28 protein-coding genes and 1 riboswitch are annotated in these 52,016 nt (G+C 44.7%); of the genes, 7 read left to right on the top strand and 21 right to left on the bottom strand.

Going from position 1 to position 52,016, the window contains the following annotated elements; genetic code table 11:
* The 5 genes from CES82_RS10865 to CES82_RS10845 form a co-directional block, all read right to left on the bottom strand.
* A partial coding sequence (locus CES82_RS10865; protein ID WP_180245733.1) for an MBG domain-containing protein occupies positions 1-5,164 on the bottom strand: 5,164 nt, incomplete at its 3' end.
* Positions 5,165-5,629: 465 nt separating this feature from the next.
* Positions 5,630-7,213 (bottom strand): hypothetical protein, encoded by a 1,584-nt coding sequence (locus CES82_RS10860; protein WP_143466306.1) that lies wholly within the window; start codon positions 7,211-7,213, stop codon positions 5,630-5,632.
* A 17-nt stretch (positions 7,214-7,230) separates the two neighbouring features.
* Positions 7,231-8,289, bottom strand: coding sequence for a DUF916 domain-containing protein (locus CES82_RS10855; protein WP_098826231.1), 1,059 nt, complete (start codon positions 8,287-8,289; stop codon positions 7,231-7,233).
* 8 nt (positions 8,290-8,297) lie between these two features.
* Positions 8,298-8,888 (bottom strand): hypothetical protein, encoded by a 591-nt coding sequence (locus tag CES82_RS10850; protein WP_098826229.1) that lies wholly within the window; start codon positions 8,886-8,888, stop codon positions 8,298-8,300.
* A 216-nt stretch (positions 8,889-9,104) separates the two neighbouring features.
* Positions 9,105-18,470, bottom strand: coding sequence for an MBG domain-containing protein (locus CES82_RS10845; RefSeq protein ID WP_098826228.1), 9,366 nt, complete (start codon positions 18,468-18,470; stop codon positions 9,105-9,107).
* Positions 18,471-18,786: 316 nt separating this feature from the next.
* Between CES82_RS10845 and CES82_RS10840 the strand changes: the two genes are divergently transcribed.
* The 3 genes from CES82_RS10840 (at position 18,787) to CES82_RS10830 (ending at position 21,865) form a co-directional block, all read left to right on the top strand.
* Positions 18,787-19,776, top strand: coding sequence for an alpha/beta hydrolase (locus CES82_RS10840; protein ID WP_098826226.1), 990 nt, complete (start codon positions 18,787-18,789; stop codon positions 19,774-19,776).
* A gap of 5 nt (positions 19,777-19,781) precedes the next feature.
* Positions 19,782-21,047 carry a TcaA second domain-containing protein gene (locus CES82_RS10835; protein WP_098826224.1) on the top strand — a complete coding sequence of 422 codons (1,266 nt, stop codon included), beginning with the start codon at positions 19,782-19,784 and terminating at the stop codon, positions 21,045-21,047.
* Between the two features lie 194 nt (positions 21,048-21,241).
* Positions 21,242-21,865 carry a nuclear transport factor 2 family protein gene (locus tag CES82_RS10830; protein WP_098826222.1) on the top strand — a complete coding sequence of 208 codons (624 nt, stop codon included), beginning with the start codon at positions 21,242-21,244 and terminating at the stop codon, positions 21,863-21,865.
* An 89-nt stretch (positions 21,866-21,954) separates the two neighbouring features.
* Here CES82_RS10830 and CES82_RS10825 read toward each other — a convergent pair whose 3' ends face one another.
* Positions 21,955-22,704, bottom strand: a complete 750-nt coding sequence (locus CES82_RS10825; protein ID WP_098826220.1) for an SDR family NAD(P)-dependent oxidoreductase — start codon at positions 22,702-22,704, stop codon at positions 21,955-21,957.
* 21 nt (positions 22,705-22,725) lie between these two features.
* Positions 22,726-23,616: an SDR family oxidoreductase gene (locus tag CES82_RS10820; protein ID WP_098826218.1), complete on the bottom strand. Its 891-nt coding sequence runs from the start codon at positions 23,614-23,616 to the stop codon at positions 22,726-22,728.
* A gap of 176 nt (positions 23,617-23,792) precedes the next feature.
* Between CES82_RS10820 and CES82_RS10815 the strand changes: the two genes are divergently transcribed.
* Entirely contained in the window at positions 23,793-24,392 is a 600-nt protein-coding gene (locus tag CES82_RS10815) for a TetR/AcrR family transcriptional regulator (protein ID WP_098826216.1), read from the top strand.
* 97 nt (positions 24,393-24,489) lie between these two features.
* A complete protein-coding gene (locus tag CES82_RS10810) occupies positions 24,490-24,930 on the top strand; it encodes a MarR family winged helix-turn-helix transcriptional regulator (RefSeq protein WP_098826214.1) in 441 nt (146 codons plus the stop codon).
* Positions 24,931-24,966: 36 nt separating this feature from the next.
* On the opposite strand, the gene CES82_RS10805 is transcribed toward CES82_RS10810, so the two are convergent.
* The 4 genes from CES82_RS10805 to metE form a co-directional block, all read right to left on the bottom strand.
* Positions 24,967-25,587: an FMN-dependent NADH-azoreductase gene (locus CES82_RS10805; RefSeq protein WP_098826213.1), complete on the bottom strand. Its 621-nt coding sequence runs from the start codon at positions 25,585-25,587 to the stop codon at positions 24,967-24,969.
* A gap of 176 nt (positions 25,588-25,763) precedes the next feature.
* Positions 25,764-26,414: a sugar O-acetyltransferase gene (locus CES82_RS10800; protein WP_180245732.1), complete on the bottom strand. Its 651-nt coding sequence runs from the start codon at positions 26,412-26,414 to the stop codon at positions 25,764-25,766.
* Positions 26,415-26,799: 385 nt separating this feature from the next.
* Complete coding sequence (gene metF, locus CES82_RS10795) at positions 26,800-27,666, bottom strand: methylenetetrahydrofolate reductase [NAD(P)H] (RefSeq protein WP_098826211.1); 867 nt, start codon at positions 27,664-27,666, stop codon at positions 26,800-26,802.
* Positions 27,653-29,923 (bottom strand): 5-methyltetrahydropteroyltriglutamate--homocysteine S-methyltransferase, encoded by a 2,271-nt coding sequence (gene metE, locus CES82_RS10790; protein WP_098826210.1) that lies wholly within the window; start codon positions 29,921-29,923, stop codon positions 27,653-27,655. The genes metF and metE overlap by 14 nt, the downstream gene beginning before the upstream one ends.
* 752 nt (positions 29,924-30,675) lie before the next feature.
* On the opposite strand from metE, the gene CES82_RS10775 reads away from it, so the two are divergent.
* Positions 30,676-31,164 carry a pyridoxamine 5'-phosphate oxidase family protein gene (locus CES82_RS10775; RefSeq protein WP_098826204.1) on the top strand — a complete coding sequence of 163 codons (489 nt, stop codon included), beginning with the start codon at positions 30,676-30,678 and terminating at the stop codon, positions 31,162-31,164.
* Between the two features lie 57 nt (positions 31,165-31,221).
* Here the strand turns inward: CES82_RS10775 and CES82_RS10770 are convergent, their stop codons facing one another.
* The 3 genes from CES82_RS10770 to CES82_RS10760 all read right to left on the bottom strand — a co-directional run bounded on the left by CES82_RS10770 (position 31,222) and on the right by CES82_RS10760 (position 35,907).
* Positions 31,222-32,559, bottom strand: coding sequence for an NCS1 family transporter (locus CES82_RS10770; RefSeq protein ID WP_098826202.1), 1,338 nt, complete (start codon positions 32,557-32,559; stop codon positions 31,222-31,224).
* Positions 32,556-33,938 carry an allantoinase AllB gene (gene allB, locus CES82_RS10765; protein ID WP_098826200.1) on the bottom strand — a complete coding sequence of 461 codons (1,383 nt, stop codon included), beginning with the start codon at positions 33,936-33,938 and terminating at the stop codon, positions 32,556-32,558. The genes CES82_RS10770 and allB overlap by 4 nt, the downstream gene beginning before the upstream one ends.
* Positions 33,939-34,023: 85 nt before the next feature.
* Positions 34,024-34,115, bottom strand: a riboswitch (TPP riboswitch).
* Between the two features lie 310 nt (positions 34,116-34,425).
* Entirely contained in the window at positions 34,426-35,907 is a 1,482-nt protein-coding gene (locus tag CES82_RS10760; protein ID WP_098826198.1) for a hypothetical protein, read from the bottom strand.
* 244 nt (positions 35,908-36,151) lie between these two features.
* Between CES82_RS10760 and CES82_RS10755 the strand changes: the two genes are divergently transcribed.
* The gene (locus CES82_RS10755; RefSeq protein ID WP_098826197.1) at positions 36,152-36,775 is read left to right on the top strand and encodes a TetR/AcrR family transcriptional regulator; all 624 of its coding nucleotides are present in this window, start codon (positions 36,152-36,154) and stop codon (positions 36,773-36,775) included.
* A gap of 184 nt (positions 36,776-36,959) precedes the next feature.
* On the opposite strand, the gene CES82_RS10750 is transcribed toward CES82_RS10755, so the two are convergent.
* The 7 genes from CES82_RS10750 to pxpB all read right to left on the bottom strand — a co-directional run bounded on the left by CES82_RS10750 (position 36,960) and on the right by pxpB (position 51,552).
* Positions 36,960-45,668 (bottom strand): KxYKxGKxW signal peptide domain-containing protein, encoded by an 8,709-nt coding sequence (locus tag CES82_RS10750; RefSeq protein WP_098826195.1) that lies wholly within the window; start codon positions 45,666-45,668, stop codon positions 36,960-36,962.
* A 327-nt stretch (positions 45,669-45,995) separates the two neighbouring features.
* A complete protein-coding gene (locus tag CES82_RS10745) occupies positions 45,996-47,228 on the bottom strand; it encodes an NRAMP family divalent metal transporter (protein ID WP_098826193.1) in 1,233 nt (410 codons plus the stop codon).
* A gap of 35 nt (positions 47,229-47,263) precedes the next feature.
* Positions 47,264-48,022 carry a LamB/YcsF family protein gene (locus CES82_RS10740; protein ID WP_098826191.1) on the bottom strand — a complete coding sequence of 253 codons (759 nt, stop codon included), beginning with the start codon at positions 48,020-48,022 and terminating at the stop codon, positions 47,264-47,266.
* A 22-nt stretch (positions 48,023-48,044) separates the two neighbouring features.
* Positions 48,045-49,364 carry an acetyl-CoA carboxylase biotin carboxylase subunit gene (locus CES82_RS10735; protein ID WP_098826189.1) on the bottom strand — a complete coding sequence of 440 codons (1,320 nt, stop codon included), beginning with the start codon at positions 49,362-49,364 and terminating at the stop codon, positions 48,045-48,047.
* Positions 49,365-49,375: 11 nt separating this feature from the next.
* Entirely contained in the window at positions 49,376-49,795 is a 420-nt protein-coding gene (locus CES82_RS12800; RefSeq protein WP_098826187.1) for an acetyl-CoA carboxylase biotin carboxyl carrier protein, read from the bottom strand.
* A gap of 19 nt (positions 49,796-49,814) precedes the next feature.
* Positions 49,815-50,816, bottom strand: a complete 1,002-nt coding sequence (locus CES82_RS10725; RefSeq protein ID WP_098826185.1) for a 5-oxoprolinase subunit C family protein — start codon at positions 50,814-50,816, stop codon at positions 49,815-49,817.
* Entirely contained in the window at positions 50,806-51,552 is a 747-nt protein-coding gene (gene pxpB / locus CES82_RS10720; protein WP_098826183.1) for a 5-oxoprolinase subunit PxpB, read from the bottom strand. Before pxpB ends, CES82_RS10725 begins: the two co-directional genes overlap by 11 nt.
* Positions 51,553-52,016 lie beyond the last annotated feature (464 nt).

Here is a 52,016-nt window from a genome sequence, read left to right as displayed (position 1 = left end):
TCGTCAGATTACCGGCTGCCACATTACTGCTCGTAATTGTGTAGTTCTTATTTGCACCTTGCAGTGCTTCAATCCCAGCTTGGTTCAGCGTTACCGCATAGCTACCAACGTTGGCACTCGTGATCCCGCTTAAATCAAAGTCGTCAGTGGTCAAAGTCGGAATGGTCACACCCTCTGGACTAGTCACTTCAATCTGTGTAGCACCCACATTCGTAGTGCCATCATAGACCTTGGCGCTATCACTAACTGTAATCGCAACTGGTGCTTTTGTAATAACAAACAATCCATTCTGCACATCAGCAGCATCAAATTGATAATTTGGATTATCTGCTTGCAGCGCTTGAATTCCTTGATCATTTAACGTGACCTGATAACTACCAGCATCCTGATTAATCGAACTAAGATCAAAATCGCTAGCATCTAAAGTAGAAAGCTTAAAGTCCTTATACTGACTAGGTACAAGCACATTAAAGGTTTTCGGATCTTTTGAGGCATCACCGTCGTAGACCTTAGTTGCACCCTGAACCACAATCGAAGTTGCCAACTGCGGATTCTCATCTGGACTAGCAACATTAACAGGAACTTTAGCTGTATTAGCTGCTGGTTGTGTTAATGCTACCTTTGTGATTGTGAACGTACCGGTACTATCATCAATCGTTACTGCATAATTTTTAGATAGCGAATTTTGAATTGCTTGTTTAGCTGATGCTGTTAACTCAACCTTATAACTGCCAGCATCCGTTGCACCTGTGCTGGTGCTATCAACAGGATTAGAGGCATCATCGGATACTAACTGAAGGTCGTTTACTGTCAAACTATAATTCGTTCCATCAGGCAACTTTACTGTATAGTCATCAGGATCAATTATTTGAGTTGCACCATTATAGGTTTCACTCTCAGTACCAGTTAACCCAGTCGTGAACATCTTTAAATAAGGTACTTGAACCGTATACCCATTATCTGAAATCGGTACTGTAATATTCAAAGTGTCAGACAAGGCAGGCTGATAGCCCTCATCCTCATAGGTTGGCGCTGATACAGTAAAACTCGTCCCACCACGAGGCGTCTTGCCATCATCCGTAACCACCGTGGTTTGGAGACCATTAATAGCTTGCCCATTGCCATCAACTGGAACAACTGTCACCGTCACTGGCTTAGCTTGATATGCAATGTCAATGATGTCACTCTTACCGGCTGAGTCAGTGTCTTGTACTAGATGTTTTGTAGAACTATCCACTAATTCATAACCCGGTTCAACAGGCGGTATGACCACTTGACCGACAAGTCCAATTGCGGTAACTGACGCTAAGGTGTTGATAGCATTCCCATCATCTACTGGTGATACCGTGTATGAAACTTGTTTTTGATAGGTTTCTTGGATTAATTCCTGATTACTTGCAGGTGCAGTAATAATATTGTCGGATTGACTGGCAACTACATACTGACCTTGAGCATTCGTAACCACGTGAACGTATCCCTGACTGCTATAATCGGGCAATGTAATTTGACCCTTCACAGCTACAACCAGTGTTGATTTCAATCCTGAAATAGGCTTTTTATCAGCATCAACTGGTTCAACTGTGTAGGCATTCTTACTTGGAGAATATTTCACCGTAACTGTCATATTTTTGCTAGTTAAATCAGTCGCCGTGAACATCCCAGCAACCGTTGCTTGATCAGGTGTGTAATTAGGTACTGAAGGTGTTAATTGAGAATATGACCCACCAACTATCCCCGTTAAAGTGACAGATTTAGGGTTAGCATTTGTCCCAGCACCAGTATAGTTAATGGTCACCGAAGCTGGCTGACCGGTATAAGTCACAACATACATGTTACTACTGCTATCCGCGCTATACGTTCCAGTAATCGTTGTTTTATCTGGGGTATAACCAGGAATGGTCGTTGCTGTTATAGTAAATGAATCACCATATTTGCCTGGTTTTGTTTGAACAGAATACTTTGCGGCGGTGGTTGGGTCCAACCCAGCTGCAGTGATCGTAACCGTCTCTGGATTAGCTGCGTAAGTAACTGTAAAATCAGTGTTTCCGCCTTTAGTGTAGGTGCCATTAATGACAGCATGATCAGGCGTATAACCAGTAATCGTAGGTGAAACAAAATTATATGTCCCACCCAATGTCCCAGTCTGACTTTGTGAAGCAGGCGTCTCTGCAGCAGTTTGTAGTCCAGCATATGTGACATTAACCGTTTGTTTTTCAGCTGAATATTTAACTTGATAATTAGTCACACCAGGTTGTGTCACTTGTGTCTGACCAGCAATTGGTTCATACCCTTGATTAATATAATCAGGTATGGTAATTTTTGCATTTGTTGGCGTCGTTTCACTAGTCGTACTCAATCCAGCGATAGGATTACCATCCGTATCAACTGGCGTAACTGTGTAACTATTATTGTTAGCTGTATAAGTTACGGTTTGCGTACTGTTGCCTGAATTGCTATAGGTACCAGTTACGATAGCTTTATCTGGAGTGTAACCAGCTACGGTAGGCGTGACCACTTGGTAAGTACCATCTGTCACACCGGTACTAACTTGATCAGCAGGTGTTAAATCTGTCGGTAGTCCAGTGTAGGTCACTGTCGCTGTTGATTTATTAGCAGTATATACAACATTAATAACCGGAACTGGTGAAGACTCAGCAGGCACAGTTTCTTTACTCTCTTGGGCTGTATAACCTTTATAAGTCGTCTCCTGGATTGGTTTACCCGTTTGACCACTGTATTGTTGTGGAACCAAAGTGGCAATCGGTACACCACTAGCGTCGACAGCCTGAACCTTATATACCTTCGTATCAGCGGTATAAGTTACCGTGATAGGAGTGTTACCCGAAAATGTACCAATAACAGCCGTTTTATCCGCTGTATAGCCAGCAACAATTGGCGAATTAATTTGATAACCTGTACCAATTGCGCCTGTTGCAGTTCCTGATTTGAGTGCTGTGGGCAATCCAATGTAAGTCACTGTCACCGTGTATGGCGTGGCATTGTACTTCACTTGATAACTCGACACGCCAGACTGCGTCATTGACAGTGTCTGAGTAGAATCAAGCGTGTAACCAGCATAGGTCGGCGTAACAATCTTTGAACCTGTCGTACTAGTTTCAGTCATCGCTGTCAACGCAGCAATCACTTTACCACTAGCATCCACAGGAATGATTTGATAACTATTATTACTTGCTGTGTATGTCACCGTAAATGACGTATCACCCGTTTTAGAAACTGTGCCTGAAATTGCAGCTTGGTCCGATGTATAGCCAGCAATTGTTGGTGAATCAATCTCATAAGTACTGCCTACCGGTCCATTAAAGGTGCCATTAGCGGGCGTCAAATTTGCTGGAAGTCCTACATAGCTAACCGATATACTCCCCTGATTGGCTGTATAAGTAACCGGTACAATACTGCCATCAGTGTTAGAAAGTTTGATGGAAGGCGTCCCAGCAGTATAGCCAGTATAGACTGGTGCCGCAATTGAATTGCCAATTGTGCCGGTACCTTGAGTTGGTGCTAATCCAGCGACATCTTGCCCCTGAGCGTTCACTGGCTGAATTGTGTAAGACACTTGATTCGTATAATAAACCGTGATGTTGTTGACGTTAGGGTTTGAAGTTAAGGCGTTTAACACGCTGTTCGTAACCGTAATGGCGTTCGAACCATCGCTAGCAACCGCTTTAACAAACCGGTAACCATCAATCGGTCTTGGCGCGAAAGTGTTCGTGCTTAAATCGGTTGTTGGAGCAATTGTCAAACTGTCCCCAACGTTAACATTCGTCGTATCAGCGGCGTGTATAACTGCACCCTTTTGATCAACGTAAGTAATCTTGATAGGCATGGTGTTAACTTTAGCTGTAAATCCGCCGACATCTGCGGTATTTTTAGGATCTGCGACTTGAACACTACGCATGTCTAATTCATTGCCAGTAGCCCCAAAAGCCGCGATTGAAACTGATTGATTCAGCGTGATTGAACTGATTTTAGTTGTTGGGATATAAGTTGATGAAGTAGTCGAAAGTGTTTGAACTTGTTTGGTTCGGGCAGCATCTGAATAAGTTGTATAAGTTAAAGTTCCCGACACCTTTTGATCCACAATGCCAGAAATTGGTGCCCATTTTAATGTTGCATATTCTGTCAGTGGTACACTCTGTGAGTAAAGGGAAGTCGCCCATGTCGGTGTAGTTGATGTTAATACACCTGTACTGTCAGCGGAAGTTTGTCGTATTGTAAGTGACTTCCAATCAGTATCAGCTTTCACATGATTTTTCTGGGCATCCAAAGCATCATCAATATAGCCATCACGACCAATAAAAGTCGTATTAGGTTGACCATAGATACCAATATCGGCAGATGGATCACTACCTTCACCAACACCAGCATCTTGCGGATCAACTGGTTGCAAAATGAAGCCAATACCACCACCGCCGCCTGTTGCTTGAGAAGTAAAAGTAGCATTAAAGGTAAAAGGCTGACTAGTATCAATCTGGTTCTTAAAAACTAAGGTCCCAGCTGTATTATTAGAATTAGCTGGTACTAATGTTACCCCACCGTTAGCAATAGTATTTGATACATCTTTAGGGTTAATTGTACTCTTGCCATTGCTATCCTTTGCTTTGACAATCTGTTCCGCTTTAAAATTATCTTTCACAGCTTGAACAGACGAAGTGGTCACATCCGTTTTATCAGCTTTAGAAATAGTCCCATCCGCATTCAAATTAGCCGGATTGGTCCCATTTAAACTAGCCGTTGTTATGCCTGTGATTGTACTACCATCTGAACTGGTAGGAGTCGTTGTACTTGGCGTAGTCGCTGCAGCTTTAACAGCTGGTGTAGCCTGAATCGTACCTGCAGTACCAGTAGTTGAAGTTTGTACGGTCTCAGCTTTAGTGGTCGCTCCATTGGTAGCACCAGTAGTAGCGTTTTGCTGACTGGTAGAACCATCCGCAGACGACTGACTGCTCGTATTAGCCAGGGCTGACTTTGATGTATTGATTGCTGTACCCGCTGCCTTCGCCGTAACCGTTGGTGCTGCCCAAAAAAGACCAGACATCAAAAAGATGCAGGCAAAAGTCCATGCACCACCACTTTTATACATTTTATAATGTTCTTTGTGCTGTATCGTTGCGTCATTTAATAACGCTTTTTGCCGTTTAGTCATGTATTTCATGTACCCCCACTTGCTGACTTAATAAAGCTAGTTATTACAAATCACAACGATATCGTTTAATTGCACATTATAATTTGTTCCAACGACCCTTATTACCGATAGTATTTTGCCGTATTCAAATAGGACACTAGTCAAAAACGAAAAAATTAACTCATCTCCCATAAGTTAATTTTGCATCTTCAAGCTAGTTGCTTATTTGAGCGTTAACTATTTTCTTATTTGAATCTTATCATACCACCTGTGTAATAAATAGCACGTCTTTTTAGCACGTTTGGGAACTCTTTTTAATAATACACTTCAAACCATTAAGTTTGCTTGCGCTTTCAATGCCATTGCTTAGGGTTCGAGCCTTCTTCATTACCGTTTCATTTCAAAAAAGCTATCAGGTAAAAGCATAAGACCACTTTTACCTGATAGTTTTAATTTAAGTAACCTATTCTTATCCACTGAATGGCACTAATTTTGATTAGCTGATTGGTCGGCATTAACATGCCAAGTAATCGTTGTTTTATAGCTTGTAGCCCGAATCCTAGTCTGCTGATCTTCAGGAATGTTAAGCGTTATTCCCGTTAACGTGTGCTGTGTCAAAGTAACGGGAGCGTTGCCTTTATTTTCAGACAAAACAGGCGAATTGGTATTGTTTAGATTTATGTCACCATTAAAGATGCCGTTATTAGGAAGTGTAATGATTCCCCCAAAAAAGCTACCATCTTGCCCTGTCCATGAGGCCAACGTAGCAGTCAGCTTACTACCTGGCAAAAGGGTTGCTGTAAAATCTAAGCTACCATTTTCCTGGAAGGTCGAATCTAAATCACTGAGGGAGTTGGTTCCAAAATCAAGGTTACCGGACACCGCCACGTTATTTCCAGCCGTTGATGTGCCACCAGTTCCGCCACTATCGTCCTTACCGCTTAACTTATGGGTTAAAGCAGTTTTGGTCTGCTCACTAAGACTATTGTTACTAGACAATAATTTCTGAATTGAGTCGGTATTTAGTTGGTTGAAAACAGCTGCAACTGCCCCATCGTTCAATGCTTGTGGTTGTGAGTTAACAATATCGTTGACAGACTTATCGCTGAGCTTAATGTCACCTTCAGTCGCATTGAGCACCGCAATAATATTCTGCAACGTATTCCAGTCGCTCATCTGCAAGCTACTTGAACTCATATCAGTAGTTCCGGCATGTTTAACAATTGACTGCAGCATATTGTTCAACGTATCACTGATTGTTGCCACTTGATTACCAGCTAAGTCGAGATCGTCAAGTTGACGCATGATTGGGAAGTTTTGTCCCCAGGCCACTTGACTGGTCCCATTATTTGACAGATCTAAGGCTGTCACATTCTGTGCATCGGTGACGTCCATCACTGTCTGTCCCATCATATAAAACTTAAAGTCCGTTAAATTGTCATCGCCCAGTAATAGTGTGTTAAGCGACGATAATCGGGGTGTCTGGAACAAACTGATCAGTGACTGGGCCAAAGTGGTATCCTTCACCTCTGAAGTCACACCTGTCAGATCAACTGTTGTCGCATTGTTTGCCGAAGCAATGATTTGCATCAACATATTAAACGGTGGAGCGTAATGATTATCTAGCGTATGCCCATCAAAGATCAGTGCTTTGTTTGCCAAACTGCCACTATCTCCCGTAACCTTGTCCTCGGTATTTTGCGCATACACATTAGGACTAATATCATATACACTATTAGCTGCGCCGTTTGCAACCCAATCGGCAACCGTACTATTAGCTGTCGATTGATATGAACCCATCCGATTGGCCAGACTGACGACTTGCAGCTCGGTAACATCTCCAACCGTAAACTCGGTGGGCTTGAGGTTCGGTTCCTCCTGTGTCGGTGATTTACCATCCGCATACATACTATTATTCATCATTACCTCAACGACTGTCGCTGGAATCCCGTAAGATGTCAACGTATTATTATCATAACTAGCTGCTTGGACTGACTTGCCACCGCCAATCAAAAAAAACACAAAAAGGGCCAACAATGAACTGAAGATCATCTTTCTCAATCTCATCATTGCTCGCCCCCTATAGATTATTTTTTCGATCTCTTCTTAATTAAAAGTGTAACCAAAGTGCCGATGATGATCAATAAAACGACCACCAAAGCAATAATCGCATAAATGAACCAAGGTGTTCCCCCGCGTGCTTGTTTTGCCCGCTGCTGTAAATCTTTACTCTGCTTAGCCGTCACTATCACATCAGACGTGTTAGTGGTTTTGTACTTGTAGTGTGTTCCTGTTGAATCAGTATACTGACCAGTTTGATCTTTAACGTAGTACGCCGTTGTGTTCACAAGATAGCGCCCAGCTGTTACGTTATTCGGTAACCTAACCTGGTAAGTAAAATGTGAATTGGGTGCCATCTGCATCGCATCAGCTGTTCTCTTGTACACTTTATGGGTTCGGTTATTAGTCGCCGTTACATTAACCTTCAGCTGATTCAAAAAGGTCGCTTTCACGTTATGCATTGGTACTGCTATTGCGTTCTTAGCTTGCTGCTGAGTAACAGTAGCTTGGCCTATCTTAAGCTGTGGCTGCCATGTTCGATCCTGATTACGCGTCACGACCGCAATGCCATAACTGAACCGGTTAGTAATCGACAACTTGGCACTTTTTTTCGTGGCTGTCGAATAGTTCATTGGACTAAATGTGAATCCTCCAGCCATTAACCCCGGTAACTGATTTTCAGGCATGGTCAACTTCGCCGTGTAAATTTGCTGGCTATTAGCTGGCACCGTCACCTTTTTCGGTCCCTTTAAATACTGGGATAAATCATATCGAAGTGTGTTGTCCTTTTTTTGCAGACCACTATAATCAACCATCCCATTATCATTGGTTTCTCCAGAGTGAACGGCCACTTTAACCTGAATCGCTTGTTTAGTGCGGTTGACCAATTTAACTTTCAAATCAGTTGATTGATTGGGCTTCACGATAACGTCAAAGTACGACTCGGATTTATCTCGTTGCGCTTTCGAAGTAATCGGCTGCACTGAAAATCCGCTGCTAGCAGCATGGACCGTGACCGGAATGATCATCAACATGGTCATCATCACAAAGGCAACTAAACTCTCTAAAAATCGTTTTCTTGTCATAATTTATCCTAATTTGCGGTAGCTGTTACAGAATCATCCAATGTCCAAGTCAGCGTATTTGTATAGCTCCCGGTCTGAACAGCAGTTCCTGCAGGCAAATCGAAATTAAGCGTACCTGGAAGTGTCACTGTTCCAGTTGAACCTTTACCATATTCTACAGGGGCAGTAGTAAGGGTTTGTTTTGCGCCCTTATCAGGTGTCACAGTTAGTGTACCAGTATCTAACGTAGTAGCCGTTGCAGCTGAACCATCACTGCCGGCTTTCCAGCCACTCTGAGCTAACTTCAGGCTCCAGTCTTTACCGTCTCCCAAAAAGTCATCAACCGATGCAGTGAGCGGAGCACTGGCTTGTTGAATACCATTTGTATAAACGTCACTAACTTTGAGACCTTCCTTGCCAAGCACTGCTGAATCTGTAACATTATACAAACTCAAAGTACCGCCACTAAAACTGATGTTACCAGTTGTCGTTGCACTCTGTTTGCTGTCTGCTGTGGTTGAATTACCAGTCGTTGCATCATCAGCAAAAGCCGTTGTCGTCCCTAAGACGCCTACTGTTGCTAATCCTAATAAAAGTGCTCCTAAAATATGTTTTTTCATGTTGGTGTTCTCCCTCACTAATTAATTTTTTTAAATAACACATTTCCTTAAAAATGACACGTGACGCACATTGTACAACGTAAGTACAACAATGTAAACCTGTTATTAAGAAAAATTCAAGTTTACAAAAATTAACGGTAAATATCCTGAATTGAAAAAACATATTTGTAGCTGGTAAACATATTTCCCCAAAAATACATATTATATTTTTATAAATTATCGACGAGTCCTTCGTTTCTTAAACCCTAACGCTCCCAATAAACTCATGAGCATTGCACCTAATGCAGCAAGCCATGATGACTGACTTTCGCCGGTTTGCGGTAATTCATTCTGTGCGCTTGATTGGTTCTTGTCTTTCACGTCCTGCGTTGATTGAGTCACTGCGTTTCGTTTCGTACCTCGATCAGTCCGGCGAATGGTAACCGAAACTTTCCGTTGATGGTTGCTCCGATTAGTTGTCTGATTACCATCCTGTAAGCTTGGCTTAGTATCAGTCTTGCCTGGACGCTTAACAACCTGCTGACTAGGGTTTGAACCTTGCTGACTCGATACAACCAACTCTGGTGTTGAACCAGCTAGCTCTTTCGCCTTATTAAACTCTTGGTTAAAGGTCTTCGCGTTATTGGTAATACTCGTCACTTCAATCCGATAAGCTACTGGCTCTAACGCTGGCTGATTAACCTCAATGGTTGGCAAATCAGTTGGCGTGGTATTCGTAGCCGGTGTCTCAATTGGCAGCGGTTGACTAGGCGTAATATCAGCCGAACTAATTGCGAGGTTCGGATTAGCATCTTGGAGAGCCTTCAATCCTTGTTCACTCAAGGTCACAGTGTAGGTACCATTTCCCATATCAACACGAACAAAATCATCCGGTGTCCACTTAGGCTGATTAATTTTCACTCCTGTATCTGTTGTAATCGTACCCGATTGTTGGCCGAGGGTCTGATAGATTGCGTCAACCACAAACCGGAATTGAGGGGTCATCGGCGTAATCGTCAGCTGTCCAGTCGTAGTGGAAATGGCGTAGTTTGGATTCTCATCCGCTGGCGTGTTAACTGCAATCGTGTAAATACCAGCGTTAGTATCGTCACCCAATGCTGTCATCGAGTAGACGGGAGCAACACCCTGACTAGGTAACCCAGCAATCACTGGTGTTACTGAGCCAGCATAAGGACTACCATCATATTCCTTCTTCAGCGTTGGTGCAGTGATTTGAATTGGAGCTGGCGTTATGGTCAATGCACCATCAATAACGTTAACCGTATAATTATCAAGATTCTGTCCATTAAGTGCAGCTAGTCTATACGTACCTGCATTTTTAGCGTCACTAATATCCGTCATGGTGAAGCTCGGCTGCTCACCAGCAGTTGGCACACCCGTCAGCGTCAAACTGGCGTTACCGGTGTACGCCTGACCATCATAAACTTTAGAAATGGTCGGTGCTGTAACCGTAATGGTTGCTGGAGTAATGACTAGATGACCACTGGTAACATCTGCAGATGTCAACTTGTAGTTTGGATTGGCAGCTTGTAAATCAGCCAAGCCCTTAGCACTTAATTTAACTTCATAACTGCCAACATTCTGACTGGTAATCCCGCTTAAATCAAAATCATCAGCCGTCCAAGTCGGCGCAGTCAGTTGCTGACTCAGGCTTACAGTGTACTGTGTCGGATCAGTGGTCGCTGTACCATCATAAGTCTTTGACTGATCCTGTACGACAACACTGCCGGCATTAAGCGTTGCTGGGGTGATGTTGAAACTGCCAGCGATAATGTTAGTTACCGTGAAACTGTAGTTGGCGTTAGCAGCATTCAGGTCTTGAAGTCCCTTTGTACTCAGTTGAACAGCATATGAACCCACATTTTGACTGGTTGATGATAACTCAAAATCATCAGCCGTCCATTTTGGCGCTGACACACCTGCGGGCAACGTGACGGTGAATATTGGTGTTGTCACAGGATCGTTATCGTAGACTTTGCTAGCCGTACCCAGCGTCACAGTTGCCTGATCATGCTTCGTCACGGTGAAGGTACTTGGTACGACGCTCACCGCATAGTTCGGGTTATCATCCGCAATGACGTTCAAAGTATACGTACCCGCGTCCACTGCATCAGTTAGTGATGATAAATAATACTTAACCTGGTCCCCATTCGCTGGTTGACCAGTCACGGTTCCAGCGTTATTTGAAACGGTGTAACCACTGCCGTCGTACACCTTGGTCAATCCCTGCGGTGCGCTGATGGTTACCGCAGCTTTATTAATGGTTAATGCACCATTAGTTAACGTCATCGCGTAATTCCGGTTAGCGCCTACTGTATTATCAGCGATAACCGCAATCACATAATCCCCCGCATCCGTAATATTACTCATATCAGCCATTTGATAAACGGGTGCTTTATCACTGGTTGCTAACGCTGGCACACCGGTAACTGTCGCTTTCAAGTCAGCGCCAGTGTATGGCTGACCGTCGTAGGTTTTGCTTAACATTGGCCCAGCAATCGTCACTGCTTGAGGTGTAATCGTTAATGTCCCCGGCTGAATACTTTCGGCCGTGATGTCATAGTTGGCATTAGCACTCTTAAGCTTCTGAAGACCGCTGGCTGTTAGCGTCACTGCATAAGAACCAACATCCTGACTCTGGGCAGCGGCGGTATCAAAATCATTAGCTGCCAATACTGGTAATGTCAAACTTGGATAATCGGCTGCATCCGTTGGCCCTATTAATGTAAAGACCGGTACATGAGTCGCATCATTATCATAAGTCTTCTCAGCATGACTAATAGAAATAGCGTTAACGATGGGCTTGGGTGTAATCGTCAATGTTCCGTTAGTCATCTGAATGTCATAGTTTGGATCGTCCGTAGCCGTAAGCATCACATCATATGACCCTACATTAGTATCCTGACTCAAATCGTTAACTGAAAGGTTGACAGTGACTCCGTTCTTAGGTAAGCCCGTTACCGTCACTAAGGATGCCAGATCAGGTGAAAAGCCCTGACCATCATAAACTTTAGTGACATTGTGAACAGTTGCCGTAAGTGCTGCCTTCGTAATTGTGAATCTGCCAGCTTTAACGTTGGCACTGGTGAACTTGTAATTGCTGTTAACTGCTTGAAGATCGGCGACTCCTTTATCGCTCAAAGTAACCGTGTGGCTGCCAGCATTAACCGCATCCTTTGGCACCTTAAAATCATCAGCCGTCCAGCTCGATGGTGCCTTCACACCAGTAGGTAGTTCAACAGAGTAGGTGGTTCCTAATCCGTCATATACCTTAGAGACACCAGTAACGTTCACGGTAGTAGTTGTATTTGGCGTAATTTCCAAGGAACCAGCAATGTATTTAACCTCATAATTTTCAGTATTCTGAACGGCCGTTGCATCGAGCGTATAAGTACCAACGTTGGTATCTCCACTGACGTCTGGCAACGTAAAGCTTGGCCGTTCACCATTAGCGGGTACCCCGTCTACGATCGGCCGGTAATCCTCTCCGGTATAGGTTTGACCATCATATGATTTGGAAAGCGTCGGCGCCGTAACCGTAATCGGTGCTGGTGTAATCATGAAGATACCAGCAGTCACGTCTTTAGGCGTCACGCTGTAATTCAAGTTAGCGGCTTGTAGGTCACTCACACCTTTACCACTCAAGCTGATCGTATAAGTCCCAACATCAGTGGCATTAGTAATATTAGTCGGTAAACTAAAATCAGCAGCGGTCCATGTTGGTGCTTTTAACTCACCACTTAACGCCACACCGTACTGACTAAAGTCACTGGTGGCCTTACCATCGTATACTTTGGTACCACCATTAACTCTGACGCTACCAGCTGGCAAGCTGGCTTGGGTGACCGTCAACGTTCCACTTTGTGTCGTCACGTCGTAATTAGGATTATCACCAGCGGCTACGTTTACCGTAATCACATGATCACCAACATTTTTCGTGTTGGCTTCCAGACCAGATAATGAGTAGTTCAAAATTTCGCCATTAACCACACCAGTAATCGTAAACGGAATGTCAGCAGCTGTAATTGCCTGGTCAGAATACGTTTGTGTCTTATTTAACACTTTAATGGTAGCAGGAGTTTTTGTAATTGTGAAGTTTCCCGCAACCACATTGTTAGGTGCAAACGTGTAATTAGGATTCTCCGCTTGTAAATCTGATAGGCCCTTGGCACTCAACGTTACTGGATAGTCACCGACATTTGCGCTGGTGATCTCCTTTAAATTAAAATCGTCAACGGTCCATGTTGGTGCTACTAATCCGCCAGATAGGTTCACTATGAACTTACTGGTATCAACGTTTGTTGTGCCATCGTAAACTTTACTGCCGCCATTTACCGTAACCGTTGCTTTGGTATTGGGCGTGACCACAATGTTGCCAGCCACGGTCGTAATCTGATAGTTTGTGTTAGCACCTGCCGTGAGCTGAACCGTTGTGGCATAAATCCCGACGTTTTGAGCATCGCCATCCACCGAAATCGTGTAACTTGGGGTGGCTGTGAACGCACCGGAATCAGTAGTCACCGCTCCCTGAGGCACGGATACTGGTTCACCCGTATATTCAGTGGTTACACTTGGCGCCGTAATCGTAATCGGCACTGGTGTAATCACAAACAAACCATTTTGCACATTGCTAGCATCAAAGGAGTAGTTGGTATTCGCAGCCTGCAGTTTTTGCAGCCCACTGGCACTTAGAGTCACCTCATAGTTTCCAGCGTCCTGTTTGATTGCGCTGGTATTAAAGTCAGTGACGTCTAACTTAGGAATCGTGAAGTCTGAAAACTTGCTTGGCGCCAGAACTTTAAACCTAGTGGCATCCGTTGCCGGGTTATTATCATAGGTTTTAGTACTGCCCTGAATCACAATCGCAGTCGCTAACTGAGGATTCTGTGAAGGGTCAGTCGCATTAACCGGTACTAATGCTGTATTTGCTGGCGCGGGATTCAATGTTTCAGGCGTAATGATAAACGTCCCCGTTTGTGTGTCATCAAAGGAAACAACGTTGTTTTGTGCTAAAGCATTAGCAATCGCCGCCTTCCCCGTTTCGGTCAAGCGAACTTGATAGGTGCCAACGTTTTGAACCGTTTTTGTAACGGCTAAATCTGCGCCAATGAGTTCAACATCACTCGCTTTCAGTGGGTATCGGCTGCCATCCGGCAACATAACGTCATACTCAGAAGGATCGATTGATTGCGCGCTATTTGAATAAACCTGGTTATCACTGCCGTTCAATCCAAGGGTGACTTTTTTAAGATAAGTCATAGCTACTGTAACGCCCGTATCACTGATTGGAATCGTCACAGCATTATGATCGTCAACTTGGTAGCCAGGTTGTGGCAGCGTAGATTCGTCTAGCTGCGTACCGCCAACCTGAGTCACGGTAATGGGAGCCAAATCAGTAATTGGGTTGCCGTTACCATCGACTGGTATCACCGTAACAGCGACGTCTTTTGGTGTGTATTGAATTTGAATTGGGTTATCGTTGGTGGCTGCTGTATCAAGCACCGTATAGGTATTGTTGACTGCACTGTAGCCAGCAACGGTAGGCGGCGTTTTTGTTGACCCCACGATACCGGTAGCGGTAGTAATTGGTAAGTTTGCGATTGGCTGATTATTGGCATCTACCGCTTGCAGGGTATAAGTAACCTGTTTTTGATACGTAATCGGAACTGTTTGCACAGCATCAACGGTGGCCTCAGTAGAAATAACGATTGGTTCTTGTGAGGTAACATACCCTAAACTACTATAATCAGGTGCGTCAATCGTGGTTCCTGGTGTGGCAAAACTATCCATCGTATCGATACCTGTTACACCAGTGATTGGATTACCATTTACATCAACTGGAACTAACCGGTATTCCGTTAACGAACTATTACGGTGATAGCCCACTGTGATTGGCGTGTTAGTTGTAGAATCAGTCGCATTATCCGCTGTAAACGCACCCTGAACAATGGCCTGATCTGGTGTGAAACCATCTAAATCTGGTGACGTTTGTGTGTATGTGCCACCCACTACACCAGTTAAATTTACTGACTGAAGAAGCGTGGCATTAGCGCCAGTATAGTTAATCGTTACCGTGGCAGGCTTGCCAGTATACGTAATGACATACATATTAGCATCATTATTCGCCGAAAAAACGCCGCTGATTGTCGCCAAATCTGGCGTATAACCTGGAATGCTTGCTGCATCCACCTTAAATTGATCGCCATATTGACCAGAGATGGTTTGTGCCGGGAAAGCGCTAGCCGTAGCTGAGTCCAACCCAGCATGCTGAATCGTGACGGTCACGGTAATCGGTGAATAGGTCACGGTAAAAGTTTGATCCTGATTCACATACGTGCCAGTGACGACTGGTGTATCAGGTGTATAACCCGTAATGGTCGGCGATACAATATTGTAAGCGCCACCAATTTTACCGGTTTCGACATGCGCCTGCAGCGTTTGTCCTTTAGGCAAGTTATAGTTAACGGTTATGGTCTCAATATTAGAGACATATTCAACTTGGTAATTATTGCCCCCAGGCTTCGTTACCAAGATTGGTTGATCTGGGACAAGTTGATAGCCTTCCTTGGTATAATCTGGCGGCGTAATCACTTCATCCGTTTTTGCAGTGCCGCTGGTTTGTCCCAAGCCATTAATAACGTCACCGTTTTCATCAACTGGGGTGATGGTATAACTATTATCATTCGCAGTATAAGTGATGGTCTGGTCCAAGTGCCCTTGATTACTGTACGTGCCGGTTAAAATACTGTTATCAGGTGTATATCCGGCAATGAATGGTGCATTGATCTGATAAGTATCATCCGTTACACCCGTTTGCGTTATCGCCGGTAACTCGGTCGGCAGACCAGCAAAACTAACGGTGACCGTAGAAGGGTTGGCAGTATATTTAACGTTAATCGTTGGCATGGTATCTGACACGGCAGGAACAGTGCCGCCACTTTCCTGCAACGTATAGCCATCATAGGTTGGATAAACGATTGGCTCGCCCGTCTTGCCATCAAATTGCTGAGGTGTCAAGGTGGTAATCGGATTGCCATTAGCATCAACCGGTTGAATTTTGTAGTCCTTGGTGTCAGCAGCATAATGAACAGTGAAGTTACCGTTTGCTGCATCATCTGGCCCAAAAATACCCGTAATGAGCGACTGATCAGCGGTATAACCCGCAATAACGGGTGAGCTAATTTGATATTCTTCTCCCGTAGTCCCAGTAACTGTACTCGTACTTTGTGCCAGGTCATCCGGTAACCCCGTATAGCTAACTGTGACTTGATAACTGTTGGCTACATAACGAAGCTGATAGCTCCTAACGCCAGCTTGAGTCGTTGGTATGGTTTGATCCGTAGCCAAAGTATAGCCAGCATACGTTGGCACATTGATACTCGTGCCCGTTTTGGAGGTTCCGGTACTCTGTGGCAATGTACTAATGACCTTACCAGTACTATCCACAGGAGTCACCTGATAACTATTATCGCTTGCCGTATAATGCACGGTTAGCGTGGTTTCACCATCAACATAAGTCCCTTGGACCGATGCCAAGTTGGCAGTATACCCAGCAATGGTAGGCGTTTCGATATTGTAGCTACTTCCCACCGTGCCAACCACACTGACCGCTGCTGGTGGCGTTGGCAGGCCATCATAAGTAACCGTTAAAGTCCCTTTATTCGCTGTATAAATGACGTTCACCACGCTGCCATCACTATCGGGTGCGATGATGCTGGCGCTAGTAGCGGTATACCCAGCTTGTACCGGTGTCGCAACTTGCTGACCAATGGTTGAGGTCATTTGCTGCGGTGCCAAACCAGCGATACTTTGCCCCTGAGCATCCACTGGCTGAATCGTGTAATTCACTTGGTTAGTATAGTAAACATTAATGTTATTGATTTGATTGTTTTGAGTTGACGCGTTCAATACGTTATTGGTAACGGACAGTGAATTGGTTCCTTCACTAGTTACGGCTTTAACGAACTGATAGCCATTAATCACCCGTGGTGCAAACGTATCAGTACTCAAATCGGTTACTGGACCGATACTAAGGGTATCACCAACATTAACGTTGGTGATATCCGATGTCTGAAGCGTATTGCCATCTTGATCAAGGTAGTTGATCTGGACCGGCATGGTGTTGACTTTAGCGGTAAAGGCACTTTTACCGGCGACGTTTTCAATCGTCACCGTTCTCTCATTGCTGCCATCACCACTAACGTCACCGACTGCCCCAAACGCGGCAATTGAAACTGACTGATTCAGGGTAACCAATGGTTTTGTCCCGAATATCAGATTACCAAGCCAGTTTGAAGAATCCCCACCAGCTGTGAACGTTTGAATTTGCTGTGTTCTTTGCTCATCCACAAAAGTGGTGTAGGTTAATGTTCCGGACACGCTGTGATTGATAACACCGGTCTTGGGTGTCCAAGTCAGAGTACCATATTCAGTTTGAGAAACATGTTGCCCAATCCACCCCAAACCTAATGCCGAGTTTGCTGCTGAAGTCCATGTCGGTGTATCTTTTGTTAATTGTCCAGTACTATCTGTTTGACGCACCGTCATCTGATTCCACTGTGTATCAGCGTACTGCAAGTCAGGTGATTTATAACCATCGCGGCCAATAAAAGTGGTATTCGGCTGACCGTCAATACCAATATCTGTTGAAGGATCACTGCCTAGCCCAACGCCAGCGTCTTGTGGATCAACGGGTTGCAAAATAAACCCTAGTCCACCGCCATCACTGCTACTGCCATCCGCAGATTCATTTTCAGTGGTAAACGTTGCGTTAATGGTAAAGGGCTGACTGGTATCAATCTGATTCTTGAAGACTAACGTGCCAGCAGTATTTGATTGGTTTTTAGGTACCAACGTCACACCGCCATCTTTGATAGTGTCGGTGATGTCTGATGCTGTAATCTTGCCATTTGCATCTTTAACGATTTGTTCTGCTTTAAAATTATCCTGAATATCGCTAGCACCTGACAAAGATACATTCGTCTTATCAGCCGTTGAAATACTGCCGTCAGCATTCAAATTAGCTGGATTAGTGCCGTTTAAGTTGGCGGTGGTAATTTGACTGCTAGTGCTGGCTGTGGTTGGTTGACTGCTAGTGCTGGCTGTGGTTGGTTGACTGGCAGTTGTATCGGCTGGTTCAGTAGCGGGAGCAGGCGCCACTGGACTTTGAGCAGCTGGTGTTGGTGTCGTGGTTGCTTCATTATTGTCACCTTTGGCAGCCGTATTTGTTCCTATATTAGTAGTAGCATTTGTTGAAACATCCGTGGGGGCTGGAGCATCCGTAGCTGGAGCAGCAGCTGGTGTTGTCGCTGGATCAGTAGTTTGATTGTCTGTCCCGTTTGCTGTGCCATCGCTGCCACTAGCAGATGCGGGCTGACTATCTAACCCAGCCGTATACCGTTTTGCAACGGCAGTTTTAGCGGTTGTATCAGCCTTAACCTTAACCGCGGGTCCTGACCAGAGAACGCCTAACACCAGAAACATACTTGCAAACGTCCAAATGCCGCCACTTTTATACATTTTGTAGCGTTGTTTTCGGTCGGCAGACACTTCGTTCAACATTTTCTTTTGCTGTTTAGTCATATTGAAATCTTGCCCCCATTCGTGACTCAATAAAATCGCCGTCAAGTGTAGTTATCGAATCAGAATCGTTCATTTTGTTGATAATTATAATACATATTCAATATTCTGTAACTTATCAGACTGTGTTCATAAAGAAAAAATTTCTAAGTTAAATGTTATCAGCTATTGGCCATCTACAATAAAGCGTTTTCAACTAATTATCAGACATTTGTCTACAATATTCACTCAAACCTAGCCTTGTCACGCCCTCAGTATTTATGTAAGATTATCTTAATATTAAAATTCCGTTCTTGACAAGTTAGCAGGGGGCTTCGTCATGAAAAAACATCTTTGGACGGTCATCGTTTTCGCCGTGGTTATTATTGGGGTAATCCTAGGCGGACTGGTGCATTCGTTAAATCCACCAGAAAAACAAACCGTTCAGCATTCAAAACAACAGATGACTAAAACAGTCAGTAAAACCAGTCAACGTGCTGCTAAAAAACAGGTCAGAGCAGCACCAGCACCAAGCCAAGTGCTCTCGCGCGTGATTTATAGCTCACAGTTGCACCGAAACTGGCATTATCGCGTGTATTTACCACGGAATTATCAGCGGCTCAAGGAACAAGGCACCCATTTTCCAGTTATTTACATGCTACATGGTCTGTATGGGGACGAAACTAATCTCACTACCCAAGCCCATTCAAAACGTTATTTGGATCAATTAGTCACGGAAAAGCATTTACCAGCGGTCGTTATTTTCCCCGATGGTGGTAATTCCTTCTATTTAAATACCACTCAAGAGAAGATGGAAAACGCTGTGATAGATGATCTCATTCCCCAAACAACTAAAACCTATCAGTTAGCCGGCCAAAAGCAACGTGCTATTGGTGGCATCTCCATGGGCGGGTATGGTGCTGCTCGATTAACCTTCCGGCACCCGCACCTCTTTTCCGTAGATGCCTTAATTTCACCAGCCATTTGGCAAAAAGTGCCACCAACCGTTCAAACCAATTCGCAGGTGGACGCCTTCAAAATTAATGGCGCTTTCAGTCAAAAGGTTTTCGAGCAAGCTCAGCCTAGTCGCTATTTATCGACCTACTTAGCACAAGAAAGGTCACCAGCTCATTTCTACATTGAAACCACTGCGCTGGATACCACCGTTCCCATTGTTGACGTCAATTTATTTGTCAAACAGCTGCAACAGCATCAAATCAAACCCACTTATCAAGTCGACCACTTTGGCAATCACAACTGGCCGTACTGGAACCGGGCTTTACCTAATGCTTATCGTTACATCTTCAATCAATTTAAAACTCAGAGGTGAGTCATATGTCAACTTGTCCAAATTGCGGGGCGCCAGTTAGTCCCGATGATGTGTTCTGTCAAAACTGCGGTCACCGGTTAAAACCGGAAATGACCAGCACTGACGAAACACCCAACAACAATGAAATCAATAATAATGAAACGTCTTCGTATCAGTCTGAGCCAACTCCGGTCCCACCAGTTCAACCTGAACCCCAGCCCACTGAACCTGAGCCGGTTGAACCTGAATCAGCGTCATTTAAACCGGAACCAGAACCGGTTAAAACCGAATCTAAGCCCAAACGAAAACCAGCCATGACCACTGCAACGCCAAAACGCCGTAAGAATCGGCAAAAAGGATCCGGAAAAAAGAAAGTTTGGATCAGCCTAATCGTTTTAATCGTCCTGATTTTAGCTGGGACTTATCTTTACGGTAGCAGTAAATACAGCAAGTCCAAGCAGGTTGACCAGATGATCACCGCCATGCACGACAACAATGCCGATGCCACCGTTAAATACATGACCACTACCGATCCTAGTTTGGAGATCAACTCCAAGTCTATCGGCCCCTTCATGAACTACTTAAACTCAGACAAGCGTTATCTAGCAGATATGAAATCCAGTTTGGTGAATAACGACCAAACCAGTGATGGCACGTTTAAACTGGTTACTAAGGGCCACCATCTGCTGTTCTTCCCAGCCTACAAGCTGGAAGTGGTCGCCATGTACCCAACGGTTCAAACCAACGTCGATCAAGCGACGATTAGCCTAAATGGGTTAAACGTTGCCACTGCCAGCAACGATCATTATTCATACAAAGCTGGCCCGCTGTTTCCTGGACGATACACCTTCAAACTCTCCAGCACTGGTTCTACTGCAGATGGCAAATCAGTGACGAAGAATCTCGTTTCAACTCAGTCTAAGAACATTAAGGTCGATCTATCAACGCCTGACAGTGGTGACAGTACAGATGCCGCGACTCAAGACGCCGACACTAACGATAATAGTGATAGCAGTAGCGATTCTAGCGATTCAACGCCAAGTAACAGCAACTACGGTCACTTTGAAGAAGAATACCACGGTGACGAGCAAGCCGGTATCGATGCCATTGCGGATCAATATGGCTTTGATTACGACGATTATACTTACGTGGTTAGCTGGCCGCACACGGATGTTTTGCAGGTTAAGGCCTACGATAAAGACACCCACCAGTACGACAGCACCTACCGTTATGACCAGATTCATGATATTAGCAGTTTATTGAATGAAGATACTGGTAAGTTTGAGGAATAATTGCCCAAACTAGTTAGCATTAAACACCCCCGTTTATATTCGAGCGGGGGTGTTTATTGTCTACAAATTAAAAAAGATACCGTTTAAAGTTGGCATTGACAATTATTACATAATGCATTAGTGTTGTTAAGTTACTTTACAAACAGGCTTCACTATTGACGGTGAAATACTGACAAACCACTGGAGGCTACACGATGTTATTACTATCCAAGAACAAACCATTTACAGCTGAAGAAGTCCTAGACAAGGCAAATATCATTGAGTTAGTACAATTTGAACGTTTTTGCCGGGATAACAGCTTGTGGGACGAAATGAAGAAAACTTATAGCGATCACGCATCCATCGACATTTCCTGGTACACGGGAAACGCTGATAAATTCGTCGATGAATCTGCTAAAATGACCAGTACCAGTCGTGCTGCTCACCGCATTTACAACACCCAAGTCTGGATGAACGGTGACCGGGCGATTGCTATCATGCAGACCACCATTTTGGCAGAACAAGACATTCAAGGAATTAAGTTCAACTTGAATTCAGATGCTAAAATCGTCTATGAAGTTCAAAAGATCAACGGAGAATGGCTGATTAACTTTATGACCTGTGTCTATGAAGCTGACAGTTTGATTCCCGTAGTTCCAACTGCTGATGTCGCTTTAGATCCCGCAGATTTAAAACAATATCGATCAAGTTACGCTTGCCTGGCTTACGTACTGAATCAAAAAGGGTACCAAGTTGGTCAAGACCTGCCAGGTGTTGATCAACCAGAAATGGTAACCGCTTTGTATACTAAAATGGATGCTTGGTTAATGGGTAAATAATCCGCGAAGTTTCCAATAACTTTTATAGCTTCAAAAAAGAACTAGTACAGGCAAACCGCCAAATACTAGTTCTTTTATTTACATTCAAATTACCACGGTACGATCCCAGCGTTTTCACTGAACGTAGCACTATCCGTCTGCGGACTGCGAGTAGCCATCTTGATGACTTGTGCTGCCCCTTCTTCGGCAGTTTGCATGCCTGCTGGTTTCGGATCGTTCGTATCACGTCCGCCAAAGGCCGTATCAGAGAATCCAGGGTTGACTGAATTGACTGGAATGCCATCGTCTTTGAGCGCCTTGCTGAAGCAAATCGTTTCAAAGTTAACGGCAGCTTTTGAAGCACCGTATCCCATTGAGTAGAAGTTATAGAATGGGAAGCTTGTGTCCGTTGCTAATCCTAATGAGCCCATGTTGCTGGACAAATTAATGATTTGGGCGTTTTCAGCCTTCTTCAACAACGGTACCATCGTTTGACTCACGTCGACTGAACCAAAGAAGTTAACATCGAATTCTTTACGTAGCGCATCCATCGGCACGTCGACTGGTGTGTGTTGCCCATCAGTCACGATACCGGCGTTGTTGATTAAAATGGTCAAATAACCATACTTATCTGCAAAGTATTGACCGGCTGCCTTGACTTGATCATGGTTAGTCACGTCTAAATTAACGTAGCTGGCTTCACCACCATCAGCTGTAATCTCAGCAACGGCTTTCTTAGCGGCATCCTCATCCAAGGCACCGATCACAATAGCTTGGCCCTCCTTGCTTAAAGCTTTAGCAGTGAGTAAACCGAGCCCTTTTTCAGCACCAGTAATTAAAGTCACAATTTTTTGGGTCATAATGATTGCTCCCTTTCAAGTTTAGTTTTGCTTGTGTACTGGAATACCAGCTTTTTTAGCTTCTTCTTCAAAGTACGACCGCAGTGAACGAGTCTTGCCATCCAGCAACCAGTTAAGTTCTTTAGAATTACCATCCCAGTCCCAACGCTGGTTACTATCGTAAATGTGCCAGAAGGCTTCTTCCGCATAACTGTCTGAACCCAAGAAGTAATTTGGCCAGTAATCCCGTAATTTATCCTTTGGTACAAAGACTGGTTTGATTTCTTTGCCAGTAACTTCACTCATTAATGCAGCAACCTGGCGTAGAGAGAACTTTTCGTTAGCTAACGCAAAGACGCCTTTGTCGTAGCCTTCTGGATCAGCTAACACCTTTAAAACAACGTCGGCTTCATCACGCGCATCAACCATGGAAATGACTTGGTCTAACGGTGAATAACTTGGTAGTTCACCACTTTCGTAGAATGGCTTAACGTATAAGTTATGGTGATAACCAGCAGGTTGAAGCACCGTCCACAGCATGTGACTTTCCCAGCCACGGTACATCAAGTATTTTTCAACTTCAGTCTTCATCCGGTGTTGCAGGTTATTGTCCAAAAGTGGGAACAACACTGAGATATCGATGAATTGCTTAACGCCAGCTTTGATGGCAGCATCAATCGCCATCTTCCCCATCTTAGCTTCCTGATACGTAAACAGCGGTGGCAGATAAACAACCGCATCAATGCCCTTCATGGCTTTATCTAACGTTGCTTCATCAGTGCCGTTACCCACGATCACTTCTTTAGCACCGATTTTTTTATAGTCTTCAACTTTTGGGTTAATGTCCATGACACGGACATCCTGACCCTTTTCAATCAAGTATGGTACGATTCGATGACCGACTTGGCCATTGGCACACGTTACTAACAGCATTCAATCAGATCCTTTAGTTTATTAGTTAACCATCCAAAACGAGAAAGCGTTTTAAATTAAATATATAATAATTCTTTCACAATGTTTTGTCAACACCGTGTCAACGAAAAAAGAAAAAAACGACTAAACGTGTTATATTAGTACTAATGATTTTACAGAAAGGACGATGATTCCCAATCGCAAGCAAACGTCAAGCCTACTATGATGCTACTAAAGAAGCACTGATCAACAGCGCACGTCAACTATTTAAAACTAAGGGTTACGCTGCAACTACCGTGAATGACATCACAAAGCATGCGAACAAAACTCGTACTACCTTCTATCACTATTTTCCAGATGGTAAAGTCAACCTGATCCAGACCTTGATGGAACTCGATGTCACACCAGAATTCGTCGCGCTAGGCGATAAAATCGATACACTGAAAGAAACCCCAATTGTTGACGCACTTCATACCATTAATCAGGGGTTCGTGGACATGTTTGTCCCTAACCTATACCTATGGCAAGCCGACATTTATTTTCAAGACGAATTATACCCTGCCCTAAAAGACATCACCGACGAGGAATATAGTGTCTTAACGGATAAATTGGCCGATTTTCTTGCCTACCGTCAAGCCAAACATGAACTGATCGACTTTGACCCCGAAACGGGTGCTAAAGTATTTCTGGCACCTGCACTGCAAAGCATTGTGCTCTCCTTCAGTGGCGCACGTTCGGATATGAACGACACGAAGCAAGTAGATTTACTCATTAATCAGTGGGTAATCAATCATTAAATTTACTTTCCAAGCAGAGAATTATTAATTGAAAAACACGGCATAATTTGGTACACTTTTGTGGTCGGCAACGTATAACACAGAGGGGGAAATTGCCATGCTTGTTTTTGATGATTATCCAGTCGGTGCGTCAGCTTTGCGTATCGTTAACAACCACGAAGCACTGATTGCAAAGGGCATCCGCGCCCTGGGGTTATATCCAGGTCAGGACACCATCTTGATTACACTCGCTCACAATGGACAACAGGCGCAAAATGCACTTGCTGAAATCATGCAAGTGGACCATTCTACGGTAGCTAAATCCGTTCGACGCCTCGTGAACGCGCAATTAGCTGAAACCTGTAAATCGTCAAAAGACAGGCGAGTGACACTGGTGCAACTTACTCCGTCAGGCTTGAAATTAGCTAACAAAGTTGAAGCTATTTGTCACACTATTGAGGAGCAGTCGATTCAGGGCCTTTCACCTGAAGAACAGGCTGTCTTTGTTAAAGTGGCGGATAAGATTTGTGATAATTTGCAAAAAAATGAAACCAAATAAAAAACCATCCCTCAACGGAATGGTTTTTTATTTGGTCTAGAATTTATTTGCAACTTCTTTGGCTTCTTCTTGTGCTGCTGCCACGATTTGATCAGCTTGATCTGGGAAATGGTCCATCCCTTCAACACCGATCTTAGCAAACCGTTTAGCACCAAGATATTCCAATGCACCTTGCACGTATTGAGTGCCCAAATCTTTGCCCTCATATTTGCCACCGGCAGCCTGAATATGAACGAATGGCTTGCCAGGAACCAAGGCAATGTGACCGGTTGCGGTGTAACGGAAGGTTTCACCAACAACGGTGATAGCATCGATCCAAGACTTCAATTGAGCAGGAATGGATAAGTTCCACATTGGGTTAGCAACGACCAACTTGTCAGCAGCCTTGAACTGCGCCAAGGCGTCGTTGAACTGACCCATGCCTTTTTGAACGTCAGCTGGTAAGTCAGTGAAGGCTGTGCCGTTGGCTAATTGACCCCAGGCAGCCATCATACCACCATCAAGTTCTGGGAAGTTAGTGGCGAAGAGATCTAAGGTTTCAATCTCGTCGTCGGGATTTTTGGCTTTATAAGTTTCTAGAAAAGTGTCTAATGTTTTGATTGTCCGTGATTTGTCACCATCGAATGGGTGCGCTTTGATTACTAATACTTTTGACATTTAATTGTCCCCTTTAATGTTAGTTAATTAATATGTGGTTGACCACTTATGATAGTGTACACCATTTGTAAGTGGTCGGCAACCTTTTAACTCAAAAGAAACGGCACCAAACTCAGATAGAGTCAGTGCCGTTCATTTGTTTAGGACTTAATTAAATCAAGTTTGCAGGCATCTTCCTACCGATGGAAAGTTTCACCATTCGCTAATTTATCCAGATATTCCTGTGTGACTTGCCGTTGCTTAAAGTAGTATTTTTTATCGCGCTCGTCAAACTGACGTACCACGTGAGCTGGATTACCATAGGCTAGTGAATCGCTTGGAATTGACTTAGTGACCACTGAACCTGCGCCAATCACGCTGTTATCACCAATAGTAACCCCTGGGCAAACCGTCACACCGGCGCCGATCCAAACGTTATTACCAATTTTAACGGGAATGGCATATTCGGCACCCGTTCTAAGTCGCAATTCAGGATCTAAAGCATGGCCTGCCGTGTAAATACCAACGTTGGAGGCAATTAAAACATCATTGCCAATCTCGATTGGTGCCGGATCAAGTAACGTTAAATTATTATTCGCGAAAAAGTTGTCACCTAATTTCACGTTAAAACCATAATCTGTGTGAAAGGGCAATTCAATGAGATAATTTTCGCCAACTTGGCCGAGTAATTCCTTCAAAATTCGTTTACGGCTCTCTAAATCCCGGTAGTTTAAGCGGTTATACTCGAATAATAAGTCTCGCGCCTTCATTCGCATTTCGAATAATTCAGGTGTTTGATGATAGATTTCGCCATTCATCATGCGATTAAATTCAATGTTTTCAGACATAGATACGCTCCTTTAGTAAATTTGTACGTACTAATATTATATAGTAAAATTTATACTTATCAATTACTGGTTTGTAACTAACTGACTAAAAAAGGCATCACTACCTCGCTGGATAGTGATGCCTTTTGAAATGCTATTTAGTTATATGGCGTTTGGTGCATTTGCTCTTTTAGTTTTACCTAGCCTAATCAGGCTCCACTCGGCAGAGAGCTGCATGTAAGTCACTTCCGGCACAAATCCCAAGTTCGCTCTTTTAGTTTACCTAGCCTAATCGGGCTCCGCTCGGCAGAGACTTGCACGTAAGGGGCTTCCGACATAAACCCAAGTTCGGGGTTTACGTCAGAAGCCCCTTACGCTCCAGTCTCTAACCGCCTCGCTTCGCACCTTAAATTAATGTCTCAATCGCCCCACAAATTCTCTTAGTCACAACGGGATTATCCATAGTATACAGATGAACACCATCCACCCCTTCCGACAATAAGTCCACAATCTGGTCTATCGCATAGGCCGTTCCTGCATCCCTCATCGCCACCGGGTTATCCTGATAATGATTCATCATTCTAAGAAATTTCTGCGGCAAACCAACACCGTTCATAGTTGCCATGCGTTTGATTTGGCGTTCATTGACCACTGACATGATCCCGGCTTGCACCGGAACGTCAATGTCCGCCAATTCGCAGCGTTCCAAAAACTGATAATAGTGTTCATTTTCGAAGAAGAGCTGAGTAATGAGCTGTGAAACACCCGCATCAACCTTACACTTCAAGTTTTTAATATCATCTACGCTATCTTTAGCCTCTGGGTGTACGTCGGGATAACACGCACCCAGCACGTTGAAGTCACCGTCACGTTTGATTTCAGTGACTAAATCGCTAGCATATTGGAAATCGCCCTTTATCTGACCATCTTCTGGTAGATCGCCTCTCAGGGCCAAGACGTTTTCAATATTAGAAGCCTTTAGCTCATCCAAGTACGATTTCACTGCTGACGTTGTAAAATTGATACCTGGAATATGTGGGACTACTTCAATCCCATAATGCTGCTTGATGTAACGGCACAAGTCCAGTGTGCCAGACTTATTGTCGCTGCCACCTGCACCATACGTCACACTGATGTAAGCCGGCTTTAAACTTGCCAACACATCAAGGTTATCATAGAACCGCTCAATCGATTTTTCGCTAGCATTCGGTCGCGGTGGAAATATTTCGAACGAGATCACGGGACGTTCTTTGAAACAATCAACGACCTTCATGTGCGAGTTCCTTGCGAACCTGCTGAGTTGCAGCAACGACGTTTTCCAGACTAGCTGTGGTTTCTGTTGTTCCCCGTGTCTTCAGTCCACAATCTGGGTTGATCCAAACATTCTGCAATGGTACCTTCTTCAAAATCTTGTGAATGGTTCCGGCAACTTCGTCTTCAGATGGAATCCGTGGTGAGTGAATATCGTAAACACCAGGACCAACGTGGGTCTTAAAGTGCGTCTTCTGGAGCGTATCCAGCAACGTTAAATCAGCACGTGATGCTTCGAATGAAATAACATCAGCATCCATAGCGTCAATGGCATCAATGATATCGCCGAATTCACTGTAGCACATGTGGGTGTGAATCTGCGTGGTTGGTTGAACCTTGCTACCAACAAGACGAAAGGCTGGAATTGCCCAATCGAGGTAACGGCTGTACCAGTCTGATTTTCTCAATGGTAATTTTTCACGTAAAGCGGGTTCATCGATTTGAATAATCTTGATGCCATTCTTTTCCAAATCGAGTGCTTCTGCTTGAATAGCCAAAGCAATCTGCAACGTGCTTTCCTTCTTAGAAATATCCTCACGAGGGAATGACCAGTTCAGAATCGTTACTGGGCCAGTCAGCATCCCTTTCACTGGCTTATCAGTTAAGCTTTGTGCGTAAACTGATTCCGCAACGGTGATTGGGGCAGTCCGGTTAACGTCACCCCAGATGATTGGTGGCTTAACACCACGGGTACCGTATGATTGAACCCAAGCGTTGCTGGTAAACAGGAAACCGTCCAGCTTTTCACCGAAGTATTCAACCATGTCGTTACGTTCGTATTCACCATGTACTAGTACATCCAAACCAATCTTTTCTTGGAATTCGACACATTCCTTGATCTTATCGCGGTTGAATTGATCGTACTGTTCCTTGGTGATTTCACCACGCTTGTACTTAGCACGGTTACGGCGAACTTCACGGGTTTGTGGGAATGACCCAATCGTTGTGGTTGGTAATTCTGGTAAATCAAATTCCTTCTTTTGGATTGCGGCCCGTTCTTCAAATGATGGTTCACGATGGAAGTCACTTTCCTTTAATGAAGCAACTTTGTCGATAATAGCTTGGTTTTCTTCATAACGAGGCTTAGCAAACAGCGCTTCGTTAGCCTTTAAGGCATCGTCGCCTGAGCCACCCAGAATGTGGTCCAGGTCAGTTAATTCAGTTAATTTTTCCTTAGCAAATGCCAAGTACTTCTTATACTTCTCATCTAATTGAGGTTCATTTTCCAACGTATATGGTACATGGAGCAACGAACACGAGGTGCTTAGCACAATGTTGGTCTTAGGCAGCTTGTGGAGCAAGTCCAGCCGTTGATCGTAGTTAGCCTTCCAGATGTTCTTACCATTGATTACGCCAGCGTATAGCACTTTATCTTCAGGGAAGCCCTTTGATTCAATCAAGTTCAGGCTCTCGTCACCTTCGTGGAAATCGAGGCCAAGACCATCGAAGTCCAATGAAGTTAATAGATCATAGCTGTCACGCACATCACCGAAGTAAGTTTGTGCCAAGACCTTTAACCCATGCTTATTGCTCAATAATGGTTTATAGAGATCGGTGAAGAGTTCCAAATCAGCTTCAGATTGATCCTTAACTAATTGCGGTTCGTCTAACTGAATCCAGTCAGCACCCAAGTCGGCTAACTTTTCAAAGATACCTTCGTATGCGCTAACCAATGCGCTGGTAAAATCAGTATCTTGTCGGTTGCCTTCAAAAGCACTCAAACGTAATAGACTGTATGGTCCAAGGACGACTGGACGAGTTTGGTAACCTTGATCCTTGGCTTCTTGATATTCGTCAAAAATCTTGGTGCCAACCAGCTTAACATCCGTATCGTCATCAAATTCTGGTACAAGGTAGTGATAGTTGGTGTTAAACCATTTCTTCATGCTCAACGCGGTAACGTCACCCTTATCGCCTTGGTAACCGCGAGCTTGGGCAAAGTATTCATCTAGTGATGACAGGTTTAAATCCTTGTAACGCTTTGGCACGATGTTTAATAAATTAGCAGTATCTAACGTGGTGTCGTAGTATGAAAAGTCGTTTGAAACCAGCTGATCAATACCAGCACCGCTAATGGTGTCCCAGTTTTGCTTCCGTAAATCAGCAGCGGTTTGAGCTAACTCTTCTGCGCTAATTTCCTTTTTAAAATACTTCTGAACGGCAAACTTTAATTCACGGTGACTACCAATACGTGGATATCCAATAATTGTTGTTGTCATAATTTAAAATCTCCTTTTATTCAATCATCATTTCATCTCAAGTGGGTTAATAGCTGATTGACAGGCACATGACCTGGCCATCAATGCCATCGCCGAGTAGGTAACTTGCAGTGGAAATTTTATTGCAATGTAGATAAGTAATTTGAGGCATTGTTGGTCACTCTCCCTTCTGGATTTTTGGTTTTGGTGTTTTAATTTATGTAGCCTAATCGGGTTCCTCCAGGCAGAGAGCTGCATGTAAGTCGCTTCCGGTATAAATCCAAGTTCGGGATTTCCACCGAAAGCGTCTTACACTCCGCTCTCTAACCGCCTGGCTCCGCACCTTGTACAAAAAAATCGCCCCCACCCCCGCACAAGTGCGAAGATAAGGACGATCTCTCGTGTTACCACCTTAATTTGAAGCCCGCTCACACAGACTTCCTCACCGGGTACCTTTTGATACCCCTGTGCTGTAATGGGCACACCCATGATATTCTTACTCTCGCTCGAATACCCTGCTTTATCGAAGACCATCTTCACACTCGCCCCTTACTGCTTCTCACCATCCGCAGCTCTCTGATTAAGGTTAGGAGTCCTACTCATCTTCTAATCGTTTTTTCATATCATGCAATTGATGATAAACTCATTAGAGATAATTGTCAACCCACTCATCTTTTTCTTAATTAACTTTCGTATTTTACTCATTATAGCTATACGAATGATACCGCCTATTCTATAATTAAATTAACTAATAATGAATTGAAGGCTTGAATATGAGACGTACTGACCGTGAAGTTACCGATGAAGCAACTAAATTAGAGATTATTGATCAAGCTCGAGTAATCAATTTGGGTATTCTAGATTTTCCAGCACCCTACGTTGTGCCGACTAATTATGGCTATGAATTTAATGACCATCACTTGGTCCTCTACATCCATGGTGCATCCACGGGTAAAAAACGTGGGTTAATTGCCGCTAACCCAGACGTTTCTTTCAGTATTATCGCTGATTCCAGCCTGGACACCCCCAAAAATGAATCTCCGTTAAGCAACTTCAGTTATTTCTACCGCAGCGTTCTAGGTACTGGTAAAGCCACTTTGGTTTCAGACCCAACCGAAAAAGAACATGCCTTACGTTCTCTTTTAAAGCATGAAGTTGGTCGTGAAATGCCGGGTGAAATTTCAGCAAAAGATTTAGCGCACGTTGGTGTGATTCGCATTGACGTGACGCAGTTTACTGGCAAAGTTCACAGTGCAAAATAACTGGGACACAACCAAAAAGCAGATCTCCTAAATTTTAGGAAATCTGCTTTTTTATCTTTAAATTTTTTCGCTCACACCTAATTTCCAATACACCAGACCACCTACAAAGAACCCAACAAACCACGATAAATTAACGATCAAGGCCGCCGATATTGCCCCGAGGAGTAACGCCAAGGGAGCGCGCCACGTAAAATCCGGTTGTTTTCTGGCGTCATATAAGGCTGAAAGGTCAACGTGCTGATGACGGTGTAGATAGTATTCAATCAAAATAATCGCCGTCATTGGTCCTAGAAAAATCGAATATAGGTGGATAAATAACGCCAAACCCTGCGCTGAACTATCCTGAACCAAGACCCACGGACAGGTGGCAATCGCCAAAATACCCACAATCGTGGTGGCTAGCTGCTGTGGCATTTTTAACAATGAGGTCAGCATGTAAGTTGGCGGCATAATGTTAGCTACCGTGTTAGTAGTAATCGTGCCTAACACAATGAAGAAGGAAATCACCACCGTCACCCAGCCATTATTCAGTAGATGTGCCATCGCCGTTACCGGACTAGCAATTCCCGTGACCACCGCCAGCATCGCCCCCGTCACGATGGTCATGCCGTATGCTAACCCAATTGGTATCAGGTACAGCAAACCACGACGCTGATCGCTGAGATTCGGTTTTAATTCACGGGAGTAGTCGGCCGCTGATTCAAAGATGGCCGTGTAGTTACCTAAGAACGCCACGATAAAACCGAAAAATGGCAATCCCCACGTCCCCGATGATCGAACCAATCGCTGCTGAATCACGGCTTGATGCTGCGTCACTAAGAGCAGAAAAACACCCAGCATGGCAACCATCACCACAGTGGCGATGGTGCCGGTAACTAATTTAATGGACCGAAATCCCCATAATGCCATGACAACTTGAATCATCTGTAATACCAGGAAGCAGGCAAACGTGTGATTGGCGGTGAATCCAAACAGCGTCATGCCAATTTGATTCAGCGCTAACGCACCCGTCCAGGATTGGAAACCAAACCACACAATGGCTGGAATCCCGCGAAACAAACTGGCGATTTTAGCACCCTTGACTCCAAACGACAGTCGTAATTGGATCACGTATGGCGCACCAGTGCGGTACCCAAATCGGTCATTCAGGGTGAAAATCAAAGTGATGATCGCAATTGCGATACCGGCTGCCACCATGGTCTGCAGTAAATTCATGGTTGCCACACCGGCCACCACGATGGATGAGCCTAGCGTGATGTTGCCAATGTTAAATCCATCGCCCAGCCACATGGCCATGTACGCGAAGATACCAACCTTACGCTGATTATCGGCAATTGGCTTTAAGTCTTCAGCTACTGTCTGGTTAGACCGTTGAACTGCAGTTGGTGGTGTCATTTTGCAACCCCCATCGCGTGATGATTATGCAAAAATTGTCCAGTAGGTTGCTCATCGAAACCTTTCCCCAATTCAAAAATGGTTTTACCGCGTAGCAATGTTCTGGTGACTCGACAATTAATCTGACGGCCCACATAAGCCGAAATTGGGTTCTTGTAATACAGGTCTTCTGGCCGCAACGTGTAGCTTTGGTTAGGATCTAAGAATGCAATATCCGCATCAGCGCCAACTCTCAGTTGTCCCTTATCTTTCAGGCCAAATAATTGAGCTGGTCCCGCAGCGATTAGTTGAACAAACTGCTGCAAGTTTAGTCGCCCTGACTTAACTGCAACGTCGTAAAAGACATCCAAGTTATTCTGAGCACCACTGATGCCACCCCAGACTTCGAAAATATTGTTGTTGGGGTTCGCCTTCATCTCAGCGGGTGCCGGTGAATGGTCTGAAGTCACTGTGTTAACGTGGTCTGCTTGAACTTCCTGCCATAAGTCAGCTTGAACTGCAGGTGTTCGTAACACCGGTGAACACTTCGCTAAGGGACCAATCTGCTTAAAATCATCCGTATTTAACGTCAAATAATGTACGCAGGTTTCGCAAGTCACATCCTGCCCCTCTGTTTGTGCTCGGTGAACTTCCCGAACAGCTTCACCAGTTGATAGATGAACAAAATGCAATTTGCAGCCCGTCTGTTTGGCCAGATACAAGGCTCGTCTAACTGCTTCCACTTCAACCATGGGTGGGCGTGAATCAATATAGGCTTGAATATCCGTGTGCTGATGGGCGATTTCATCCGCTGCCAGTCGATCAGTCAAAATGGCATTTTCCGCATGTAACGATAGTCGCAATCCCGTTTTAGCAATTGCTTGCATGCCCCGATACAAATCATAATCATCCACGTTATGAAAATCACCAGGCTCATCACTGCCAGTCGTTGCCATAAACGCTTTAAAGCCAGCTGCACCAGCATCCGCCATTGGGCCAATATCTGCTTGATTACCGGGTACTAAGCCACCATACAATGCAAAATCAATGTATGATTTGCCCTCAGCGATGGCACGATGCCGCGTAAATTCAGCTGCAGTTGTCCGGGCCGGAAGCGCGTTTAACGGCATTACCACCATACTAGTGGTGCCACCTGCTGCCAGTGCTTGGCTGCCAGTATGGTAATCTTCCCAGTCGCTGCGTCCCGGTTCGTTAATGTGTACGTGCGCGTCCACCATCCCTGGTAAAACCAATTGGCCTTGAGCGTCAATCACTTCCGCGGCAGCTTCAGATAACTCACCAATAGCCGCAATCTTACCATCCTTAATCGCTAAATCACCGTTCACCACACCCGTTGGCGTGACGATCAAACTGTTCTTGATAATCGTTGTTGCTTGCATGTTCATTCCTCCAAGCCAACACTGTGACTGGTCGCTCAGCAAATAAAAAAGCCCACTTGAATGGTTCTCAAATGGACTGGTAGTCTGTCGACTAACATGGCGCTCCCTACGGCAGTACGAACTGCATCAGGTTATTTGGGTATCTCTCAGCTATCACTAGCACCCCAGACCACAATGTTTATTCAATTTGAATTCTTAATTCTAATTAAAGCGAGTTTACTGTAATAAGTCAAGTGTTTTCCTTGTTTCACACACTGGTTTTAAAAACTGTGATAAAAGGATATACTAATAAAAATCTCAATACTTTTTCAATTGGCATCGTCAAATCAATACGCTTTTGCTCATGCTACTTATATTGCCTAATCATGTTCCACAACTCAGATTCCGGCCATTTAAGACCAATAATCCCCGCCCCGATAAACACCATCAGGGCGGGGATTATTGGTCTTAAATTCTGGAATCTACCGAGTTGTTTCACACACTGGTTTTAACTCGCCGCCAAAAAGCCCTCCAATTTAGTTTGCTTAACGTCGGCAACCGTTTGTCGCAACTTCTCCCAGTTAGATGTCTTTAGCGGATCCAGCAACGTCACCTGTGGGATATCATGAATGCTGGCTACATAAATATCGGAGAGAAACACATCAACATCGCTACTTAACTGATTGGTCAGCACAATGCCTGCACCAAGATTAGCCACCAATAATTTAGCAAAATAATCCATCGGCACAATGCTCTGAACAAAATCAACACAAATGGTCACGTTGTCCCGCGCCAAGCTACTAGGCACGTCCGCAATCAAAATTTTAACGTAGGACTTGAGCAACTTAGCACGGCATTCGTCACAAAGTTGGAGATCAAAAACCTTAATGGTCTCATCTACCAGTTGCTTACCTAAAATGGTGAGTGCTGGAAAATCCATGGCCATATGAGACTGATCAGACGCAATGACTTCGGTGAAATCAAAGTAGTCAAACATCATCAGCCACACCGTTAACTGAGCGATGTGCTGGGCAACCTTTTGCTGGTCTTCACCCGTGAATTTAGTTTGATTGATCACCGGCGTTTCAGCTAAGACCCGTTCAAAATGCTTGCTGCCACTGTTGTATTGCTGCTGCAATTGCTGGCAGAATTTAACTGGCACGGAAGCCATAATCCGCTGACTGCGTAAAAACAAGAACAGGAAACAGATTTCTGAATCAATGTCTGATTCACCACTGTGCGGTACGTTTTCGAGGTAATAATTTTTTAAAAACGGTAGTCGTGTATCCCGTTCTAACGTTGCCATGTGTCGGATATTTAAGAAATGCCGACCAGCCAATCGTTTTATTTGAATCTGGACAAACATCTTCAACTTCAACCGTTCGCTGGGTGTCAGCGAAATACCAAAGGTCATGCTTAAGAAATTACAAAACCGTGAAGTTTGACTCTCAAGCTCAGGAAATGGATCCTCTATTCCATTAAAGAAGTGGTAGTAAATATTAGAAATTTTGGCCCGTTCGACAAGTTCTGGGTGCAGACTGCCACCTATTGGCCGAGCTTGCGTCACCGCTTTATTATCCAGCACATTTTCGACTTGAGTCCGTAGTGCATAGTACTTTGACTGACTCATAAAATGATCAAGCCGAAACTTCTGGCGTGACTGAGTCTGCTGATTGAGATACTCAAATTCAAACACCTGAAACCGCGGTGATTGCTTCAAGTAGATCAGTTGCAACTGCTGACAGATTGAATAATCAATACCGTCACAAACGACAAGATTATCTTTGACAGTGAGTTGACAATCTTTTTGCTGAATACTCCCTAAATCTTGAATTAATTCGTCAATGAGTTGGTTGAACTTATAACGTGTTATCGATACTTGGTCGATGATCTGTTTGACCTCAACATCTCGCTGCGCATTTTCAGCCAATACCCCTAAAATACCTAATTTAGTGCGTTCATTCTTCTCCAAAAAAGCTAAATAATCCATAAACCTATCCCCCCATTAGATAACCAAGTAACCCCCGCAGTTACTGCTACATCGTGTCTCCCAACACCTATGTAGAAATACTTAATGTTCGACTAAGAAAGCGCTTACGACATAATTGTTGTTTTTCTCTTTAAAAATAATATAATGTAGATAAGATTAGTGTACAATGCTCAATTATGCAGATTAAGTTCATTAATAGACGTATCCACTGAGATTGTTCATTAATCATTGAGGGGGAAACAGGATGATAGCTCGACTTAGAGGGGGACATAATGTGGTTTCTAAGCAGAGTAATCAGCCAGATCGTCGAACGTTAAAGACCCAGCGTCAGTTAAAAAAGGTGTTTGTCAAACTATTGCACGATAAACCAATTGACAAGATCACTGTTGCAGAACTTGCTAGGGAAAGCGATATTGGTCGGGGAACTTTTTATATTCATTTTAAGGACGTTTATGATCTCTATGATTCAGTGGTGACTGATACCGTTAATCAGTTTGCAAGGATATTTGACAAGTTTTATCCACGTGATGAGGACAACGATTTTACGCCCCTAGCAACGCAAATCGTTACCTTCGTCGTTAATCATTCAGAACTATTAGAGGCTCTCACTGAGCGTGGCGAAGACATTCAGGCTTTCAAGCAAATCAATGCACTCTTTATCTACTATGTATTAGATGCTGAACAGATCGATTCGTCTAATGCAAAATATCGAGCTGCAGTCGGGTTTGCGTCTGGCGGCTTAATTTGTGCGATTACAGATTGGTTAACCACTCAGCCACAGTCAGCAGTAGATGATTTAATCACCGTTATCAGTAAGAGCATCGCAGCAATGCGAGAAGTTGCTCAGTCACTTAAGTCTGAAGATTAATTGCTCGGATAGGTAAAACCAATCGAAAGCACCGCGTCCTACAAAAAAACGCGGTGCTTTTCGAATTCTCTCATTTCGTTTGAACCAAAACAAAAAGCCCCGCATACGCCATCGACGTATGCGGGGCTTCGTCGTTTAAAATTTTGAGGGAGAAATTTAAACGGAAGATAACTACATCATGTTACTAAATGTCTTTACGACGTTTCTTTGCTCCTGCCAAGCCAAGCAGTGAAGCAAGTACACCGAGGAAGCCAAGTGCTGCAACACCCTGTGCCTGGTTTTCATCAGTTTGAGGTAATGCACTCTTGTCAGCAGCTTGCTTGTTACCATTAGCTTGACCAGCAGCGGTTGCGCCTTCGGCAGTTGTTGCTGTACCTGCAGAAGTACCTTGGGCAGTTGCTGTACCGCCTTCAGCGTTTCCTGCAGTGGCAGTGCCTTCGCCAGTACCAGTTGCAGTACCGTTGTCACCGCCTGCTACAATACCACCGTTGTCGCCAGCGCCTTCAGTAGCAGTACCTTCACCAGCACCAGTTGAGGTACCAGTAGTATTGCTACCACCATTGTTTCCAGCATTGTCGTTACCTGGAGTCGTTACGGCAGTGCCTTGATCAGTAGTTGGCGTTGTGTTGATACCAGTTGAAGAACCATCTGGAGTCTGACTGCCATCAGGCCCAGTAGTAGGACCAGTTGGAGTCTTGTCTTGGTCGACGTTCAAGATAGTCTTAGTCTTACCATCTTTAGAGGTAATCGTCAAAGTACCATCTGGGCCGATCGTCCAAGTGTCACCATTTGGTAAGGTACCCGTGTTACCGTTCTTAGGAGTAACTGTCTGGCTAGACCCATCTGGGAAGGTGATCGTGAATGTCCCATCACCGTTCTTAGTTAAGGTCAAACCTGAACCATTTGGTGTCTTATCAGTGACAGATTCACCATTACCATAGTAGTAATTGTTGGTTACACCACCATTGTTAATGGTACCACCTGGGAAGATGGTCGTCTTGCTACCATCTGGGTTAGTGATCGTCAATGAACCATCTGGGTTAACAACGTATGGGCTACCATTTGGTAAGGTGCCTGTGTCGCCTGGTTTAACCGTCTTGTCACCGTCTGGAGTGGCCAAGGTAGTTGAGCCATCAGGGTTCTTGGTGTAGGTGATCGTAACGCCACCCTTACCATCGTTACCAGTTGGTAAGGTCACAGTGGTGCCAGTTGAACCATCTGAACCATAGTTGTTGGTAATGTTGTTAGTGGTGTTATTAGTCGTACCACCATTACCACCATTTGGAACAACCGTGAAGTGCGAACCGTCAGGATTAGTGATGGTTACGGAGCCATCTGGGTTAACAGTTGCTTTACCACCGTTTGGTAAGGTTCCAGTTTCACCAGGTTTGAGCGTTTGACTGCCGCCATCTGGAGTAGTAACTGTAACATCACCGTTTGGTTGCTTAGTAAGGGTAACCATGGTACCGCCATTACCATCCTTGTTTGGTACAAAGACTACGGTTGAACCATTAGTGCCGTTGGTACCATTCGTACCATTGGTGCCGTCAGTTCCAGTCTTAGGATCAGTATTGATAGGACCCTTTGTACCATCATTAGGATTGATGGTTGTCTTGCTGCCATCTGGGTTAGTGAAGGTAATTGAACCATCAGGATTTACAACCCATGAACCGCCGTTTGGTAACTTGTCACCATCGCCAGGTTTAACAGTTTGAGTACTGCCATCTGGGAAGTGGATGAGTGTGTCGCCGTTTGGTGTCTTCTCAACCGTTAAGATCGTAGCTTTACCAGGTGTCCCATCTTTACCGTCTTGACCAGGGATTACCACAACAGTGCTCTTTGAGTCGCTGTCGGTTGGTTGGCCACCGATCTTGCTTGGGTCAATGGTGTAAGTCTTGCCATCTTGACCAGTGAAGGTAATGGTACCATCAGGGTTGACCACGAAGGTGCCGCCTGCTGGGTTAGTCTTAGAAGAATTGTCGCCTGGTTTAACCGTTTCCTTGCTGCCATCTGGGAAGTTGAAGGTAAATGAGCCATCAGGGTTCTTAGTGACAGTAGTAGCACCGTTTTGACCTGGTAAGTTAATCGTAATTGGTGTACCAGCTCCGTTAGTGTTTCCTGGAGTTGTTGTACCGCCGTTATCACCGTTACCACCATTTGGCGTTACGTTGATAATGTTCGTCTTACCAGCATTAGGATCAATGGTCGTTGATGAACCATCTGATGGGTTAGTGAAGGTGATTGTACCATCTTCGTTAACCTTGTAGGTGGTATCAGTGCCAGGAACTTTACCAGTATCACCAGGTTTAACAGGTGTAGTAGAACCATCTGGGAAGTGAAGCAATGTTTGACCACCAGTCGTCTTTTCAACGGTCAGAATCGTGTTCTTACCGTCTTGACTTGGGATGACAACAACAGTTGCTTTACTGTCATCAGCCGTTGGTTGGCCACCAATCTTGCTTGGATCGAAGGTGTAGTTCTTACCGTTCTTATCGGTGAATGTGATTGTACCATCAGGGTTAACAACGAAGCTACCGCCTTCTGGGTTAGTCTTAGTACTGTTATCACCTGGTTTAACAATATCTTGGCTGCCATCTGGGAAGGTAATCGTGTATGAGCCGTCAGGGTTCTTAGTTACAGTTGTGCCACCAGTTTGACCTGGGATGTTAACCGTAACTGTACCGTTCGAGCCATTAACACCATTTGTCCCATTGGTGCCGTTCGTACCATTAGTTCCGTTGGTACCATTTGTACCATTGGTTCCGTTAGTCCCGTTCGTACCATTTGTCCCGTTGGTACCACCGTTGTTTGTAGCACCCTTGTTAGGATCAATGGTTGATGAGCCACCATTAGGGTTCGTAAAGGTGATCGTGCCATCATCGTTAACGTTGTAGTGAGTGCCATCTGGTAAGGTGCCTGAGTCGCCTGGTTTAACAGTTCTTGTTGAGCCATCTGGTAAGTGCAAGGTGATTGAACCATCCGTGCCCTTTTCAACTGTCACTACAGAACTTGTACCATCTTTTCCAGGAAGGACAACAACTGTGTCTTTGCTGCCAGGTTGGGTAGATGCACCATTGTTCTTGTTAGGATCAAGGGTGTAACTGTTCCCATCCTTGTCAGTAAAGGTGATCGTGCCATCTGGGTTAACCTTGAAGGTACCGCCAGCTGGGTTGGTCTTAGTATCATTATCACCTGGTTTAATAGTTTGAGTAGAACCATCTGGGAACGTGAAGGTGATTGAACCATCAGGATTCTTGACTGCAGTAGTCCCACCGTTTTGACCTGGCATGTTGATGGTAATTGGGTTGCCACCATTGTTGTTGGTAGTTGAACCACCGTTCTTCAATGATGCCAAGTTAGATGCTGGATCCTTAGGGTTAGTGCCGTTCATCAATTCTTGCAAATCGGTGTCGCCATCGCCATCAGTATCCTTATTATCTGCGTTGGTCCCTAATTTACCTTCGAGGCCATCAGGAACCCCATCACCATCAGTATCAGTTCCGTTGCCATTGTTAGTGTCCGTTGGCGTCGTGCTACCACCATTGTTGTTGGTAGTTGAACCATCTGTTCCACCACCAGGGTTGACAACTGTTGTGGTGCCATCTGGGTTAGTGATACTTAATGAACCATCAGGAAGCACTGTGTAAGTCCCACCGTTTGGTAAAGTACCAGTATCGCCCGGTTTAACAGTCTTAGTATTACCATCAGGAGTCGTGATAGTTTCAGTACCATCAGGGTTCTTGGTGTAAGTGATCGTGTAAGAATTACCATCCTTGCCAGCTGGCAACTTAATAGTGGCACTTGCAGGACCATCCGTACCGTAGTAGTTGTTGGTCGTGTTGTTCGTAGTACCGCCATTATCAGTAGTCGTGTTTGTAATAGTACTCGTGCTGGTAGAGGTAGTTAGATCACTTGTACCCTTTTCAGGATCAATAGTAGTGGTCTTACCATCTGGTGTAGTAAATGTGAACGTACCATCTGGGTTATAAGTGTACTTAGTCCCATCTGGCAATGTGCCACCCTTACCTGGTTCAACTGTCTGGGTAGAACCGTCTGGTAAGTGGAGAATAATATCGCCATTTGGTGTCTTTTCAGCAGTCACAACATTAGTTGCACCATCTTTCCCAGGAAGAACAACGACTGTAGACTTGCTACCTGGTTGGGTTGGTGTGCTTTGACCATTATTAGGATCAAAGGTGAAGCTGCTACCATCAGGATTAGTAACGGTAATTGTGCCATCGTCGTTTACCTTAAAGGTTGCACCCTTTGCGTCAGGCTTGCTAGTGTCACCAGGTTGAACAGTTTGAGTCGAGCCATCTGGGAACGTGAAGGTAATTGAGCCATCAGGGTTCTTAGTTGCTTGAGTACCACCGTCTTGACCTGGAACGTTAACAGTAATTGGGTTAGTGGTTGTGCCCTTGTTAGGGTCAATCGTGTAACTGTTACCATTACCATCAGTAAAGGTGATCGTGCCATTAGGATTTACAGTGAATGAACCACCCTTTGCGTCAGGCTTAGTTTTATCACCAGGTTGAACAGTTTGGGTTGAGCCATCTGGGAATGTGAAGGTAATTGAACCATCAGGATTCTTAGTTGCTTTAACGCCACCATTTTGACCTGGAACATTGTTAATGGTTGTGGTATTAGTTGTCGTACTAGTTGATGGACCAGTAGAACCGTCCTTACCGCCATTTTCCAATGACTTCAAGTTAGAAGCAGGGTCCAGAGGATTAGTGTGGTTTAAGACTTCTTGGAAGTCGGTGTCGCCATCGTTGTCACTATCAGTCTTGTCAGCATTAGTACCAATCTTGGTTTCGAAGCTATCTGGAATACCATCGCCATCGGTATCAGCACCGTTACCAGTTTGTGAACCAGTGTTAATCACGATTGGAGTCGTTGTTCCCTTGCTTGGATCGATCGTGGTAGTAGAACCGTCTGGGTTAGTAAAGGTAATCGTACCATCTGGGTTAACAACAAATGTTGAACCGCCTGGAGTCGTACCAGTACCGCCTGGTTGAACTGTTTGAGTCGTACCATCTGGGAAGTGGAGCACAATGTCACCAGAAGGGGTCTTCTCAACTAATACAGTTTGATCTGGCGCATCCTTGCCATCCGTACCATTCTTACCTGGTAACGTGATGTTAGTAATCGTGCTACCCGGTTGAGTAGTACCACTAGCCTTGTTGTTAGGATCAATCGTGTAGGTTGAACCATCAGGGTTAGTGAAGGTAATCGTACCATCTGGGTTGACTTTGAAAGTTCCACCAGCTGGGTTAGTCTTGTCGTTGTTGTCGCCTGGTTTAACCGTTTCAGTATCACCGTTAGGGAACGTGAAGGTTAATGAGCCATCAGGGTTCTTAGCGACTTTAGTACCAGTTGATTGACCTGGTAATACGATTAAGGTAGCACCATTTGAGCCAGTGCCTGTGGTGTCGGTGCCAGTTGAACCAGAACCGTTACCATCGCCATCGGTACCATCAGTGCTTACTGAATCGCCAGTAATATTAATCTTGATAACAATTGGTTGACCTGAACCATTTTGACCAGAACCTTCTTGATCAGAACCATCTTTATCAGGTTGCTTAGGATAGATAGTTACTGAGTGGCCCTTATCATCGGTCAATGTGTAAGTTCCATCATCATTCTTGGTGAGCGTCCAACCTTTGTTAACGTTTTCGCCGGTTCCTGTGCCTTCGCCGGTTCCTGTGCCTTCACCAGTTCCTGTACCTTCGCCGGTTCCTGTGCCTTCACCAGTTCCTGTACCTTCACCAGTTCCTTTGATCAAAGTAATTGTGCCTTTAACCTCTGTACCGTCTGCACTTGGATCCACCAATGTATAGTGAGTACCGTCTGCATCCAATGCTTTCAATGCGTCAGCGACCTTTTGTGCCCCTGATCCATTGTAAGTAAAGTTTACTTGGATAGCAGGTTTCCCATCTACTGTGGTATCCTTTGCAGATGCGGGATCAATAGTGAAATCATCAGAAGTTAACTTAGAAAAGTCCACAGTAACTGATTGTTGAGTTTGTTGATCAACAGCAGGACCTGCGATGGCAGCCTTTGTTGTGTCAGAAGCTGACTTTGTTGCGGCTTCATCAGTTGCGGCACCCTTAATTGCATCTGCGGTTAAAGCAGCTGCTGCTTCTGTAGTAAGCGTCTTCGCACCATCAGTAGTTTGTGCAGCAGCAGCATTTTCAAGAGTCGTTGTACCAGTTGCTGTACCAAGATCTAACTTACCAGCCAATGAATTAGGCGTTGCAATATGACCGCCAAGTGCAATAACAGCTTTATCAACGTCATATTGTGATGCATTAACATTGTTGTTAACTGCATTTGCAAAGTCTGTTGCGCTCTGTGGAATATCAGAACCTTGAGGTGTTCCCTTTGCAATCAAGTCCTTCAACTGAGTCTTATCAACATTTTGATAAACAATAGTTGTTGAACCCATTTGATTTTTGTTGAATAATCTCGACATAGTGTCAAACGTTTCACCAACAAATTGACCTGGTGTCGCATTTTGACCATTCGTCTGATCCATAAATTGAGGGTCCTGGAATTGAACTGGTACAGCAACAGTTTGATGCATACCTGCACTACCTTCAATAGCTGTTGAGATGGCTGTCCCCAAATTCTTTGTGACCCAATCAGAAACTCCAGAAATAGCTGGTTGAACGAGTTTAGTATTAGCATCCGAGGCAAGTGTCAAAAATGCTTCGATAACTTGTGTTGCTGCAGGCGCAACCCATTGTTTTATAACACCTGAAATTGCATCAGTAATACCACCAGTAATACCGCTAAAGATACCTCCAAGACCGCTGCTATTTGAGTCGCTACCTGTAGAACCACCAAAGAGATTACCCAAGTTGCCTAAGATACCTCCACTGTTTGTGTTAGTTGGCGTGGTAGTGTTTGTTGGGTCAGTAGTATCTGTACCATTTTCCCAGGCTGCAAGTGCTTCGTTCAGAACTTGCATTGGTGTTTTACCATTAAATGCATGCAATGGGTCATTTGCATCTGGTGCAATGATTGTTTGCTTCCCAGTAAAAATGCTGTCCAATGCGCTACCAATTCCGTTAGTCCAACCGTTAATGTAGGTGTTGACATCATTTAGAAGCGCACCAGCAGTTGTTAAGTTCTTGTTTGATAAAACTTGAATTGTGCCATCTGCAGCATTATAGGTAGCAGGCATCAGTAATGTCTCTTCCAAACCATTGTTACTCAAGTTAGTAAGATATTTTTGCATGTTATCAATTGAATCTTGGAGTTGAGTAAGTTGGCCTTGATATGCCAAGTTAAAATTGGTTGTATCAACACCAAGAATATCAAGCAAGTTAACTAATGTTGCAACAAACCCGGAAGCACCAATTGTCTTTACTTGATCCGGATTAAGCGATTGAACAATCTGACCAGCGCTAGTAAGTAATGTACCGCCTTCAGTTGCCGCCGTTGCAGGATTTGCAATAATATTCTTGATAGCGGTGGTAAACTCAGTTGGAATTAATGACTTTCCATTGCCAATCAAGCCCTTACCCAAATCAGCACCCCAACCACTGGCGGTCTGGATACCTTCAGTAACTGTTTTTACAAGTTGTTGAATGCCTCCACTGTTCATCACAGCAGTATAAACGGCTTGTCCATCAAGCTTCTTGCCGACTGCATAATCAGGATTGGTATTCTTGCTTGGATCGCCAGAAGTATCTTTGTTACCTAAAGTTGGATCTGCAATCTGGTAATACTCACCAGTGTTATCATTTTTAACAATGATTCCAACTGGGGTTTGTTGTACAACACTTAAACCAGTGATTTTTACTGGTTGTAAGTTCGCTGGGACACCAAAAGTCGCACCTTGTTGCCCGTCACCAACTAATGAAATGTTAATACCATCGGCATCAGTATCAGCATAAAGCGTTGCAGAACGTGTTTGTGGATTCTTAGTGTCAGATGTGACGGCATCCTGATCATTTAAAATGTCGGCTGTCGTTTTCTGTTCATTATTGATATTTTCATCGGTTGTATCGGCTGTCATGTCAAGATTGTCATTAACTAAAGCTACATTGTCACTTGGATGCCCGATTAAATCGTGATTATTTTGTACGTCAGGATTTACTTTTCCTGCTGCATATGGGTCTCCATAACTTCCCGAAACACGATCCGTATTTGCATTAGCTTGATTAATAGCAGCCTCGGCACCACTGTTTAAATATTTTTCTGAAATCTGCGAGTTCAAACCTGCACTTGCACTATTTTCAGGGTAACTCTTCAATCCACTACCAAATAGATTGGTCTTAACAATCGCACCAGCAGTATCAGGCACAGCAGTTGTACCACTTGGTGCCTTAACGGTTCCTTCAGCTTGGGTCTGGTCTAATTGTGTGGGACCAGATACTAAAACATCGCCAGATTTACCGGCATGAACATCACCATTTGCATCAGTATAGTTTGCTGGATCACTAGTAGCGCTGGTAGTATCCTTGGACGGTTGTACTAAATTGCTAGTACTGTCATTTGCAGTAGTACTTTGATCAGCATTGGTACCACTTGCTGGGTCTACAGCGGTTGCATCCACAGCTGTCTTAGTTTGGGCATTTGGTGTAGCCAGTGTGTCCGTAGCAACTTTTGTAGTTGCAGCAGCGTCACCATTCGTATCTGCTGTTTGTCCTGCACCCGTACCAGCCTCTGGTGTTGTTGCCGGCGCAGTCGTCTGTGTTGGATCTTCCGCAGCAGCCGCCTGCACCTGTGTTCCGAGTAATACAGCACCTAATGAAAAGGTGGCGATACCAGCAAAAAGCCAGGTACGACCGGCCTTATACATCCGATAGTGTAGCGACTCAGACTCATGCATGAGAGCTAGTTTCCGGTTCCCCTTTGATAAATTTTTTGAACCTCTTCCCATAATAATTCCTCCTCCATAAATTCCACAAAACTTTAAAGAAATTAAGCAAGTACAACGTTGTGCTTTGCACACCCTTACATTAGCAAAATTTACTAGATAATTAACCCCGTTATATGAGAATTTTTACAGGCTTTTTTAAAGGTCGCTTAAAAAATATGGAAGGAATTCGTCAAAATACTGTCATTTCAGAGAGTTAGGGGTAGAAAATCACGTTCAAACCCACAAAAACGATAAAAATCTAAAATTAGTGCTGATATTAATCGATAACAACGACCAATATCAGCACTAATTTTAGATTGTTTTATATTTAACTATCAGTTAGTTTAACTATAACTTGATTGATGCGAACGACTGGAACGCAGCGTACGCCATAAAGGCAACAACTATCCACCCAGTGACCAACAACCACTTGGGATGCTTGTAGTCGCCCATGATACTCTTCTTAACCGCTGCAACTAACAGAATAGCCAGTGCAATAGGCAAAATCATGCCGTTCAATGCCCCCACAATAATCAGCACCTTAGCGGGATTACCCACGAAGTAGAAAATCAGGGTTGAAGCGAGAATGAACGTAATGATCAGGGCTGAATGATATTTATTGACCCAGGATTCTTTATTTTGAGAATAGTTTAAGAATGAAATCGACGTGAAAGTTGACCCCAGCGTTGAAGTCATCCCAGCTGCTAACAACAATAAACCGAAGAATTTATACCCAAAATTACCGGCAGCAATTTGGAAAATAGAAGCTGCAGGGTTAGCTGGGTTCAGTGTATGACCAGCGACGACCACAGCCAAACCAGCTAAGAACAGCATGATTCGAATGGCAGATGCCACCCCAATACCCGTTAGCGCACCTTCATTGACATACTTGATATTTTCCCGGCCCTTTACGCCGCCTTCCAGCAGTCGGTGACCGCCTGAGAACGAAATATAACCGCCAACGGTCCCACCAACAATGGTGACGATGGAATAGAAGTTAACTTGAGTCGGCATGAACGTGTGTGAAATGGCGGTTGCCACAGGAACGGTGGTAACAGACAGAATATAAATTAGAATCAGGATTTTAATAACCGCTAGGCACTGGACAGTTCGGTCGACCACCGTCATGGCATTTTTAACCACAAACACGATAATCGCAGCAGCGGCAGCAATCAGCGCACCATATTTGGGTTCAATGCCAAACAGCACGTTGAGGCCTAGCCCCGCGCCACCAATATTACCGATGTTAAAACAGAAACCACCGATAACAATCAGCGCCGTTAAGACATAGCCCAAACCAGGAACAACTTCGTTCGCAAGCACCTGTGCCCGCTTGCCGGAAACAATAATAATGCGCCAAATATTTAATTGAACAACGATATCGGCAATAATACATAGTAAAATAGCAAAACCAAAGTTGGCACCCATCTGACCCGTAAAGGCCGCGGTCTGGGTCAAAAAGCCAGGACCCACGGCAGCCATGGCCATCATGAAGGCGGCACCCATGGCAACACTGAATTTAGATCGTTTTTTCTCGGTAACTGGCGTCGGTGTTGGCGTTGATTGTGAGGTTTCTTTCATTGATCTATTCTCCTTCTCAATCCGGGTAGTAACAGCTATTTGACTTGTGTGGCAACAACATCGATTCCTTCAGCAGTCAGTGCTTGGTGAATTTGCTTCACGAAGGCTAACGCTTTAACCCCATCGCCATGAACACAGATCGTATCCGGTTGTATGCTAATTACCTGACCGTCAATGGTGGTCACTTGGTGTTCTTTTAGCATCTTGATGGTTCGTTTAACAGCAACGTCACTGTCTTCAATGACCGCTCCCTCTTTTTGCCGGGAAACGAGACTGCCATCCACTTCATAAGCGCGATCGGCAAAGACTTCCTGTTCGTAAGGAATGCCCACGGCCTTAGCTGCGCGAATCAACTCACTGTTAGCTAACCCAACCAGCATTAACTGAGGGTCAACTTCCTTGATGCCCTCACAAATTTGATAGGCTAACTCGTAGTCCTTAGCCGCCATGTTATATAACGCGCCATGGGGTTTCACGTGGTGCAATCGATGGGTTGGCGCAAAGGCTTCAAGCGCCCCAATTTGATACTTCACGTCAGCCTTGGCAGCTTTAGGCGCAATTTTCATTGGCCGGCGACCGAAGCCTTGCAGATCTGGCAACCCTGGATGGGCGCCCAACTGAACGTGACTGGCAACAGCTAAATCAACCGTATGCTGCATCACTTCCGGATCCCCTGCGTGAAAACCACAGGCAATGTTTGCCGACGTAATGTAGGGAATCACTTGATCATCGAGTCCCAGCGTATAACGGCCGAAACTCTCACCCAGATCACAATTTAAATCAACTTGTGTCATATAATATCCTCCCTTGTAAATTCTACTGTGAATCAGACTGCGGCAATAACTCCCGCTCGATAAACTCAATGTCAAACTGATTTTGCTGGAACTGGTTGGTTCGCAGTAATCGGTTTAAGAAATCTAGATTAGTCTCAATGCCTGTGATCACCGTTTCATTGATCGCCACCAGCATCTTTTGAACGGCAGTCTGCCGATTCGGTCCATAACTGATGATCTTAGCAATCATGGCATCGTAGTTCGGCGGTACCTTATATCCTTGATACAGCGCGGTATCAACCCGGATACCATTGCCACCGGGCAAGTGCAGGCCGGTTATTTGACCAGCACTGCTGGCGTTGATTCGGCACTCGATGGCGTAACCGTTGGCGGTGGGCGCCGCTGATGGCACCTTCCCATCAGCAATCAATAACTGTGCCTTAACCAAGTCCCAGCCGGAAGTTAATTCGGTGATGGGATGTTCCACTTGGATTCGAGTATTCATTTCCATAAAGTAAAATTGATTGGGACCGGCATAGAGGAATTCAAGCGTTCCTGCACCCGTGTAATGCAACTCTTCAACGGCCCGCTTAGATACCGAAAGCATTTTGTCTCGCGTGGCAGGATCAATGCTGCTGGGTGCCTCTTCAATCACTTTTTGGTGGTGTATCTGCAGTGAACAATCTCGCTCACCCACCGCCACACCAGTACCATCTTTAAGTCCTAACACCTGAACTTCGATGTGTCTTGGTCGGTCAATAAACTTCTCCAGATACATTTCGTTACTGCCAAAGGCTTGGGCAGCTTCATTTTGTGCTAGGGTAAACAGCTCTTCTAACTGGTCTGGTGTCTGAATCAGCCGCATGCCTTTACCGCCACCGCCCGCAACAGCTTTCACCATGACAGGATAGCCGATCTTTTCAGCATCCGTTCGCGCTTCAGCCAAAGTAGTGATTTTTCCATCACTACCTGGCGTGACGGGAACGCCCACCGCCTTCAACGTTTCTCGAGCACGCTCCTTATCGCCTAACAGACTAATGGTTTCTGGTTTTGGTCCGATAAAGGTCAAACCAGCTTTCAGACAGCGTTCGGCAAATTCGGCGTTTTCTGATAAAAAGCCGTATCCAGGGTGAACAGCATCCGCTCCAGTAATCTGGGCAGCACCCAGCAAATTATCAATATTGAGATAACTCTTAATTGGACTGGCCGAACCGATACAAACAGCTTCATCAGCTAATTTGACGTGCAGCGCATCCTTATCAGCAGTTGAATAGACTGCTACCGTGCTCAAGCCCAATTCTTGGCAGGCACGAATGATTCTCACGGCGATTTCACCGCGATTAGCAATCAGCACTTTTTCCACTTTGCCACCCCCTACAAGCTTTCAAATTCAAAGAGCGGCTGGTCAAATTCCACTAAGTCTTCGTTAGCTGCCAGCACTTTTGTAATCCGGCCATCCTGTGGTGCAACCACGTTGTTCATCATCTTCATCGCTTCAATCACCGCCACTGTCTGCCCGGCTTTTACGGTGTCACCCACTTTAACAAATGGGTCATCATCAGGGTTGCCTGAGGTATAAAAGGTACCGACAAACTTAGCGTTGATTGTTTGGGCTGTTGATGCGGCAGTATTAGCCTGCGCCGGTTGGACTGACGTATTGGCAACGGGCTGAACCTCTGGTGTCGTAGATTCTCTGGTTAATTCCAGTGTTTCGTCTTTTTGCTGATACTTCAGCTTACTGATACCATTTTCAGCCATCAACTGCATAATGGCTTGCATTTCTGAAGTTTCCAATTTTCATCCTTCTTTCAAATTACGAAGTGAAGAGTGTCGCTATTCGCTCTGCTGGTTCTCGTTCAAGTCGAACCTGAGTCTGGAACTGGTGAGCAGCCTTAATAGCCGCGCTACTGCCATAGTTTTGCCGGTAAAGTGTTTGACTCTTAGCTAAGTCAAACCACTGGAACTGGACTTGCTGACCAGGTGTCAGCTGAACCAGTTTCGGCAGATCCACGCGTGCCACCACGGCGATAACGGGGTAACCGCCAGTAGTTTGACGATCCGCTAGCAGCACGATTGGCTGACCATCCCGTGGTACCTGAACACCGCCTAATACCGTCCCTTCCGACAGCATCTCAGTAATCTTGGTTACATCCAGTGCCTGTCCCTTCAGACGCGCACCCATGCGGTCGGACTGCTGACTGATCTCAAAAGTTTGATGCGTCAGCTGCTGCCGCGTTTGGGCTGAAAAGTCATTGTATTGCGGACCTGGTGTCACTCGAATGGTGGTAGTATCCTGCTGAGAATACGGATATGCCGTTGCTCGTTGAAACTGCGGCTGATCCACGGCATCTCGGATAGTCGTTAAACTGTCACCAGCTTGCAACTGGCGGCCGTGGTACCCGCCGAGCTGATATTTCAAGCTCGTTGACCGGCTCCCCATGATTACTGATACTTGAATTCCACCATGCACGGCTAAATAGCCAAATCGACCGGCCGTGTAATGACCGATTGCTAATTGGTCGCCACGCCGCGCGTAATATTGCCGATAAGCTTCAATCGGCTGGTCATTCAACGTCATTTTCGCAGTCGCTCCCGTCACCGCAAAGTGACTGGCCTGCGTAAAGGTTAAAGTCGGCCCTTGAAGACTGCTTTCAAGCACGGCAGCGTCTATAGGATTACCCACTAACAAATTGGCAACATTAGCAGCATCAAAATCCATCACACCTGAAACCGAAAAGCCACTGCTTTGGGTCGCAACTCGGCCTTGATCCTGCACGGTGGTTAGTAAACCACCAGCTTGTATCTTAAGCGCCATGTTGTTCCACCTCCGCTTCTGGTACCGGTTCAACCCGTACGTGATAGTCTGCTAAATGAGACGCAATTTGGTCATATTCCGCTCGAGAAATCACATCGAAATGAACGTAGTCGCCCGTTTGATAATAGAATGGCTGATCACTTTCCGGTTGAAACAACCGCAGCGGGGTCCGGCCAATGATCTGCCAGCCGCCTGGTGATTCAATGGGGTACATGCCGGTCTGTTCCCCTGCAATACCCACTGAACCCGGGGCAATTTTAAGTCGCGGCGTTGCTAACCGAGGCGTTGCAATCTGCGGGTCAAGTCCGCCCAAATAGGCAAACCCTGGCAAGAAGCCCAGCATATAGATCAAATAATCCGGTTGACTGTGACGCTCGATAACCGCTTTAGAGGTCAGATGAGCTCGCGTTGCCACGTTAGCCAGATCTGGTCCAAAATCCGTATCATAGCAAACCGGAATGTGCACCCGTTTAACCGTAGAAACCGTATTTTGATGACCATCCAGCATGGCTGTATTAATAGTAGACTTTAACTGCTGAAGACTAATTTGCGCGGGTTCGTAAAACACCGTTAGCGTTCGAAACGCTGGTAAAAAGCCGGTTATCCCATCCGCGCCCAACTGTGTTAAGCGTTGCTGCAACTGGGCAATCTGCTGATTGATCGTCACACTGACTTGTCGTTCAAAAGTGACGTTAACTGCCTTATCACCCGCCGGTAAAATCTGGTAAGTAAGCATCATCATAACCTCCTATCCGTTTAAGCATTTAAGCCCCATTCTAAATTAAATTGAGATTAAAATCAAATTAAAAATACATATTATTCCATAAGCTTAATGTATATTCACTATATTCAGTTTTAGATTGTCTTCTTAATCCTATCATATCAACCATGTAATATAATATAACAGAGAAATATTCATTTTGAAAGATTAAGTGCTATTCAAATTTCACGTATGATTATATTCCGTTTACACGTAAAAATCCCTCCCTGACTATCAGATGAATTGTTGTATTTCATCTGATGATCATGGGGGGATTTTGGCTCTTTGACAACTGTTGTTGGTAAATTTATTAAATCAGTTCTAATCACTATTTCGTGATTAGGATTTTTTTAGTCTTAATACGCAAGGTATAAAGTACTCTTGCCCTAAACTTACGGAAGCTTTTGTAGCCAAAACCAGCTCGTTTAATCGCTTTAATT

It is taken from the genome of Secundilactobacillus silagincola, from assembly GCF_002583405.1.
In the GTDB taxonomy this organism is placed as follows: domain Bacteria; phylum Bacillota; class Bacilli; order Lactobacillales; family Lactobacillaceae; genus Secundilactobacillus; species Secundilactobacillus silagincola.
This window is presented reverse-complemented; position numbering and strand designations above follow the sequence as displayed.

Bases quoted from the DNA above. Each gene is read 5' to 3' on its own strand.
- metF (WP_098826211.1), bottom strand. From the start codon at position 27,666: ATGAAGGTCGTTGATTGTTTCAAAGAACGTCCCGTGATCTCGTTCGAA.
- pxpB (WP_098826183.1), bottom strand. From the start codon at position 51,552: ATGCTTACTTACCAGATTTTACCGGCGGGTGATAAGGCAGTTAACGTC.
- CES82_RS10725 (WP_098826185.1), bottom strand. From the start codon at position 50,816: ATGGCGCTTAAGATACAAGCTGGTGGTTTACTAACCACCGTGCAGGAT.
- CES82_RS10810 (WP_098826214.1), top strand. From the start codon at position 24,490: ATGCTTGTTTTTGATGATTATCCAGTCGGTGCGTCAGCTTTGCGTATC.
- CES82_RS10860 (WP_143466306.1), bottom strand. From the start codon at position 7,213: ATGATGAGATTGAGAAAGATGATCTTCAGTTCATTGTTGGCCCTTTTT.
- CES82_RS10845 (WP_098826228.1), bottom strand. From the start codon at position 18,470: ATGACTAAACAGCAAAAGAAAATGTTGAACGAAGTGTCTGCCGACCGA.
- CES82_RS10855 (WP_098826231.1), bottom strand. From the start codon at position 8,289: ATGACAAGAAAACGATTTTTAGAGAGTTTAGTTGCCTTTGTGATGATG.
- CES82_RS10775 (WP_098826204.1), top strand. From the start codon at position 30,676: ATGAGACGTACTGACCGTGAAGTTACCGATGAAGCAACTAAATTAGAG.
- CES82_RS10760 (WP_098826198.1), bottom strand. From the start codon at position 35,907: ATGGATTATTTAGCTTTTTTGGAGAAGAATGAACGCACTAAATTAGGT.
- CES82_RS10805 (WP_098826213.1), bottom strand. From the start codon at position 25,587: ATGTCAAAAGTATTAGTAATCAAAGCGCACCCATTCGATGGTGACAAA.
- CES82_RS10745 (WP_098826193.1), bottom strand. From the start codon at position 47,228: ATGAAAGAAACCTCACAATCAACGCCAACACCGACGCCAGTTACCGAG.
- CES82_RS10740 (WP_098826191.1), bottom strand. From the start codon at position 48,022: ATGACACAAGTTGATTTAAATTGTGATCTGGGTGAGAGTTTCGGCCGT.
- CES82_RS10830 (WP_098826222.1), top strand. From the start codon at position 21,242: ATGTTATTACTATCCAAGAACAAACCATTTACAGCTGAAGAAGTCCTA.
- CES82_RS10835 (WP_098826224.1), top strand. From the start codon at position 19,782: ATGTCAACTTGTCCAAATTGCGGGGCGCCAGTTAGTCCCGATGATGTG.
- CES82_RS10800 (WP_180245732.1), bottom strand. From the start codon at position 26,414: ATGTCTGAAAACATTGAATTTAATCGCATGATGAATGGCGAAATCTAT.
- CES82_RS10770 (WP_098826202.1), bottom strand. From the start codon at position 32,559: ATGACACCACCAACTGCAGTTCAACGGTCTAACCAGACAGTAGCTGAA.
- CES82_RS10850 (WP_098826229.1), bottom strand. From the start codon at position 8,888: ATGAAAAAACATATTTTAGGAGCACTTTTATTAGGATTAGCAACAGTA.
- allB (WP_098826200.1), bottom strand. From the start codon at position 33,938: ATGCAAGCAACAACGATTATCAAGAACAGTTTGATCGTCACGCCAACG.
- CES82_RS10755 (WP_098826197.1), top strand. From the start codon at position 36,152: ATGATAGCTCGACTTAGAGGGGGACATAATGTGGTTTCTAAGCAGAGT.
- CES82_RS10840 (WP_098826226.1), top strand. From the start codon at position 18,787: ATGAAAAAACATCTTTGGACGGTCATCGTTTTCGCCGTGGTTATTATT.
- CES82_RS10825 (WP_098826220.1), bottom strand. From the start codon at position 22,704: ATGACCCAAAAAATTGTGACTTTAATTACTGGTGCTGAAAAAGGGCTC.
- metE (WP_098826210.1), bottom strand. From the start codon at position 29,923: ATGACAACAACAATTATTGGATATCCACGTATTGGTAGTCACCGTGAA.
- CES82_RS10820 (WP_098826218.1), bottom strand. From the start codon at position 23,616: ATGCTGTTAGTAACGTGTGCCAATGGCCAAGTCGGTCATCGAATCGTA.
- CES82_RS10750 (WP_098826195.1), bottom strand. From the start codon at position 45,668: ATGGGAAGAGGTTCAAAAAATTTATCAAAGGGGAACCGGAAACTAGCT.